The following is a 55,352-nucleotide window of genomic DNA, read 5'->3' as shown; positions in this document are numbered from 1 at the left end:
TCTAATTCAATCGCTTGGATCACTTTTTGCCGGAAATCATAACTGTAGGGTTTAGCCATCGGAGGTCACACGCAGACTACAAGGATTCTTATAGTCTATGTCCTAATACGATTGGCGATAGCTATATTTGATCCTAGTGGCAGATGGATGAGTCAATGGGAACACCAATTTAAAGCTTTGGAAATCCCTCATTTACGCTCCCCTGCCGTCCACCATCCCGACCCAAACCCTTTTGCTTTAAGGAAATTTGCCCAATCTCGTCCTGATGAGTTATTTCCCCCCTATGACTTACCAGGGACGCAACTATTTGAGGATTTTTGCCAAGATGTGATTCGAGTTTGGCAGCTGCAAGAGCAAGTTATTCCTTTGGCAGTCAAGAGTATTGAACTCTTACCTCATCATTTGCTTCCCCGGTTCCGGTTGTGCTTGCAAGACGGACAAGGAATCATTGCACGGCGGGTAGTATTGGCAACTGGTAGCGCTCAAATTCAAATACCTGATTGGGTAAACCAGATTCAGACAGCCTACCCACAAGATAGACTTTGCCACTCACAAACTACTGATTTACGAAAATTACAGTTGATGGGTAAGAGAGTATTGATTGTGGGTGGTGGCTTGACAAGCGGACATTTGGCATTGGGTGCTATTTCTCGTGGTGCAAAGGTTCATTTGATGATTCGGCGGCAGTTAATAGAAAAGTTATTCGATGCGGAACCGGGTTGGTTAGGGCCAAAGTATCTGAAAGATTTTTTTGCTCAATCTGATTGGGAGCAACGGGTAATGATGATTCAACAAGCTAGAAATGGTGGCTCTATGACAAGAGCGATCGCTACCCAACTACGGCAACAATTGCGTCGTGGTAGAATCAGAATTGATGAAAACTGTCAAGTAGTAAAAGCCGAATGGTTAGGTGAAAATTGGCGCGTGGAATGTAGTGATGGTAGTCAGCATGAGTGCGATTACATTTGGCTTTCGACTGGCACTAAATTCGATGTCACCACTGAACCCTTATTAAAGGACATTTTAGCAGCCTACCCCATTCCCATAGTCAAAGGTTTGCCAGTGTTAGATACTTGTCTGCGTTGGCCTGGTTGTGAATTATTTATCATGGGTGGATTAGCCGCCTTGCAAGTAGGGCCAACAGCACGGAATTTATCAGGTGCGAGAATGGCTTGCGAGAAAATTGTCCCAGCTATTGTCAAGCCAAGTGTAGCTTTTGCCCATACCCTCAGCAGAGTACAAGCAGGTTGAGCAAAGACCCTAGTACAGCGGGCGCGGAAATAAGCGCAAAGTTGAGCCAGTGTGTTGGACGGGTTCCCCGGCTTAAAGGAGCCAGCCGTGTGGGCGGGTTTCCCGACTTGAACGGACTGGCGTCAACTGGCGTTGGCGGTGTCGGCTTCCGTCCCGCCAAACTTTGCAAGAGAACCACCCATAAGAAATGTCTGAAACTCTTGCAAAAACCTAATTACGAATTACGAATTACGCGCAGCGGTACTAGACTAAATATCTTTTCTCCATCCAGGTTGTACCATCAAACTTTTTTTGCGCTACTATGATAACGATTCTCATTCTTTTTATATATGGTCAGTTCCTTAACCCAGTCCCAGGAAAACTTAAGCCTACACGACAGTGAGAAACTGCTGCGGATTTGTCATACCTACGCCCATATAATGGCGATGGCAGTGCAAAAGCTATTTCCAGGGACGAAAGTAGCAACTGGCCCAATCACAGAAAACGGATTTTACTACGACTTCGATTGTCCAGTCAGCATCACTCTTGATGACTTGGACAAAATCGAGCAACAGATGCGGCGGATAATCAAAGCAAATTTACCTATCATCCGCGAAGAAGTACAACGAGACGAAATTCGCACCGAAATTACAGTATTCAACGAACCTTACAAATTAGAAATCTTAGAACGCATTCCAGAAAAAGAGACAATTACCCGCTACTTTATTGGTAGTCCCGATATTGGTAAACCAGAATCTTTATTGTTTGTTGCAGACATTCAACCTGCAAGTAACTATTGGTGGGACTTATGTGCAACTTGCTGAATAATATTATGCCAGCCATAATGGCATTGTGGCACGAGAGGAAAGACCAGAAGTTTTTTACAAAAAGGGATTCTGGCGAGAATTCTACCTCCACCTAATGGAGATAGTAGTTAGTTAGTAGAACTTTTAAAAACTAACTACTAGCAATTAATAAAAATACTAAAACTTTGAAACTTACGGAAGACTTAATTGATTATGGCTCAACTAACCGCACCAACTTCAAACCCAAGCCTTGATATTCCTAAACAAGGAATGCCTGTTACGATTATTACAGGATTTTTAGGCAGTGGTAAGACTACGCTGCTAAATCAAATTCTCAAAAATAAAGAAGATTTAAAAGTTGCTGTACTCGTGAATGAGTTTGGTGATATTAACATAGACAGCCAATTGCTAATTTCTGTAGACCAAGATATGGTCGAACTGACTAATGGCTGTATTTGTTGTACTATCAATGATAATTTAGTCGATGCAGTTTATCGAGTTTTAGAACGAGAAGACCGCATTGATTATCTAGTCATTGAAACTACTGGCGTTGCTGACCCACTGCCAATTATTTTAACCTTTTTGGGTACAGAATTAAGAGATTTTACAAACCTAGACTCGATTTTAACTGTGGTAGATGCTGAGACGTTTAATGCAGAACATTTCAATAGTGAAGCTGCTTTAAAACAGATTACATACGGAGATATTATTCTCCTGAATAAAACAGACCTTGTTACTCCAGAAAAACTTGAGGAAGTAGAAAATTTCATCCATGATATAAAAAATGGTGCGAAGATTCTGCACAGCCAACATGGAGAGGTGGCGTTACCATTAATTTTAGATGTGGGTTTAACTCCAATAGATGATTATACTGCTAATGATGCGGAAGATACTCATGAGGATGAACACCATGATCATCATCACGAACATCACTCACATCATTTAGAAAATGATGGATTTGTTTCGATTTCTTTCCAAACTGATAGACCATTTGATGTCCATAAATTTGAGAACTTTCTCACCGAAGAAATGCCACAGGATGTATTTCGAGCCAAGGGCATTTTGTGGTTTAGTGATAGTGACTTACGCCATATTTTTCAACTGAGTGGCCCGCGCTATAGTTTACATGCTGATGAATGGCAGACTCAACCTAAAAATCAGGCAGTTTTTATTGGTAGAAAGTTGGATATTAGCCAAATTTACTCACAACTTAATAAATGTTTGGTATGATTAATAAGTATTAAGTTATTATCTGGTTTAGTTAATAGTTATTTATGAATCTTGAACTATTAACTAATTTATTAATCTATACCAATCAAACAGAGAAAATGACTCTATCGATTCGTCCTGATATAAATTCTGCTGCTCAAGTGGTTTCATCTTTATCTACTCAGCAGTTACCAACTGTTACAGAAGCAGAAATGGCACAGGCTGTGCGTACTTTGCTGATTGGATTAGGAGAAAATCCTGACAGAGAAGGGTTAATAGATACTCCTAAGCGAGTTGTCAAAGCTTTGCAGTTTCTCACCAAGGGATATCATGAATCTTTGGATGAACTGTTAAATGGGGCAGTATTTACAGAAGATGCTGACGAAACGGTATTAATCCGGGATATCGATATTTTTAGTTCCTGTGAGCATCATATTCTGCCAATAATTGGTCGCGCTCATGTTGCCTACATTCCTAATGGTAAGGTGATAGGATTATCGAAAATTGCCCGCATTTGTGAAATGTATGCCCGACGTTTGCAAGTACAAGAACGTCTCACCCTACAAATTGCTGATGCACTGCAAGGTTTACTCAAACCTCAAGGGGTTGCAGTGGTAATAGAAGCAACTCACATGTGTATGGTGATGCGCGGCGTGCAAAAACCCGGTTCTTGGACTGTCACCAGTGCAATGCGCGGTGTGTTTTCAGAAGATGCGCGAACTCGTGAGGAGTTTATGAATTTGGTACGACACAATGCTAGTTTTCACTCTTAAGTTTCGGCTAGAGTAGATGTTTATTTAGCATCTGCTATGTAGAGACGGAAATTTTCTTGTCTCTACATTCTTAATTTAGTAATTTTCATAATACACCGCTTGGAACTTACCCGAACTGTATTGGGATATTGTTGATTGCTCAAAGCCTAGGCAAATTCTTTATTATCTACCTTTCAAAGACTACCGAGAGATTATTTGCTGGCATTTGGTAAGTCTGCTTCAAGGTCAAATGTTCTGCTTTAGCTGCTGCTACTACATCATCTAAATTACGCACACCCCATTCTGGGTTTTGGGCGCGTAAATATTCATCAAAAGCTGCATTACTCGGTGCTGTATGTTCTCCACCTTGTTTAAAAGGCCCATATAAATAGAGGATACCGCCCACTGGTAAGATCCGACCCGCCCCTGCCATTAGTCCTAGACAGGCTAACCACGGTGAAATGTGAATCATATTGATGTTGACGATCGCAATAATTGGCGAAGTATTCAGCCACTGGCTTACTGTCTCCGTTTCCACGCTCCAAACTGGTTCTCTAACATCAAGCTCAAGCGGTGGATAAATGTTACTACATCCAAAATGTTCAGTCCATGCAATTATGCTGGCTCTTGCTTGTGGATTTGCATCTGTTGGTAGCCATATAGAATCTTTGAGTTTGGATGCAAAATAGACTGCATGTTCACCTGTACCACTGGCAATTTCCAAGACTGTACCACTCCCAGGCAATACCTGTAAAAGTATTTCTAGAATTGGTTCGCGGTTGCGCTCTGTTGCTGGTGCGTATTGTCGTGTGTCTTGTGGTGTCATTCTTGTTGTTTTTACATGTTTGATTCTACACAAAACTATTCCCCACTCTCTTTACCCATGCTACTCAAGGAATTCTATCTTGGTGGGATGGCGATAAACCACGCTTGGCAGAGTATGAGCAAAAATCAGTATTGAGCTAGGTCGAGAAGCAGTATTATCTCCCGCCTCTGCCAATTATAAGCGGACGAGCAACTTTCGCTACATCCGTCTCACGACAAATTCCCAAAACTCATGTGGACGAATTGATGACAATACTATTTTCCCAATCCCACACTTCTTATTTTAGCTTTTCTTGCCAAATGCGAAATTCGCAGTTAACTTAATATTGAAATTTAATGCCTATACTTTGTAAAGTATTTAAGCCTAAGAAAATGCCTAAACTTCTCCATTTACTCTGTTTCACCCCCTTTACCACCCCTTCATATCCCTCTTTTTATAATTATTATTTTTTGCGTATTAAAAATTACCTATATAGATAATTATTTTATCAAACTTACAACTAAAGTATGAGATTTAATTTTGCTTGATTAAGTAACTTGATGAAGTGTCAAACACAGCTTATTTTTATTAATAATATTTATTTCAAGATAATCATTGAATTATCTCTAATGCAATACGGTTCAAATCAGAATAATTAACCGTCGTAGAAGTATATTAAATAAATAACAGGAAAATTAGATGAATATGTTATTGCAAAAAGTTCAAAAAAAATTTTTTAAAAAAATTTATCAAATTCCCTTTATCAGACATAAAACTGATATTGCTTATCAAATAGCAGTTGATAAGTATAAACCCAATCTACCTATTATTTCAAAAGATGACCTAGAATTAGTTGACAGAATTAATAATGAAGGTGTTGTAGTGACTTCATTAGATAATTTAGGCATTTTATCTAATACTCAACTACTTAAGGCAGCAAAAAACATTGCTTCCCAAATGAAACCTAACATTGATAGTGATCAAAATAAATTTGTTGTTCATGCTAGTCAACAACAAATCATGGAACATCCCGAAATTTTTTTGTGGGGATTGGAAGAACGTTTACTTAATATTGTCGAGCATTATTTTTGTCTACCAGTAGCATATCATGGCGCATATTTTCGGAGAGATATTGCCAATCAATTAGAGACAGGTTCTAGACTTTGGCATATAGACCAAGAAGACCGCAAAGTATTAAAAATAATAGTTTATGTAAATGATGTTACAGATAACCAGGGGCCTTTTCAATATATTCCTTTATCTTTAACCTCGAGTATAGCTCAATCTTTAAAATATACCTACGGCTACATCCGAAATCAAACTATGCAAAAAGTGATTTCACCAAGCAATTACAAATCCTGCATAGGGAATTCTGGTACAGTAGTTTTTGCTGGTACTGGTGGTATTTTTCATCGAGGTAAACCACCTGAAAATTCAGACAGATTTACTATTTTTTTTGATTACACTTCAAGAAGAAAAAAAGAGCTATTTTACATTAATCCTTCCCTGTCTCAAAAAGATTTAATCATACTATCTAAACATCTTTCTGAGCGACAAAAAAAATGCTTGTTTTGGCAAAAGTATCTTGAATAAATGATTGGGTTGCAATATATTCTAAAAATTAAATATTTTATTTCTAGTGTTTGATAGTAATGTATTGAATTTCAAATCTATAAAACTTTGTAAGTTATTTAGATTTAGGAATAACATTTCTGATCCCACTTTTAGCACACATATTATCACCCTTGTAGCGAGGGATAATATGAATACTCGTGTGCATAATATTTTGCCCTGCTTCTCGATTAATATTCATTCCGACATTAAAGCCATCAGGTGCAAATTTGGTTTTGAGCATTTCTTGGACTTTATTCACCATAAACCAGCAAGCAGATTGCTCTTTAAAGGGTAGTTCAAAATAACTGCTAACATGACGTTTAGGAATTACTAAGACATGTCCTTTACTTATGGGATAACCATCAAATATAGCATAAGCAGTTGCTGATTCAGTTAATAGCTTTAAGCTTTTGTATGGATTACAAAATATACAACTAATAGACGATTTTTTTAGATGATTATAGTGCATATATTCATATAACTCTCGACTATCATCTAAATAAATTGAATGAAATGGAAGTTTTACAATACACTGATATGTAGGTTTTTTATAAACATAGTGTTCTCTAAACCCTTCTCTTTTGATATCTCTTCTCACTGCATAATAAGCTTTTCCACCGGGTTTTAATAGGTGTGATACTTCCATAATAACATTAGCTTGCTCTTCGGAAAACAAAACATTTAAAACATAAAAGCAAATTATGGTATCAAATTGCTCATGAGGATAATCTGGAAAATAATAAGGATCATAACCAGTAATATCAAAGCCCTTTTCACGCAATAATGTAACATCATTGCCAAGACCACAGCCAAAATCTAGTATTTTGCCTCGCAGTAAGTTTTGATTTAATAAAAACTGTACAGGAAATGACAGGAAAGTTCTTTCTATTGCTGTGAGATGACTGAATTGATTTTTTTGCTGTTGCATGGAATGTCAATCTTTAGGTCATTCCTGTCTTAGCACAGTTGATATTGAAATTGGGCATTGCCGATTAGATATAGGAATTTTGGTGTAGAGACTTACCGCGATATTTATCAAAAAAATTATTTTCATTCCTGAATTCAGCAACGCTATTTTTCCATTTACTGATTTGCTAGGGCGATCGCACCGCATCTCGTCTAGCGATCGCCTAGTCTTATAAATTGGCTCAGAACATGATGCCCAATAGTTTTAATTAATCACGGGCATCGTCAATTAGGCAAGATGTAAACTGTTCACGCTTGGCTTTTGGGCTATTGGGAAGTAAGACAGCAATCGGGCTTTCTAAAGTAATATCGCCTGCAAGGTTAATCCAAAATTCACCCAATATTGAACTAGGACATTTTACTTCTATTTTGTCGCCAGAGTCAGTACCAAAAAACGACAAGGCTTGATCAATATCCTTGAGAGCGAGTTGGCGACCAATATTACTAGCAACTAATGCTTGAATTGGCGATTTGTTAAAGGCATCCAAAAGGGCAATTGACTCGGCGTAATATTCCTCTGGTGTACCTTGGTAGCAAGTGCCATGCTTAATCCATTCATGTCGATGCAAGTTTGATGCAGTTCCGGGCATTACAACTTTTAGTCTTTCCCAAGTCTCAGGCGAAAGCTGTTCTTCTACAGGCGGTAACTTCGACCAAGCTTTTGCTTTATCAAAAGCGATGTCACTCTGGCTTACACCGCAGTAATCATTACCTTTAGGTTGAGGCCACAGCCCGTGTAAAGCGAAATTGGTAGCTTCAGGACGATCTGGGTTTTTAGCTAAAATTTGGCACTCAGTTTTTTCGGGTTTGGTTTCGCAGAAAGCTGGTTGCCAACTCAGGGCTAGTAAGTAGTCCTTTCCTATAGCAACAGGAATCACAGGAGGTGTGGTTTCTGTTGTGTCAGTAGGCAAACCATCAGAGCTAACACAACTAATAGGAACCCAACGCCGAGCGGGTCTAGCACTAGGAATTTCCAGAAGGTAGTGAGAGGCGACATCCTTATTCTTTCCCACTATCTGATAAGTTTGTCCCGGCAGCAATCTCACATTTTGGGGGTTAGTCCCTTTTTTAATCGAAATTACAGCCTCGCAAGCGCCTATAGCGGTGAATTGACCTTCTAAGGGAACCAACGCTAGAGCAGGGTTAGAAAATAGTATGAACGAGAAAGCCAATACTATTGCCAACACGAATGTTTTTTTGAGCGATCGCAGCATAGAATACTCCTTAAAATTATGTTTAAAGCTACTTTGACTAGTTAAGCTTTTCCTGATTTTGCTAAGTACGACATTTTGAGGATTGGTCGCTGGAATCTGCTCGATCATAAATCCAGAAGACAGAGATATATAAGCGGTAATACTTAAATTAAGATAAAAATGTTAACTATACTAAGTGCTAAGAGTGCCGTACTACCTAAGGCAATCGCGGCTTTGCTAGTTTATGATTCGTGACCTAACAGGTAAAATTGCTCACACCTGCTTCGGCTGAGTGAAGAGAAATCCGAAATGCCATCCAATGCAATATTTACTGTAAATTTTACGTAATGAAGCCGTATACAGATGTATAACTAGTTCAGTGGTTTGTGCATCCTTAACCTTGAATCAAGACAATGGATACAAAAAGCAAAGTTAACATTTGGTGGAGATACGTTATTTTATTTACAGTGCTTTTGGCAGTTAGGCCAACTACCCTTTTCATTCACCAGGCTTTGCGGGGATACCCACTAGATGTGAATTACTTTTGGACAGAACTTTCTCCTTTTGGGTTGCTAAAACAAGGTCTTTATAACGGTAATGGTGGCGCAGATTGGAAAATTGGCAAGTCACAAGTCACCATCTGGAATGCTGAACAGTTGCGTTCTGTTCCAGAGTTAAGAACGTTTGCATTGGAACTGGTAAATCGCGATCGCACGATCAATAATTTAAAAACTTTAAAACCAGACTCGTTGCTCTCACAAGCAGCGCAACTCCACGCCCAGGATATGCTGGAGCAGCAATACTTTAATCATATTTCTCTGGATGGTAAAACTCCCCGCGATCGCTATATTGCAGTTGGTGGTAGTCGGCGCGTGGGAGTTGGCGAAAATATTATTAAAGATAGTGTGCAAGGTTTAGGGTTAACTTACGGCGCAGTCGAAGATTTTCAACGCGGTTGGATGTACAGTAATAGTCACCGCGAAAACCTCCTCACCCGTGAATACAGCAAATTTGGTTATGGTGTAGCCGTCGGGAAAAATGGCCAGATTTATGCGGTGCAAATGTTTGGCTATTAGACTAGCCAAGGAATTCACTAAAAGACAAAACTCGGTAGAGTTTCTGGGATATCCTTAAATAAGTGAGAGATTTGCCAAAGAATAAGTAAGAATGAAACTGGCAGCAAGAGTAAGTCAGGTAAAGCCTTCTTTAACCTTAGCGATCGCAGCTAAAGCTAAGGCAATGAAGGCAGAAGGTATAGATGTTTGCAGTTTTAGCGCCGGAGAACCGGATTTTGACACCCCAGCGCATATTAAAGCCGCAGCAGTGAAAGCTTTGGAAGAAGGCAAAACCAAATATGGCCCCGCCGCTGGAGAACCAAAGTTAAGGGAAGCGATCGCCCACAAGCTGAAAACTGATAATGGTTTAGATTACAAGTCAGAAAATGTCATCGTCACCAATGGCGGTAAACATTCTTTGTACAACTTGATATTGTCGTTCATTGATCCGGGTGATGAAGTGATTATCCCGGCTCCCTATTGGCTCAGTTATCCCGAAATGGTAACTTTGGCTGGTGGAGTCTCAGTAATTGTCAACGCTGATGCTTCCACTGGCTATAAAATTACACCAGAGCAACTGCGCCAAGCCATTACACCCAAAACTAAGTTATTTGTCCTCAATTCCCCATCCAATCCTACAGGGATGGTTTACACGCCAGATGAAATTAAAGCTTTGGCAGAAGTAATAGTTGATGCAGATATCTTTGTCGTCTCTGATGAAATTTACGAAAAGATTCTCTACGACGGCGCAGAACACATTAGCATCGGTTCTCTGGGTAAGGAAATTTTTGAGCGCACCTTCGTTAGTAACGGATTTGCTAAAGGTTACTCAATGACAGGCTGGCGATTGGGTTATTTAGCCGGGCCAGTGGAGATTATTAAAGCAGCTAATTCCATTCAAGGACATAGTACATCTAACGTTTGCACCTTTGCCCAATATGGTGCGATCGCAGCCCTACAAGGTTCTCAAGACTGCGTAGCCGAAATGCTTCAAGCTTTCACCAAACGGCGACAAGTCATGCTAGAGAGAATCAACGCTATCCCAGGCTTGAGTTGTCCCAAGCCAGACGGCGCTTTTTATCTGTTCCCCGATATCAGCAAAACCGGACTCAAATCCCTAGATTTTTGCGACGCTTTGATCGAAGAACATCAAGTTGCAGTCATTCCCGGAATTGCTTTTGGTGCAGATAATAACATTCGTCTTTCCTACGCTACCGATTTGGCGACTATTGAAAAGGGATTGGACAGATTGGAGAAATTTGTGCGATCACGGATTTAGGGTCATTTGTCATTGGTCATTTGTCTTATGACAGATGACCATCTACTCTTTTTTAAATTAACTCTAAACTTACTATATTTTGACTATAATTAGCGACTAATATAAATAATTTCAGCCATCGAGAACCTAATAAAATTTCTTGGATTTCATCTCCAGCAAATACAGGAATTTCCCACTCTTGACTATCGATTATTAACCTACCACTATAAACATCAAATTCAGTTTCTCCCTGAGCAGTTCTTAATTTATTTTGACGCAAAAAAGACCAATCAAGACTTTGTACATCTTGTTTGTTCATAGCTAAAAATTCAGTAAATCCCGTATCTAACATTGTTTCTACAGGAAAGCTGAAGTCATCCCCTCCAATTAAATCAATTTCAAAGTAAACTTGACCTTTATCTCCTAATCTCCCCTCAATCATATTCTGCCACTAACTCCGGTTTCGTTAATACCAAAAATATGATGAATCACATGAGGATATTGTTCTCTGGCCATTTTACTTGCTACCTCTTGATCCCGATCAATAAAATAATCACCACTATCAGGTTCAATGGCAATATACCAACCATAGTATTTATCTAGTATTTCTGGTTTTAAACGCTCAAAAATCACCCAACAACGCTCATAAAATGCCTGTCTTCTGGCTTTTTCTTGAGCTTTTTGTGCTTCTGTCCATTGAATTTCCGGAAATACTCTCCCACGTCTGACAATTCTTTCTGGTGAAGAGTGTGTCATATTTTTGACCTCATGAAAATTTATTGTCCATATCTCATTATAAAATGCCAAAGGGGAACCAATGGTTCCCAAATCTTACCAACAAGCGATCGCCAAGCTAGACCCTTGGTTTCCTTAGAACCAGAACAACAACGTCTTGCTTGGCAACAGGCAGTAAAGCTTGCTGGTGGTAAAATTCCATCCGGTCGTATTGCTCAAGATATTGTGGACAAAATATTATGCTTTATTGGACAGTATCCAGAAAAGTTCCTGATATCCACTCCAAATGAGGTAGTTATACGGAAAAATTCTGTATAATAGCTGGATATTGACGATATCCGGAAAAATTCTTGATATTATGATTAAAACGCCCGTAATCCTTTCCCTACCAGAATCGCTTAGGCTGATATATGGAAAGCTTCGGCATAATAAATAGTTCGACTGCTTTGTACTTCAGATAGGATTGTACAGTAAAGCTATCTGCTTGGATGTAACGCTAAAGTGTAGAGGACAGTTTGCAGACACTACTCCTAGCAGGAGTTCATGAAATATGGCTTCTAATTTTGCGGTTTATACGTTCTTTGGCAAAGTTTTGCCTGAAAGAGCAAATGTAACCATATCGCAAATAGCTTATCGGCTTATCCAACCTGATACTGGAATCGATGGTAATCTCATTGTGAGCATCGCCTTATCTCAAGTCACAGCCCGCTTTACAGCCAGTAACGAGATTGCTGATCTACTCACACTTCGGAATTATGTTCACGATGCAATAAGAGTAGAACTTGATATTTTAGGATACGTTAATGGCTGCGGTTACGAGTTGGAGATTACTCAAGTTGCTGACTCTCTTGGTAATCAACCAATCATTTTTGGGGTCGGCATCCCAGTACTTGCGGATGAAAACCGATCCGTTGATTTTGAAAAAGTTTTCAATTTATTTCAAGACAGCAGAGGTAATTATTTACGGCTCTGTCTTGCAGATTTGCGTGAGGCGATTCGAGAACCTCGTGATATGGGTTTCTTTATCTACCGAGCTATTGAAGCGCTAATGCAGTCTTTTCGTACTGATGATAGTAAAAGAGGTAAGCAGCAAGCTTGGGAAAGTTTGCGATCGGAACTGTCTGTTTCTGAAGATAGTATTAGGCAACTGGAAAAAGTGGCAAACTCTTTTCGTCATGGTGATACAAAATATATAAGTGATGCTGAAAAAGGTGAGTTATTTAAGATTGCTTGGGACATAGTAGATAAATATATAAAATTTGCTTGCAACGGTTATCAAAAGTGAAACTATTCAATTATTCGATTTGCGGCGGCGCAGTCGAACAATCCCGTTGCACACCGACCGTATTAATATGGTCGGTGAGTCCGAGAGGTTGCTAGCGGCGGGTGAACGGGGTCGTTATGCCGTTTCCATAATTATTTCCTGCCCAATCATTTCGTCGGATATTGAGCGGGATGGAATGACTTAATTGAAATGAGGAAAATCTATGATGTGCGAGTCGCTATTTTCACTGGTTGAATGAAAAGTGACAGAGCGATCGCGACTTCTCTCACAAGCTTCAGTTTCTGGTGCAGCTTTGCTAATTTTGATTTTTGACTATTATTCCATATCTCGTCCCTGCAACATTCCCATCAATTTCCGCTTGCGGGCGTGGATTTCCATTAATTTTTTGTGATAATTTGACCAATCAGCTTGTCTATCAGATGCTAAGTAAGCAGCGCGAGCTTTTTTTAGCCATTCGACTGCGGCATCATAATATTCTGCCTTACCTGCATCCATAATTGCTTCAGCATGACGACAAGCATGAGTAATCACCCACTCAGGACGATGGAGAATAGCCGCATCCATAACACGATGAACGAGATCAGAGTGATAGATATTAAGTTCATTAGCGATCGCGATCGCTTCATCAATCAGTCCCTCATGTAAAAAAATATCCACCTTGACTGGGCCAGTTTCCCAACCACTAGAAACACGGACAATTTTTAACAAATCAGGCTTGACAGTTTCCCATTCTTCCCCAGCCAAATCTTTGATATTTTGATATTCCTCTAGAGAAGGATAAGCCTGAAAAGCCATCTTTTTTGCTTGTAAAGCTGTAGTTTTGTCTCCCAACTTTTCGGCTAAATCACTTGTCCAATTGCCCAAGTCATATTGACAATTTCCCGATAATTTCAAGCCAATTTGAGCAATATGTAAAGCTTGTTGCAATGCTCCCTGCTCTTTCAGGGTTTTCCCCAGAGCAAAGGCTTCTTCCATTGAATTCATCTCAGTGTGGGCAGCTTCTAAGGCTTCCTCTACCCTACCGAGTCTGCCTAGCATAGTTAAGTATTGTCGGGTTTGCCCTTCAGCCTCTGCAAGGTATAAGTATTCTTGATAACGCTCTTGACGTTCGAGAATTTTCAGCCGAATCAAAGCTAAATCATCGGCATAGTCTGGGATTGTACCTTCCCACACTCCCCTTTCGGCAATCTTGCCTTGAAGAACTTCCACCAGTGGCGGGTAATCCCAACCTTGGCGCAAAGCCTCTAAACTTAAACCAAAATCCACATCCCAATCATCTTGCCAAACTTCCAAATTTACCTGGATATCAACTTTTTCTTCAGGAGTGAGTTCAGCATTGAGAATGGCTTCACACCAAGCATTATTTAGTTCCCAGGCAATTTCATCACAATCAGCACCATACTCGGCTACTTCATACCAATTTTCGATACAGCTAGAAGTAATCGCTTCCAAAACTGCGATCGCCTCATTCCCTTGTCCCTGTTCGCTCAAATCTACAGCAGTTTGCACTAAACTCAGCAATTCTTCAGCGATCGGATCTTCTTCACAGCCATCCTCAAAATAGCGCACACCATCGTGGATAATCTGCCGCACTTTTCTCCGCAAAGGATTCGGATCAATAGTATTGCGGCGCAAAGCTTTGAGCTTTTTTGCCTGGGGAACAGGATTTGTCATCCAGGTGATGTGGCGATCAATCGTCTCAATCAGTTGTGGATGTTCCGCGACTAATTCTTGCACCAACCGCTGAGTTTGTACATGATCCAGACGATTTAGTAATTGTTCCAAAGTCGGGCGATGCTCAATAATTTCTGGTTGGCGGACACAAACAAGCATAGTTGCGACAATGTGTTTACACCATCCATCAAAGTTGTAGGCACAGGTGCAATTTGCCGAGGTGACGCTATGACCATCAAAACTGAGATTAACACGATAAGCTCTGGCTTCACTGCCATCAACTTCTGCTTGTAATAGATCACCTCGTCGAGTGATGGTATCTACAGCACCAGACTCATAATAAGCCTCACCTCGTTGGTAAGATTTGCCGTTGGCATAACGACGAATGGTAAATTCACTGATTTTGGGAATAGACATCGGGCGATCGCGTGCGAAAATCCTATGCGTAAATGAATTTTAGATCCAGGTTGACTTTTTGGCTCGTGCCGATCTTGGATTTTGAATTCTCAGTCATCACCATCAGGTTTGGAAATGGCAAACAATATGATACTAGTACAATAAAGCAAAAGACAAAAAGTTAACTTAAACATGAGATGGACTTCCGTCAATGTGTACTAGTATTTTCCAATACTAATTATTTAGATTTTTTGGTGAATCAAAGCAAAAGAAAGTGACAAATGTAAAAACCCGCAGTTTTTGACAACCTGAATGAGCTATTACCCCCTTCAGAAAAAATTAGCCATATCAGTATAAAATTAAATAAGTAAATAATATTTACTAAAATTGTCCATAAAATTACCTCTTCGCCTGTTAGCGTGAATGATAATAGTTGATTTAGCCATTCCCAACCCTCAAGGGGTTGTCAGGATTGCTATTCAAGTTGAGAATAAATAGGCGAAGCACACGGGGAAACTAACGTGAGTCATGGATTTGATTACGATTTAGTAATTATTGGCGCTGGTGTAGGCGGACATGGCGCTGCCCTACACGCGGTAAGCTGCGGTTTGAAAACAGCGATTATCGAAGCAGCAGACATGGGAGGAACCTGTGTCAACAGGGGCTGTATTCCATCGAAAGCGCTATTAGCAGCAGCTGGACGTGTGCGGGAGTTACGCAATGCCCACCACCTCAAGTCACTGGGCATTCAAGTTGGTAATGTGGAATTTGATCGTCAAGCGATCGCGGATCATGCCGGTAATTTAGTCTCGAAAATTCAAGGCGATTTAACCAACAGCCTCAAGCGTCTGGGTGTTGATATCATCCGGGGTTGGGGGAAAATCGCAGGTACACAAAAAATTACTGTGACTGGCGATGGCAGTGAAAAAACGATCACGGCTAAAGATATAATTCTTTCTCCTGGTTCAGTTCCCTTCGTCCCCCCAGGGATTGAAGTTGATGGTAAAACTGTGTTTACTAGTGATCAAGGTGTAAAGCTAGAATCTTTGCCGCCCTGGGTGGCAATTATTGGTAGCGGTTACATCGGCTTAGAATTTTCTGATGTATACTCGGCTTTGGGCTGCGAAATCACGATGATTGAAGCCCTAGATCAGTTAATGCCAGGTTTTGATAGAGATATTGCTAAACTCGCTGAACGGGTATTAATTACCCCCCGCGATATTGAAACCAAAGTCGGTATCTACGCGAAAAGAGTTATCCCCGGTTCTCCGGTGGTGATTGAGTTAGCAGATTTCAAAACCAAGGAAGATTTAGAAGTCATTGAGGTAGATGCTTGTTTAGTAGCGACAGGGCGCATCCCCGCTACCAAAAATCTGGGTTTGGAATCTGTGGGTGTGGAATTAGACAGACGGAATTTTATCCCCGTAGACGATCACATGGCCGTATTGAGTGCGGGTGAAGTTGTACCTCATCTTTGGGCGATTGGTGATGCCAATGGCAAAATGATGCTGGCTCATGCAGCTTCCGCTCAAGGTATTATCGCTGTAGAAAATATTGTCGGGCGATCGCGTACTGTGGATTATCGCAGCATTCCCGCCGCTGCCTTCACTCACCCAGAAGTTAGCTATGTCGGTTTAACTGAAACCGCTGCGAAGGAATTGGGACAAACAGAAGGTTTTGAAGTTGGCACAAGTAAAAGTTACTTCAAAGGCAATTCTAAGGCATTGGCAGAAAACGAAGCCGATGGTATGGCTAAGGTAGTCTATCGCAAAGATACAGGCGAAGTTTTAGGCGTTCACATCTTCGGTATGCACGCCTCAGACTTAATTCACGAAGCCTCAGCCGCCTTGGCTAACCGTCAATCTGTCCACACCCTCGCCCATCTAGTTCACGCCCACCCAACCCTCTCGGAAGTTCTAGACGAAGCGTACAAACGGGCAGTAGCCTAAAAAAGTCTGAAGGATGAAGTCAGAAGTCTGAAATATAAATTTCTGACTTCATCCTTTAGACTTCACACTTCACACTTCACACTTCATACTTCCATGCAAATCCGTCGTCGTTCACCTAGCCAAGCGATCGCTGTATCTATATTGTGTTATCAGGTTGCCATGCCAGATGCAGAACCTAACAATATCTTGGAAGAAATTGTTTGGCAAAAAGAACTTGAAGTTGAGCAAATGCGGGAAAAGCAGCCTTTAGCAGAATTGCAAAAGCAAGCACTCTCCGCACCACCAACTCTAGATTTTGTCGCCGCCCTCAAACAAGGTAAGACAAAACCAGCGTTAATTGCCGAAGTTAAAAAAGCTTCTCCCAGCAAGGGAGTTTTACGCGCAGATTTTGACCCTGTAGCGATCGCTCTATCCTACCAACAAGGTGGTGCGAGTTGTATTTCTGTGTTGACAGATGTCAAATTTTTTCAAGGTAGTTTTGATAACCTAGCTAAGGTACGTGCTGCCGTAGATTTACCTGTGTTATGTAAGGATTTTGTTATCTATCCTTACCAGATGTACTTAGCCAGGATTCAGGGCGCAGATGCAGTTTTATTAATTGCAGCTATCCTCAGCGACCAAGACTTACAGTACTTCATTAAAATTGCTAAAGCCTTAAAGATGGCAGCTTTGATTGAAGTCCACAGCCTAGAGGAACTTGATCGAGTACTGGCTTTAGATGGTGTATTTCTAGTTGGTATTAATAATCGCAATTTGGAAGACTTCACCGTAGATTTGCAAACTACTTGTCAACTATTGGCGGCGAGAGGGAGTCAATTACAAGCACGAAATATTTTAGTTGTCAGCGAATCAGGACTGCATACACCTGATGATTTAAGTGTAGTAGAACAAGCAGGTGCAACCGCTGTGCTGATTGGGGAATCATTAGTCAAACAACCAGATCCAGAACTAGCGATCGCCCAGATATTGCCCAAAAGTTATTAAAAGCAAAGTAATTTTACTCTGCAATTACAGAGTAAAATTACTTTGTACAAACAACAACATAGTATCAACCGTAATTACCCATCTCTTTGCTAAAACTTAATTTCTAACTACACGCAGGTCACAACCAAATGTTTGTTTCTTGTGTAACAATTCATGGCAAGAGATAAACTCTAAAAAAACACAAATTATACATCTGTAATATTAAGCCACATGGAGCAAATTCCTCTACCGTCACCTATTCACTACGAACTATTACTCCAACTTTTAGAAAGACAAACCTTGTTAGCAGTCAATCAAAATCCCGATTTGCGACATCAAGTAAATCAGCTAATTATTACTCTCCGCAAAGCCGCCGTCCAACAAAAACGATTAGAAGAGATTTGCGAAGTTACCTCTGTGACTGTTGATCATCGTTGGTCACTGAACCATCATATTGCAGAGAAACTGGTTGCGCCTGACTAACAACGATGTTTTGCAACTATCATCTCTAGCGATCGCCCTAGCTTCCCAAGAATCTTCATCTTCTGCACATTGGTAATAAACTTGGCGATCGCAACATACTAAATAGCTAAATAGTTTTTTTCAGATACATCACCTCTAAGAGTCTTCAGAAACGTTTTCTTTAATTAAACGGTGAAACAGGCGGCAAGGCCAAATGCACGCTCCACAAAGACTTACAGAGGCAATAGCAAGAAAAACTCGCCACTTCTCTTGAAATGGATGAGCCGATTCTGATGGCTGGGACTGCTTATCTTTGGTTAGTTCCGGCAAAGAATGAGATAGCTGGCCGACTGTACTTAACCCTTCAATTGCCGCTCCAATTAGATAAGCTATAAGGGCAATACTTAGCCAGTGATTCATATTTTATTAGTTAATTCTTATCTTAATGATTATCTTGCCCGAAGGATAATCGTCCTTCAGCAGTGTCTCTAATTAAAGGTAGTTTCGACTTTATGTAAGTATTCAGGCTACTATCTGCCTGTGCATCGATTTCCTGCTTGGCTTTTAGTTGCTGGAAGAGCAATTGTACTAGAGCTACATCATCAAACTGGAGTAACGTGCTGACGTTAGTCGACTCGATTACAGCCCAAAGCTGTTGCATCATTTTGGTGGTGATCATGAGTCTCTAACCTCTTAAGCTTTTCTTTATATTTGCACAGTTTTCTGGTTTGTGGATGATTTCTGCTGAAGAATTAATTAATCAACACAATTACAACCGAAGTAAAGACCAGACTTTTCTCGTTAAGCCTCGAAAAGTCTAAATAATCGGGGTTTTAAGCTGATAACTATTCTCAATGGGTTAAAATTAGTAACAATAAGTAAAGAAAAAATAAGATATTTATGAGCGCGGCCTAAAAAAGAACAACGGGAAAAATTTAGCCCACATGAACTGAGAGTGATTTTGCAGAGAAAATCAGTCTGTACAGAGGTTATAGAGATTAAATAACAGATATTTACACATAGCTTACTTTCTGTATGATGTTATGATTGAACTATAGAGAATTATTTTCAGGCTATGTGATTGACCACATTTAGCACCTCTTTTGAATCTAAATCTCTACACCTCACTTGATTCTGGAGATTCTTATGTCAACACATTACTCATTCGCTTGAGAAGAAAATGGTGAGCTTATGGCAACAGTAAAGTATAAACAAACAGGGAAATATCTCCCACCTAACATATCTATTTTAGGAATATGTTTTGTTCCTGGAGTGACTGAAATTAGTAGCGAACAGCTAACTGAAATACGGCAATTTATCAAGAACGATCGCTTGCTCCAGCACTATTTGAAGCAGAAAATTCTGATTATCCAAGATTGAACAACTGAATCACTTAAACTGACCGCCTTTGAAATTGGATTGGTAGTGCCGTAAGTCAAAAATACCATCAGTATCCTCACTTGCAGATGGAATATAATTTCAAAATAATTGTCTGAGGTTAAGAAAACTAAAAACGAAATGATCCGCTAAGATAGGAAATGAGAATTAAATTCGGTTGCAGCGTTTGTTTTTAGGATGACAGACATTTCTCCCAAATCTAAATCTCTGCACACTTATGGTTTCGGAGATCATCTATGTCATTGTATGTAGGCAACCTCTCTTATGAGGTAACACAAGATAGTTTAACTGCTGTGTTTGCAGAATATGGTTCAGTAAAGCAAGTTAAACTACCTACCGATCGCGAAACAGGGCAATTGCGCGGCTTTGCTTTTGTAGAAATGGGTACAGAAGCTGAAGAAGCTGCTGCGATTGAGGCTTTAGACGGTGCTGAGTGGATGGGACGTGGCTTGAAAGTCAATAAAGCTAGACCCAAAGAAGATAGAGGTTCCTTTGGTGGTGGTAATCGCGGAGGATACGGCGGTGGTGGCGGTGGCGGCAGACGCTATTAAGCTTTAAAACCAAAATTTTACAAGTCGGTCTTTAGGTTCAGATAAGGAGCTTGTCTTTTTTTTGCATTGTCACTGTTTGTTTGTGGCATTAATGTCAGTCAACTGAGTAGGAGATACAATGACCCAAGTAATAGTGGGCGATAATGAACACATCGAGTCTGCCTTACGTCGATTTAAACGAGAAGTTTCCAAAGCGGGAATTTTTCCAGATATGAGGAAGCATCGTCATTTTGAAACGCCGCTAGAAAAGCACAAGCGCAAAGAAGTTGCTAGGCATAGGCAACGTAAGAGAAGTTTCCGCCCCTAATAATAATAAGTAATCTCAATACTTTTGGATAAGCTAGGGAGGCTAGAAAGAAATATAGTCTAGCCATAAAAACCGCAGATGAACAAAGATGCAACCAGATAAGCTATTGGGTGCATCTTTGTTTTATTTTTTTGAAAACTCTTGCTTTAGTTTGATGGCTTGATATCGCCCTAAAGCAATTAAAGGAAAGTACTGCTGATACATGTGATACTTCAGGTAAAAATGGCAGGGGAAGCCAGTACCCGTAAAGTCGGACTCAAACCAAGTACCATCTGATTTTTGAGTTGATACTAAGTAATCAATACCTCGTGCGATCGCTTCTTTAGAGAATTTACCAGTTGCTTCACCTGCATCTATTAGCCCAATGATAGCCCAAGCAGTTTGAGATGCAGTGCTGCGTCCCTGTCCTTTGAGGCTGGGATCGTTGTAAGTGCGGCAAGTTTCGCCCCAACCACCATCTGAATTTTGACATCCTACTAACCAAGCAGCGCCTCGTTCTATATTCTGCTGATACTTTTGCGGATTAATTAAAGCCAAAGCTGAGAGAACGCCGCTAGTTCCATAGATGTAATTTACGCCCCAACGCCCGAACCAACAACCTTCCGGTTCTTGTTCCGCTAAGAGATAACTAAGGGCGCGTTCTAAGTTGCGTGGTTCAATGGATAAGTTACACGCACCCAGCATTTCTATCACCCTGGCGGTGACATCAGCCGTGTTGGGATCAATCATGGCTTTTAAGTCACCGTAGGGTATAGCGTTGAGCCATTCTTGATCATTATCTAAATCAAAAGCCGCCCAACCACCTGCGCGACATTGCATAGATGCAACCCAATTTAAAGCACGGGCGATCGCAGCTTGCTTTAAACTTTCATTAGGAAGTTTGGCAGCATCTAAAGCCATGACAACTACCGCTGTATCATCCACATCGGGATAAAAACGATTGTCAAATTCAAACGCCCAAGCGCCTGGTTTTCCTTGGGGATTTTTTACCGCCCAATCACCATAATCGAGAATTTGTTTTTGCAGTAACCATTCTCCCGCTTTCACAATAGCCGGATGATCGGGTGCAAAACCGGAATCTATCAAAGCCCGAATCACCCAAGCTGTATCCCAAACAGGTGACACGCACGGCTGGACACAGTAGTTATCTTCAGTTTCAATAACAAAATTATCAATTGCTTGCAACCCACGCTCCACAATTGGGTCGGCAGAGTCATAACCTAAACACCGCAAAGCCAGCATAGAATTTAGCATGGCGGGAATAATCCCACCCCAATCACCTGTAACTTCTTGCCGTTCTAAAATCCATTTTTCGGCAGCTTTGATACCTTCTTGGCGGAAAGGAACTAAATTCAGGCTTTCTGCCAATTTAAACCCTTGATCCAAAGTGAGGAATAAATCTGTCCAATCACCTTGGCGCGGTAATTCATACTGGACTTGATCAACCTCTTCAGCGTATAGCTCATCTAGATTAATAGTTGGATCAACCAGAAAAACAGGTTTATTGTCGCAGACAATCAACAGTGGTACAGTGCTAGAACGCGCCCAGCTAGACATTTCATAGATATTTACGGGGAAGGCTGGTGGTAAAAGCATCACCCAAGGCGGTAGAGAGGGAATACCGCGCCAGTCATAACAGCCAATCAGGGCTAAGTGTAATTTGGTAAAAATGCGAGTTTTGCTGATACCGCCCCTTTGGAGAATGAAATCTCGCGCCCGCATCATAGCTGGGTCGGTTGCTGGTACACCGAGTAACCTCAGCGCCATGTATGCTTCTACTGAAGTGCTAAGTTCACCACCATCATCATAAAACAGTTCCCAGCCTCCATGCTGTCGTTGCTGAGAACGCAAGTAGGTTTCAATTTTATGAAATGGCCGAGTTTTATCTGTTCCCCAAATTTTATGCAGCAGGACAACTTCAGCCGTGATGGTGACGTTAGATTCTAACTCCGCCCACCAATAACCTGCGGGATATTGCATCGAAAGCAGATATTCTTGGCTCTTGGCGATCGCATCTGCGACTTTATTGACTTGTACCCTGTCTTGTGTTCGCATCAACTCAAGTATGAAGTATGTAGACACCCTTTGGGTAGCTTCCCGAAGGGTAGTATGAATTATGAAGTATGAAAGAAAGATACCACGAAGTCTGAAGGATGAATAGAAGAGAATACGGATGGTTTTTGTGACTTGTGAAAGGTATACAATACCAAGGTTTGATTATTCATCTCTGAAATCATGGTGGCAATTTTACTGGGGTTGATGGTCTTATCCTTAATCATTTGGTTGGGATTACTGAGTTTTCGCGGGCAGTTTTGGCGATTAGACCAGCAATTAGAGCTAACACATCCTCAGCTAAAATCTTTACCTAGGGTGTGTGCGGTGATTCCTGCTCGTAATGAAGCTGATGTGTTACCTATTAGTCTGCGATCGCTCCTCCTGCAAGATTATGATGGTAATTTCAACGTATTTTTAGTAGACGATCGCAGCACTGATGGAACATCAGGCTGTGCTGAAGGAGTCGCCCACGCTGTAGACAAACCCCAGCAATTGCAGATTATCTCCGGTGAACCATTACCTGCTGGTTGGTCTGGTAAACTTTGGGCAGTTGAACAAGGTATTAAACATGTAGAGACGTTACATGTAACGTCTCTACCGGATTATTTTCTGCTCACCGATGCAGATATTGAACACGATGTCAATAATTTGCGGCGACTCATTACCAAAGCAGAGCAAGAAGATTTAGACTTGGTTTCGGTGATGGTGCGACTACGATGTGAAACCTTTTGGGAAAAATTTTTGATTCCGGCTTTCGTCTTCTTCTTCCAAAAACTCTATCCTTTCCGCTGGGTGAATAATCCTAAAAATACCACTGCGGCAGCTGCTGGCGGCTGCATCCTAATTCGCAGAACAGCTTTAGAACGAATTGGTGGTATTTCAACTATTCGTCAAGCCTTGATAGATGATTGTGCTTTAGCTATTGCTGTTAAATCAACTCAAGGACGTATCTGGTTAGGATTAAGTGACTTAACTCGCAGTTTACGTCCCTACAATTCCCTAGACACGATTTGGGAGACGGTGGCGCGGACTGCTTATACTCAGTTAAATTATTCACCTATATTATTAATGGGAACTGTATTTGCAATGACCTTGATTTACCTGATTCCACCTTTAGGCGTGATTATAGGTGCAGTGTTAGGTAATTGGATAATTGCACTCACAGGTTTATCTACATGGTTGTTGATGACTATCAGTTACTTTCCCATCATCCGCTTTTATAAATGCTCACCCTTGCTTGCTTTTAGTTTACCTGCGATCGCATTTCTCTACACTTTAATGACAATAGACTCAGCTATTCGTCATTGGCAAGGGCGCGGCGGTGCATGGAAAGGACGAGTTTATCCTGGGTAATATAGCAATTTGATTTATAGCAGGTGACAGGGAACAGGGTTAAGAGTCTTTTAGTGCATGAGTTTTATCATTGGCTGATGTCCTAACTGCCTTGGCTACTGCTATATAAGAATTTGTGGTGTTCAGATCCCCGACTTCTCTAAGAAGTCGGGATCTTGGTTCTCATACCAATTTTTGGTGTTGCATAAATGCGAGATGATTTCCTGATCTTTATCTCTCAAAAACCTCTTCTTCTCTACGAAAGCAATTACGCATTAATTGTTATCGCCTTTGCTCGTTGTCCTGATGCGTAAATTTCCCACATAGTATGATAGGCTTGCTCTAAATTGCGGGTATAAAGTGGTGTGTCAAATAATGGATATGTGGTGCGATTTTGGGCTAATTTCTGTTTAATTTGTCGCAATTTTTCAGGATGATTTGCTAAGTTTATCGCTAACCTTTCATACCCTTTTAAACTATTAGTTACCAACTCTGGTAAGCCAATAGCCATCAACATACTAGCAGCTACCCGGGAAGGGAAAGTTTCACCAGGACAGGTAATTACTGGCACTCCAGCCCACAAAGCATCACAAGTACCTGTGTGAGCATTGTAATATAAAGTATCCAAAAATAAGTCTGCTAATTGATGCCTTGCTAAATGTTCGGCTTTGGATTCGTGTTGAGCAAAAATTAAGCGATCGCCATTTATTCCTCGTGCTTGGGCTTCTCGACGCAAATTAGCTGCGTTAATAGGCGATCTTGCAATTAACCACAAAACACTTCCTGGTACATTTGCTAAAATTTTCATCCAAACATCAAAGATTGTTGGTTCAATTTTATAGTGATTATTAAAGCAGCAAAAAACAAAACTTGCGTCTGGTAAATTATACTGCGATCGCTGCACAGGATGAGAAGAAATTACCTGTTGCTTATCGTTAAAGAAATAACTGTGAGGCAATCTCACTATATTTTCGCTAAAACCATCAGCAAATTCCGGTGGTGTAACTATAGAATCACAAATTATATAGTCAATAAAATTTGTGCCAATTGTACCAGGAGTTCCCATTAAATGAACTTGAATTGGTGCAGGATTTAAAGCTAAAACTGGAGTACGAGAACCAGAAGTATGTCCATTTAAATCAATTAATATGTGAATTCGATCATCATAAATTAAATGAGCAGTTTCCTCTATAGATAAACTGGCAACATCTTTAAAGTTTTCGCATTTTTTAGCAATATAATGGCGATATTCGCTATGATCATCTTCTCCAGAAGAGTAAGCAAAAATTTCAAAATTATCGCGGTTATGCTCTCGAAAAATCCCAGTAATTAAATGACTCATTGCATGAGCGCGAAAGTCACTTGATAAATAGCCGATGCGTAATCTACCATCCAAAGAACGGGAATGTTGAAAATTTAAAGTTTGTCGCAACTGTTCGTATTGTTGAGAAATTGCATTGCCATGAGTTTTGGCTAATTGCAATAATAATTTTCTATCCCAAGGTTTGTTTAATGAATTGAATGGATCAAGAGTCGTCTGTTTACCTGTGGCTAATTCTTGAATAGTCTGTTCCCAAATTTTGGTTAAATCATCCTGACGCGATCGCCAATCGCAAGTCATTTCTTTGAGATAAAATAGATGCGTAAAGGCCTCAGCCGAACCTGGCTGCATTTCTAAAATTCGTTCAAATATTCGCTTAGGCTCGTTAACTTCACCTTTACCAAACATAGCTAACATTGTTAGCACTACCCCAAGGCGGTTAAGGGCTTTAATATAATTTGGTTTGTATTGAATTGCCGAACGAAAACAAGCGATCGCACCTTCTAAATTGTTTTGTGCTTCTAATATAACCCCTACATTTACATAAGCATCGGCATACTCTGGATTTATCTGCAAAGCTTCCCGAAACTTTGTCGCCGCTTGGGGTAATTTACCCTGCATTTGCCAAACTAAACCTAAATTATTATGGGCAAAAGCATAGTCAGGTTTACTTTCAATAGCAGATTTAAAACATTTAATTGCCTCAACTAAATCTTTTTCTCCTACCCGTAAAATACCTAAATTATTGTGTGCTTGGGCATGATGAGGGTTAATTTCTATGACTTTTTTATAAGCTAAAATAGCTTCTTCAGTTTTTCCCTGACGTTCCTTAATTATGCCTAATTGATGCCAAGCGTTTGCATAATGAGGATATTGAGAAATGAGTTGTTCATATTGTGCGATCGCTTCTTTAATTTTCCCTTGCTTCTGCAATGCAAATGCTTGTTCGTAGAGATGATCATCTGTCGGATAAATCAACTCTGGTTGCAATGTATCTGGGTAGTAAGGGATAGAATTTATATCTTGATTTTCAGTTAATTTAATTGCTGGTGATGGCACACTTTGTTTAACTAAAGACGAGAGAGGATCTAAAGTAACTAACTGATGAATTTCATCACTGAGAAATCCCATTACTTGGGGACGGCTAACTCCTGATAATATCTGCACATCAAAAATTTCGGTAATTTCGCCTTCTAAACGCAACCAGTGAACCATTACGCCAGTTTTGATGTTAATTACCATCAACCCGCAGTCAGTATCAGCGTTACTATTAACTAGCTGTATATTATGAGAGTTAGTTTTAGATAAACCAACGATCGCATAATCTCCCACAAACGCCAACCCCCGCAACCAACCAGAACAGCCAATCACCCCTTGAAATTTGCCACTATATATATTGATATAGCCAAATTCCCCTGCACCAGCATTCAACAACCACAACTTATCTTGATAAAATCGTGGCGAATGGGGCAAAGATAAACCCTTAGCAATAACTTCATCAGACTGAATATCCATAACACAACCGCCATTTTGCCATGTCTGCTGCCAACCATGCGCCACATCAGATTGACTGTAAGCTGTCACATAACGCGGTTTACTATCCACCATCGCCAAACCAGTCAAGTGACAGCGATTTTCATTCACTAAATTAGAGATAAACTCAGGCTTCCATAAGGGAATGCAACTATAGCGATCGCTTACCGTTGCCACACAGTTTAACAAACTACTGACAAACACAATGCGGCTATTTTCAGTCTCCACTGCTAAATCCCGAACTCCTAAATCCCCGGTATTATAGCCAATGCGTGGTATATAAAGTTTGTCATAGCCATCATAAAGTTGTTCTGCTACTAAAGCATTATCTAACTGCCAAATTTGAGATTTGGTACTTAGGTAAATTCTCTCACGGGTAGCAAACAACGCCGCAGCTTGCTCAAACACCCGCTCAAATCCCGAAATTTGTCCTTGATGGTTTACACCTAACAACATCAACCGCGAACTTTGCTGGCTAGTAATAGCAAGGCTGATCTGTTGAGATTGTAACCAATTAACGAAATCAACAGAAGCAGAAATTTGCAGAGCGATCGGGCGTTTGAGTGCGGGTGTGACAATCATAATTTTAGTTTAGGGAAGGTGGATTTAGATCCTCGACTTCTTGAAGAAGTCGAGGATCTGGATAGCATTTGAGAATTTGATTGATGTAGCAGCGAAGGGAATTCACTAATTCACCGCAGATTTTACCTTCCAGTAGCAGAGAGAAAACATCAGTAAAATCTCTAATATAAAACAATAAACTGAAAATATTTAAGTAAATATACTAGGTAAGGAAAAAGCGTTTATCTCTTGTAAATTTAGGATTATAGGTAATAAAACTTTGACACACTCATAAATTAAGAGTTATCAAAGATACTAGCAACTCAATATCAAGACTAACCAGCAATCTTGTCCACAACAACAGGATAAAAATACCTTTTTATCACTCCCCACCCACTTATCTGAATTTTCACAAGCCTGTAGCTGGTTAGTAAGCAAACATATAAATGGAGACAAATTATGACGACATCAGTAACCTTCGCCTCCGTCATTAACTACAGCATTGGCTTGAATCCTCAGTCAATCATCGCAGCAGACTTCAACAAAGACGGCATCCTAGATTTGGCATACATAGACGATAATGATCAAGACGATAATTATCAGTTGTACGTTCGCTTAGGTAATAGCTCTGGTGGCTTTGGTACTGCCCAATCCTACAATGTAGGTTCTGGGTCTGGTAGTTCTTATTATCCCTATGACGTAGCCGTAGGAGACTTCAACGGCGACGGCTACCTAGATTTAGTAACCGCCAACGGAGATAGCCAAACTGTCTCATTGTTACTGAATAATCAATCTGGTAGCTTTAGCTCTGCCATCACCTTTAACTTCGGAATTTATGCTGAAGTAGTGAAAGTGGGTGACTTTGATGGTGATGGCAATAAAGACATTTCCGTAGCAGACGGTGACGAAGGCGTATCAGTGCGGTTTGGCAACGGCTCCGGTGGCTTCGGCTCTCTAAAAAGCTTCTCCATCGCCGCAGGAAATTCCTATGCAGTTGCATTAGGGGACTTCAACGGTGATGGCATCCTAGATTTAGTCAGTCCCGGTATCGGTGACGATGACGATGATGATGACGACGATGATGACGACAGCGAAGACAGCATCGCAGTCCGATTTGGTAATAGCGTAGGAAGCTTTGGTGATGCCACTTACTACAACGTCGGCAGTGAATCCGCAGCAGTAGCAGTAGGGGACTTCAACGGTGATGGCATCCTAGATATAGTCAGTGTCAGCGAAGAGACTAACAAAGTATCTGTACTGTTAGGCAAAAGTAATGGTAGCTTTGGCAGTGCGTTTAAATTCACTGTCGGGAATGAACCATACTTGGTGAAAGTGGGAGACTTTAACAACGATGGCAAAGATGATATTTCCACAATAAATGATGATAATCTTGCCCTGTCTGTACTGTTAAACAACTCCACTCCCCAGAGTAAATTCACCAACCCCAGTAACGACATCTTCCAATTTGGTGGAACAGAATTTACTAAAATCAGAATCAAAATCACAATTAAAGGACGTATTTCTCAACAATTCAACGAACTCGGCATCTTCAACGTTGATGACAGCGAAGGGAAGATTGATGGTATTGCTCCTGGTGCAGTTGGTTATCAAGAAAAAGCCTTAGCACGCTCCAAAACCATCTTCTCAATTCTGACCAACAACCCCACTGGCTATAACTCCGATGACCTCAGCCGCATCCTAGAATTTCAAGGTGGTACACAACTACGCTTTTACTTGAGAACAAGTACCACCGTCATCTTCTCCAGCACCACCACCCAACAAATCACCTCTCTAAGCACAGGTGGTTTCTCCATCGGTTGGAATGACGGTTCACGCAGCAACTCATTATTTGACGACTTAGTAATTGGTGTTCAAGAAACCGATGAAGATTTACCCATCGGTATCGGTTTACAAGGAAGAACACAAGGAGAAGCTATTGATTTGCGAGCTTTTGGCAGTGATAGCCTTTTTAGTGCCAGCTTTAGCATCTACCGCGAAGCTTCTTTCAACAATTATGTTGGTTTTTATAAAGTTACTGATGAAAATGGTGGCATTGATACCAATGGTGATGGTGTGGCCGACATTCTGGTTGGACAAGAAGGTTATCTGCAAGCTGCGATTAACTCACGGTTGACAGAGATTGGTTTATCTGTGGCTAATCAAGGTAGAGGTAATAGTCAAGGTAATTTTACTGGTGGTGGCATCTATGTACCATTTTTGGTTGTCAATAGTGGCGTTGAGGCTTTGTTAGATAGTAATACTGATAACGACCCAACGGTATTCTTTACGTTCTTGGGTGCTAATTCTGACAATTCTCGTCATGTGCGGGTGTTGGGTGATAATACTTTTGGCTTTGAGGATTTAGTCGGCGGTGGTGATGGTGATTTTAACGATGTTGTTGTCAAGATTAAATTGACTGCTTCTGCTTAGTATTGAGTACCTGGTATAGATATAACAATTCCCAGGTACATGAAATACACCCCACCCGCGCTGTCTCGCACCCTCACGCCATTTGTTACAACGGAGGCAAACCCTCCTTGCTACTTCTCTCCGCAATGCAGTGGCTCCTCTTACTAAGGCTACTGCGTACCCCTGCGGGGAAGCAAGCGTTCGACTGAGCTCACGCCGAAGTCTACGCGTAGCGTCTCGTAGAGAAGAGGAACGACGACGCAATCGCAAAAACCACGAGATAATGCGATTACTTCTCTACGAGACGCTAACGCGAACGTTCCGCTAACGCTGCACTCGTAATGACAGTTTCAAAGGTCTATAACGCCTGAAACCTTTGCAGATAGCATTTGTGTGTACACGGTAGCTTCTTGCAGGGGAGAGGTTTGGAGAGGGGTTTTTAATCTCCGTCGAACTCACGTTAAGTTAAAATATTACAATCTCGTATAGTTCTTCAGGCATAGCTACAGGTAAAACTGTAAAAGGACACATCCGTGCAGAGGATAAGAGTTATACCTGGATACCTGTGGATTATCACTACCTACAAAGGTGGTAAACTATGATCGCAACAATAATCTTTGATAACATCATTTATTTTTGATTTAGAAAGAATTAATGAGTCAGAATTTGGCACAAATTATCTGCGACTGAAACATCAGTCTTTATGAGCTTCAAAATGCTAATCAACAAAGTACTATTTGCTACTAATCAATTTATTTGTTTTCCTGACGCTCTTTCAGTTTTAACAGAATTTCTGCGTGCATTTCACGAGTAATCGGGTAAAAATAAGTCAAAACTAAACCACAAATTAAACAAACAGTGGGTAGTGGCCCAACAGCAAAACGAATAGCTGTGAGTGCTGATTCTGGTTGAATAGGTAGAGTGCTTTGTCCCACAACAGCTTCTTTAAAACCAGCAGCTTGTAAAGCATTTCCTACTAGAAATAACCCAAAAGCTAACCCAAATTTTTGCAACAAAACCATGAATCCATAAAATATACCTTCGCGGCGTTGTCCAGTTTGGAGTTGATCTAATTCAATCACATCGGGAATCATTGACCAAGGAACTAAATAAGCGGTAGACACGCCAACACCAGCCATCATAGCCATAATGTACATCAAAACTAATTGACCAGGTTGCAAGAAAAATAGTCCAGCCGCGGCGATAATCCATAAACTCATTCCGAGAAAATAAACTAATTTTTTGCCAAGTTTTTTACTTAAAGCACTCCAGACAAATAACATAATTAAAGCGGTTCCTTGCACAGCAATCATCACTGTTGGTACGTCTGCTTCTTTTAGTTCCATACAGTTGATGACAAAATAGGGAATGATGCTGGCTGTGATTTGGACACCTAGCCAAGAAAAAAGATATATACCAATCACAAATAGAAAAGGTCGATTGGTAAAAACGATTTTTAACTGTTCAAAAAACGGTAGAGATGGAGGTTCCTCAAGTTGAATGCGTTTGGCTTCAAATGCCAAGATGCGATCGCGCACGCCGTAAATACACCAATACAACGAGACAACCGAAATTACCGTACAAATGGTAGCTAAGACTAAATATTGTTGTTGGCGGTCAGCAATCTGAGAAAAAACGATTTGCGCCAAAATTAACGATACAATGCTGCCACCAATAGAAAAGGTAAAGCGAAAACTATTGAGGCTAGTGCGTTCATCATAATCTTGGGTTAATTCTGGAGTCATGGCCGTGTAAGGCAAATTGACAACGGTGTAGAATACCTGAGATATCAATCCAACCACCACGTAATACCAAAACAAAGCCCAAATATTACTACTGCGATCGCTACTAAACTGCGGTACAATCCACTGCAAGAAAAAGAAAATACCAAAGGGAATTGCACCATATAACATCCAAGGAAGACGACGACCCCAACGCCGAGATTTTGTTTTATCAGTCAACATTCCCACAAATGGATCGTTGACTGCATCCCAGATTTTGCCAATTAACAACACGCTACCAGCTAAACCTGCTGGAATCCCAGCGACATTTGTAAAAAAAACTAGCAAGAAAAATATCGAAATATTGGCAGTAATTGCCGGGCCTAAGTCGCCAGCACCATAAGCTAATTTTGTTTTAAAATCCAGTTTTGGACTCAATGCAGCATCCTGGGCAGAATTGTTCATGATATCTTGCGCTCATACTAAAATAAAGAATTTGCGATCGCCTCTAGTATTACCTCAAAATGACTTTTTTTATGCCAGACCTTTACGTTTCTTGGTCAGAGTATCACTATAAAATTGAACAACTGGCTGTTCAGGTGTATCAATCCGGTTGGGAATTCAACCAAATTGTTTGCCTGGCCAGGGGAGGACTGCGAGTGGGAGATATTATTTCTCGGATCTATCAAAAGCCACTGGCAATTTTAGCTACATCATCTTACAGTGGTGCTGGTAAGCAAGAAAGAGGAAGTTTAACGTTTTCTCATCATTTAACGATGATTACTGAAAACTTAGGTTCTCACATTCTTTTAATTGATGACTTGGTAGATTCTGGCATCACCCTTCAGCAGACTCTTCCTTGGCTCAAAGAAAATTCTGATTTTCCCATAGAAGAAATTCGCACTGCCGTAATTTGGTATAAAGCCTGTTCGGTCATCAAACCCGATTATTATGTGGATTACTTGCCTGATAATCCCTGGATTCATCAACCATTTGAACACTACGAACACACCAATCCCGCAGATTTGGCAGCAAAGTTGAATCAATTATGCTAAAGACAAGCTATGCTCGTTCTGAGCGAATACTCCGGTATTTATCGGTGCGAATATCGGTGATGACTGTGTGGATTTGAGTTGGGGGTTCACCTAAAGTTGCTAGTAAATGAGCGCCTAACTCTAGTGCAGCCTCAAATTCTGCTTGTACTACTTCCTTTGCCCCCATTTGAGTGAGGATGTCAATTTCATGATCGTAGTGCGATCGCGCAATAATATCCAATCCTGGGGCAATGCTTAATGCTCGTTTGAGAAGTAAACGCGAACTGGCAGGATCTGGTAGGGCAATTGCCAAAGCTTTGGCCTTTTCCAAATGAGTTTTATCCAATACTAGTTCCGAATCAGCATCGCCAAAAATGTAAGGAATTCGCTGCATTCTCAACCTTTGAATTGCAGCTTCGCTGTTCTCAATGACTAAAACTGTATACCCCTGATTGTGCAGAATTTTGACAATCACTTGCCCGACTCTACCATAACCAGCCACAACCACATGACCGCTGATTGTTTCTGGCACAGACAAGCTTTTGGGTTCTGCAAATTGCCGCAGTGACTTTGCCAGCAATGGCATCCGCATCAGACGGTTTGCCAAATGTGGGGAGATATTGAGCCACATAGGGGTGAGAACTAGTGTAATTGCCGTTGTGCCTAACAGTAGAAGATAAGTTCTTTCGGGAATGAGCTTTAATTCCAAACCAGCCAAAGCTAAAACAAAAGAAAATTCTCCAATCTGATTAATGCCAAGGCTAGTAATAATAGCGGTTTTGAGAGAGTAGCCAAATTTCAAAATGATTGGCAGAACAATCACTGCTTTACCTAGCATGACTAAAGTTACCAGTCCCAGAATTAAGCCAAAGTTCTGGATTAAAACGCCAGGATCGATCAGCATACCAATCGAGGCAAAGAAAAGACAGGCAAAGGTGTCTCTCAACGGTAGAACTTTTGCGAGTGCGTGATCTGCATAGTCAATTTCCGAAACCATTAACCCGGAGACAAATGCGCCCATTTCGATAGAAAGACCAAGTTTAGCAGTGATAATTGCTACCCCCAAACACAGAGCAATCACAGTTAAAACGAATAGTTCAGTACTTTCTGTTGCTGCCACCCGACTAATTAAACTCGGTACTATCCATCTACCAAATGCGATCGCAGCTGCTAAAAATAACAAAACTTTGAGTAAAGCACTGCCTAATGCCCAACCAATATTTTGCGGCTGATTCAGAGCAGGTAAAATCGCTAACATCAAGCCTAATGCCAAATCCTGGGCAATTAAAATTGCCAGCATAACTTGACCGTGGAGTGTATTCGTTTCACCTCTTTCTGCCAGTGTTTTCAGCACCACCGCCCTAGAAGAAAGAGAAAGCACTGCTCCCACAAAAATTCCCTGGGTAAATCCCTCAGCCCAACCCAGAATAATTGTAAATAATGCCACCACAGATGTAGTTAATCCAATTTGCAGTAGGCTGCCTTTGATAGCAATATCCTTAACTCGTTTCAATTCTGTCAGGGAGAATTCCACACCTAAAGCAAATAATAAAAAAGCTACACCAATCGATGCTAAAGATTGAATTCGCGGCACATCACTTAACAGCTTGAAGCCGTAAGGCCCTACTATTAACCCAGTCGCTAAATAGCCAAGCAGAACAGGTTGTCTCAGTTGGTTGGCTAAATATCCTCCCAATGCTGAGGCTCCTAACACAGTGGTTAGATCAAGAATCAAATTATGTTCTGCTGCCATAGCTTAAAGTATGAAGTGTGAAGTATGAAATTACTCTAGTGATACAGGGATGAAGCGATCGCTTGTAACTCACGAACAAAATTCGGTACTTTATTTCGTTACTTTGTGATTAATTCAGCTTTTGTAACACTATCCCTAGTAATAAGTAGAAAGGTGCAAATAAACCGAACTATGTAACGGAAAGTAAAGTAGCTTGAAAACCTCTTCCCTTCTGCCTTCTTCCCTCTGCCTCCTGCCTTGTCATGACGACAATTTTTAACACCGACCTACTTACTTTCTGGTGAAAAATTTACACTGGAAAACCAGAAGACTCAGATCCTCGACTTCTTTGAGAAGTCGGGTATCTTGTTATTCACCAATCCAAAATCTAAAATCCAAAATTTAAAATTCAAAACAGCCATAGCCAAACTGGCAGAGTGAGCAATAAAAGCATAATTCCTAGGGCTAAGGACGTAACTGCCAGTTCACGATCAAGATTGAAGGTTTCGGCCAGTACCATTGTGGCAAATGCTGGCGGCATGGCCATTTGTAAAACAATTACCTGTGCTGCGGAACCAGTTACACCAAACAATGATAAAGTACCGCCAAGTAGCAGAGGAAGCAACAGCATTTTAATTACCAAGCTCACTCCTGCTTGTGGTAGTCTGTGCCAAGAGTTTAACTGCGAAAGTCGCATACCAATTAATATTAGGGATAAGGCCACAGCACCCCAACCCAATTTTTCTAGATAAAATTCCGCCATATTAGAGATACTAATCTGACGAAACAATAAGCCAAAACCAAAACTCCATAGTGCCGGGTTAATTAAGATAGCCTGAGCCATTTGCCAATAGTTTGTCGCACCGTCGCCAAAACGAGATGCTAGGGCCACACCCAAGCCATAAGAGCCAAACAGTGACCCCAGTAAGTCGTAGAATAAAGCCCAGGCAAAATAATCTTGGCCTACCATTGCCAAAGTGACAGGAAAGCCTATATAACCTGTGTTACCTACCATTGCCGCTAAAATCAAACTTCCCTGAGTTGGGTGCTGAAGAGTTGTGTTTGTAAGATATGCTTGTCCTTTAATAGCTAACCAGGCTAAAAATGCGCCCAATAAAATGGCTATATAGGCGATCGCAGGCGCAATCCAAATCTGTGCTGATAAGTCAGCTTTACGTAAAAACGCAACAATACTTATAGGTACTCCCACCCAGAAAAGCAACTGTCCCAAACGAGGTGGAACTGTGGCAGGCAGTTTCCGTCCCAGGAAAAATCCTACTAAAATTAAGCCTACCAGTTTGACGTATAGTTCTAGGAGGTTTGCCAAGATTTCGCCAACAGAGACAGATGTAAAATGTACCGAATATGCCAATCTCTGTCTAGTCTACAGTCTGTTATAAATCTTTCACAAAAGCAGGAGTTAACCCTTGAATAAAGCTGGGTTTTCTGAAAAACCCCCAAATTCGTCTGGTGATTCAGGTGATGATATTCCAGTAGCTTTACGCGATACTCCTGATGTCGCCGCCAAGACACGCTTAAAACCTCAGGTTCTGCTGATTGGGGGAGTCGCGGGATTTATTCTGCTGGCCGTCATCAGTGGTTTTTTGTTTTCCATCACTACACCGAAAAAAACTGCCGATTCTCAATCAGCGCCCGCTAATTCCATAACTACAACAACTCCAAGCACTGGTTCTACAAATCCTCAAGATAATAATGTGGTGTTAGGGCATTTAGCATACCCAGAAGCACCAGAGTCAGAGTTAGCGCCAATTACCGCAGATCGGCGAATTAAAATGCGAAAAACTGCGGCTGAAAAGTTTCGGGCGATGACACAAGCAGCACGGCGTGCAGGTGTAACTTTAGTGCCAATTTCTGGCTTTCGTTCTGTGAATGAGCAAGAACAATTATTTTTTGATGTAGGGGCGCGGCGGAATCAAACCCCAGCACAAAGAGCCGCTTTGAGTGCGCCTCCTGGTCATAGCGAACATCACACAGGCTATGCTGTGGATATAGGAGATGGAGCAGTACCAGCTACTAATCTCCAAGCAAATTTTGATCAAACCAAAGCTTTTGGGTGGCTACAAGCAAACGCAGCTCGCTTCGGCTTTGAGATATCTTTTCCTCAAGATAATCCCCAAGGCGTGAGTTATGAACCTTGGCATTGGCGTTTTGTAGGCGATCGCCAAAGCCTAGAAATGTTTTACAAAGCTAGGAATTTAAAACCCACTAAAGCATCTCCCTAAAAATCAGGAGTCAGATAATCTGACTCCTGATTTTAAACGAAACTTAATTTAATTTTAACCAATGGTAATACGGTTCAGCTAAGAAAATATTAAGTTGATTTTCGCTGTCGTTCAACCCAACAAAACCTTAATCTTGCCGTTTATTTTTCAGCATTTTCAAAATCTGTTAATGCACAAGCAAACTCTCTAAAAGCTGTTTTAATTAATACCTCTCTCATGCCTCTTTCTAGAGAAGAATTACGGATAACATCTGTCAATTCTAGAAATAGGTATGAAACGATAAAACGGTCTTGGCGGTCAAATTGTTTTAGGCAATTCAAGATGAAATCGTAAAGCTCAGTTTTTCTGGGTTTACTTTGTTCTTCCCAAATTCGGAATCCAAGTTGAAAAGTTTTTAACCGTATCTCACTTATATTGTAGGAAGTGTCTTTGTAGCGAATTGATACGCGTTGAGGCAGTTCCATAGGTTTTGGTGTAGAGAATTGATGTGAAACATTATTCAGTTGTTTTTTTGCTTTATCCGGAGAAATGCACAATAGTGAGGAATCTTATCTGATATCAAGGTGATTTAACTGGCAACTATTTTGCGATCGCGGGAGTCTAGAAATCAGTACAATAAGGGATCTAATCTCTATTCATAATAATGGTGTTGTAACTTGACTAATCCAACTATTTGTTAAAGTCGTCGTGTTGCCTAAAGTGACTTGATGATTGCATTTGTGACTATCTTTAATCAAGAATTATCACTCTTAGTTATTATTATATCAGTAGATTATTCTCATTCGATTAATATTGACAAATTAAAGAATATATGATTGGGTAAAAAATAAAGGGTACGGTTATAACCCATAAGGAACTGCAAAACATGGTGCAGTTGAGCTGAGGGAATATGAATTTAATCAAAATATTAGAGAACCAACCTAAATTATGCGTAATATGCCTCAGTGTGTTCCTCATAGCCTTGATAGGCTGGTTAGATTATTACATACCACCAGAAATTTTGATAGCAATCTTCTATTTAATTCCTATTGGTATTGCCACATGGTTTTCTGATAAGTGCGGTGGAATATCAACATCAATTATTAGTGCAATTACAAATCTATTAGTAAATCAAAGACCAAACTTTCACTATTTGCATCCTCTAGTACCTTACTGGAATACAATTGTAATTTTAGTTTTTTTCTTGTTTACTAATTATCTTTTATCACAACAAAAACTGACATTAAAAAATTTAGAAAAACTGGCTCGCACTGATGCCTTAACTGGATTAAATAACAGGTCATTTTTTTTGGATTTACTAAATATTGAAATCCATAAATCTTTAAGACATAAAGAGCCTTTAACTATTGCTTATTTCGATGTTGATAATTTTAAATTAATTAATGATCAATTTGGTCATCCTGTTGGCGATCGCCTACTGTGTCTAGTAGCTGAAAATGCTAAAAATAACCTGCGTAAAATTGACGTAATCGCTAGAATTGGTGGCGATGAATTTGCTATTTTATTGCCACGTACTGGTTATGAAGCATCAGAAATAGTATTACAAAGATTACAAAAAACTCTATCATCTGCGATGGAAGAACAGCACTGGCCTGTAACTTTTAGTATTGGTGCAATTACTTTTATTACTCCACCAACTTCAGTAACTGAAATGATCGAAAGAGCCGATAATTTGATGTACAGCGCCAAAAAAAAAGGTAAAAACTTACTACACCACGAATTATCGACACATTTAGCAGATGAATGCTAGTACAAAAAGGCAAAAGTAAAAAGGCAAAAAGAAAAATAAGGCAAGCAGGTAGTTAGACTCGCAATTTTAGCCTGTTTAAGACTACCCTTTGTTTAGTTAGTCAATCAGGAGACATAAGATGGTAGCACAAATTCAAGAATTAGAGGCTCAACATTGGGTAAAAACTCGTTCTTCCCTTGATTCTAGTGAATCTACATTCTTAATCTGGAGAGGTAAAATTTATAGTTTTATCCCAGGGGAGAAAAGAAAACTTCTGTTTAAAATGATGGGGGTAAGTGTCAGTAGATGTATTTCCACAGAAGAAGGTAGCTGGGATTTTACTTCTAGAGAACTAACTTATTATTTACACCCAGAAACGGGAGAGATTTTGCGGAAATGGGAAAATCCTTGGACTGCTGAAACTGTACCTGTGTTACACGTTGCAAATAATCCCGTGCAAGGACATTTTAAAGGTAAATTTCCAGCACAAGTTGATGGAGACAGCACAACTTTTGTATTTGATATTTTTCCTACATATCCGAACCCTCTAGCAATAGAGCCGAAATTTGCCGAATATAGTCCCTATAAAACTTATCAGGCTGCGGAATTATTTAAATTAACTGTACCAACAGCAGATTTATTCAACCCAGAACTAACTTCAGTTTCTCAACTTCGCTTGAGTTGGGATAGGATTGGTCAATGGTTGCCTTGGATGAAAATGGGCGATCGCTCTGGTAGTCTTATCTATAGTGCTTTTGGTAGCAAAGTAGCTGGGTTAGTAGAATTACCCCAGCTACTGCAAGATGAAATTAATCACCGCGTTCCTTTATATAAACAAGCTCCCAAAGCATTTTTTGACGGGGAGGATATGACTTCTTGGCTGTATTTCCAAAAGCATTTTGACGCTTACTTAGCAGGCGAAATCTTTCCGCTACCTGAAGCCGAAGAACTGTAAGAAGGCAGGTGGTTGCCGAGCGCAGTTGAGGTGAGGCAGAAGAAGGTAAACTCCATAAATAAAGAGATTGTGATTTTAATGATTCTGCTGTTACGCAATTGCGCCACTAGAGAACAACTTGAACAAATGCTGGAAAAACATAAGTTCTACATCAAAACCGCAGTAGACCTTGAGCGTCAAGTGTTGGTTGGTGGTGGCGATATACATGCTGATTGTGAAGAAATGTTGTTGGATGACGGTAGTAGGCAACAAGATATTTGGGCTGCCAGCTTTATGCGTGCAACTCATAAGATTATCTATGAGTCTATAGTCAATCTCCGTCCTCGCCAAAATCGCTCAATGGAAATATTGGATTCTAATATTAGAGAAAGAATAGCCCAAATTATTATCGAGTTCCTGGGAAATGTATGATTGAAATAACACCAAGACAGCAAATTTTTATGCAAGATGATGTCCCTACTCGTTTGCATCATCTTGCCGCACATCTATCACAAATTCAAGCCTTGTGGACTCAGGCATCATCCCAAGAATTGATACTCACTCTGGTCAAAGAAAGTCGATACTTTATCGAGTGGACTGTCCCAGACATGGTAAAGGCAGATGATATTGACCGAGCCGCAGAGTTAGTTGACTTGGTTCGTCTTTTGACTCGTTGGTTATTTAATTGGGACAACATCTGGTCTAATGTTGAACAAAGACAATCTGCTGCTGGGCAAACACAAGATTGGTTGCGTCGGGTTTTAGAAATAGCTGGTAAAGAGCCGGAATCATTGAGCGCTTGACTTCCAGCTTTTAATTTCCTGCCATCAGTTTCCAAATCTGAGAGTACCTGCTTCAATCAAAACTTCCGCATATTCTGACTAACGGGGTCAAATCCTCTAGAAAAGCGGGTGCTGTCATCATAACAAGCTCCTGTCAAATCGGCTCCATACAGCTTGGTGAAGTTGAGTTTGGCTCCCCGAAGATTTGCATCTTTCAACTTAACACCACACAAATTAGCTCTCGTCAAATTCGCTTTTGCTAAGTTAGCTTGACTCAAGTCTGCTCCCCAGAGTTTGGCTTTTGCGAGGTTAGCTTCACTCAAATCTGCTCCCCACAAATTAATTCCCGGTAAGTAGACAGCAATTAAATTGGCTCTACTTAAATTCGCTGCGGGAAAATATCTCTCACCAGCTAAGTAACGTCGCTTAAGTTGCTCAACATCCATGAGTTGTGTTGACCTTTTTCAGTAATAGAGAAGTTATGTGTTCCCATTCCTGGTTTAGTTCTCCGATAAACTCTGGCTGACTACTGCGACGATACCAGTAACGTGCATTATTTAAGTCACCTTCTTGGCGGTGTAAGTAGGCGTGAACCCAAGCACTGTCAGCATCATTAGCATTTTGAACTATTTCATGAGCTTGGTTCCAATTACCTTTTTTGTCATACCATAGAGCTTGCAACGCTTTTGGCAGGGTTTGGGGACATGAACCCTGCTTGTCGATTAATCGCAGGAATTCCTGGGTATTCACGATCGCCACTCCACAACTATCAAACCTCTATTTCTAGGATACTTCGTGATCGGCGTGAGCGCGATCGCCTTTGATGCCTATCTGAGTCTTCATCAATCTTTGCACACTCACCAATGCTCGATTCAATTCATAATTTCGTCTTTGGGGATTGTGTAAATATGCTTGTTGTTCTTCCTCAATCATTTTTACATCTTGAACTACTAAACCATCAAGTAATTTTTTGGCTGCATTAAATAAACTATCTTTAATAAACTGTCGAAACCATAATGGTAATTTATGCAATCGCCAAAAAGCATTTAGTGATGTGAAATGAATTAAATAAGCTTTGGTTTGTGTCTCATTTATAGGACACAATAAACAGTAAATTTTAAAGTCTTTGCCTAGTGTTGACATCCAATGGGGATAGACGTAACACACATCCAATGGTTCAGGATGTAGTCGTCGCAAAGCCGGAAAAAATAACTGAGATATCGACCAAATTTTATCAATTTTATAATAACTTTGGGCTGTATAATGAGCATCTACACGGTGATCATTTTCATCAATATCTTGTAAAGATGCTGATGCCCAAGCTTGCAAATTTTGATGTAAATGTCCGTGATACATATCCATCAGATTTTCAATTAAATAAGAATAATGAGCTTGACAGTTAATCACGGCAACCGAAGCAATATAATTCAAATGTTCCCATTCTGGTAAATCCAATGGTTTTACAGATGGTTTTGCATCACCAGGAAATAACCAAATAAAACCATCTTGCTCTTTGACTGGGTAGTGACGAATTTTACAGTTTGGTAGTTTTTGATTTGCAGCTAAATAAGGAACCTCTGCACACTCACCTGATGAATTAAAACGCCAACCATGATAAGCACATTCCAATTCATTCCCAATTACTTGTCCGTGACTCAGTTTAACTTGCCGATGGAGACAACGGTCTTCCAGAGCGTGAATTTTGCCTGTACCGTCGCGGTAAAGTGCGATCGCCTGATGCCAAAATGTCACTCCCACAGGTTTATTTGTGACTTCACTACTACGTGCAACTACATACCAATGATTTAAGTTAATACCCAATTGCCGGACATCACAAGTTTGCACAGCTTGAGAGAGAGATGACATACCAATTCGTAATTCGTCAAAAAGAACAAGGAACAGGTTGTAGCTATTCTACTTCTTCGCCTTGAAAATACAAACTTACTTTGAAGCTATTCATCCAAGAGGGATCAATTAAATGATCGTGCTGCAACCGTCCTACAACAATAGCAGGATGGATACTGATACGCTCTGCAAAATTAATCACATCATTTTTGGATTGCAGTTGCGTTAATTCTCTTTCATACTCAGGCGGTATCAAAAATTTTCGTGCCCATTGATTAGCTTCCTGTTCTTGTTCAGATTCCAAACTTTCCCCATTATCCCATTCATCTAGAAAAATATTTTCTTTGTTATGTAATAGGATATGTGCTGCTTCATGGAAGAAATTAAACCAAAAGCGATCGTTGGTTTTACCGTAAAGCGAAAGTTGAATTAGTGCTTTATGAGGATTTAACCATCGTGCTACACCGCTAACGTGCGCTCTTTTAATTGATTGTACTAAAACCAGCACAACCCCTGCTTCCCGGCATAAATGTTGTATCTTTGGTTCAAATTCTTCTGGTGATAACAGGGTCAAAGTGCGAATTTCTCGCACTGCTTTTTCAAACTTTGGTTTACTGTATTTGGGACAGTCTAGTTTTTCTGCTTCTATTTCACCTAAACGTAACCAAGCAGAAATAGCTCCGACATCACTTTGTTCTTTGCGGGTGCGACGAAAGGACACTTCCATACCTGCGTAGCAACTTCGCCACTCGTCCGGCGAAGCCACACCAAAAAAATGTAATAAACTTTTGACTACTCCTGGTTTATTCTTGGCAATTAAACGGCAATTGGGAATTACACCTTGGTTCATCAATTCTTTAACGGGTAAATTATCTAACCAAGATGTCCACTCTTTTAAGCGGTTTTCTTCTTCTTTTCTGGCTAAAGCAGCGCGATATTGAGCTTCATATCTGAGCCAAAATGCGGCTGTACTGCCTAAAACCCGTTCTAGCTTTAGGGCTGTTTCTTCATTGATGGGTGCTTTGCCGTTAATCAGCAAGCTGATGTGTTTGATGCTATAGCCTAAACGCTCTGCTAACTCTGCTTGTGTCCAATCACGTTCTTCTAATACATCAGCGATGGTATCACCAGGGGAAGAAACCCAATCTGGAGTAAAGGGTTGGTTTGTCTTAGTCATGGTAATCTCCAATGAAAACAATACAAACAGCAGTAACTTGTGACCAATCAATGCTTCCATCCTCCTTAAAAGGAATTGGATCATTATCTGGCTTAAATACAAGTCGTTTAGCACCTTCTAGGTCTACTGCAAATTCACCTGCTCGATCTCCTTTTAAGGGGTGGGGACGACCTGCAACTAATTCAGCAACACTACCAGCAGCAGTAAGCATACCCAACCTATTTCTCAATTTCTTGGCACAATTTTTACCTAATTTTTTTTCCGCTAGGTTTTGTTGTCCGCACAGTTCTTGTAGTCGGCTGTCAGCGAAGGTGATTTCCATACGTTGTTAGACTGAATATAAGTTTACCATTTTGGTAAACAAATTTCTTAAATCTCAAACAGATTTATCAATGTAGGTAATAGTTTACTGTTTCGGTAAAGAAAATTGTTATATCCCGGAAAAAGATTCTATCAAAAGATACTTTACTCGAATGAGGCGATCGCTAGAACTTACAGCAGTCATGTACATAGATGAGATGTCAAGGCGCAACTAAGAAATATCCTTTGTTTTTTTCGTTCTTTACACAGGTGCGCCTCTCGGATAAACTCACGTTAAAGTATGTTTGAGTGAACCAACGAACATATTGAAGCAAAAATCTGTATGGCAAGCTACCAGGAAACCCTAACTAACGACGAATTACTCAAGGAACTAATTGAGGAGACAGCGACTATCAACCATGTAGAAGTTATTGAAAACGTCATCGACTCTCTAGAACAAGATGACAGTGCAATGGTTAGCCACACTCCAGACGGTGGTTATCTCTGGAAATTTAACTATGGAAGTGTGGAAGTGTTTGTTCAACTTACAGGGAAAACCGACGAAGACACAATCACAGTTTGGTCTGTGGTGCTAAAATTACCCGCCAAAGATGAACCCAAATTAATGCGCCAACTTTTGGAGATGAATTGCTCTAGCACTTTTGAAGCTCGTTTCGGGATAATTGAAAACAAAGTGGTAGTTATTTCGACACGTACACTAGCTGAATTGTCTCCTGGAGAAGTTTCGCGGTTAATTACGATTGTCGCCACGATCGCCGACAACAACGATGAAGTTTTACAGTCTGAATTTGGTGCAGCTTAAGTATTAATCAATGTCCAATAAGCAGGTTTGGCGACTGATTCCTTTCTTGGAAGCCTCTGGTAATGTGCAGATGGCGATTGATAAGTGGCTATTAGAACAGCACCAGCCGGGAACACATCCTTCCACTCTACGCTTTTATACTTGGTCGCCAGCCGCTATTTCTCTCGGTTATCATCAACGCCAATATCCCTCAGAATGGCAAAATTTAACTTGGCAAGGTGAAAAACTCGATTTAATACGTCGTCCCACTGGTGGACGGGCGGTATTACACCAAGGCGATTTAACTTATGCTGTAATCACATCTGGTTTGACTGGAAACCGCTTACAAGCATACGCAAAAATTTGTGAGTTTTTGATTCAAGGATGGCGATCGCTTGGTGTTGAATTAAGCTACGGTACAGCTGGGCGAGGCTATATCCATAACCCTAACTGTTTTGGGACTGCAACAGGTGCAGATTTAGTTTTACCCAATGGCGCAAAACTTATTGGTAGCGCCCAGATGCGGCGTGGTGACGTAATTTTGCAGCATGGTTCTATGCGTTTGCAACCGGATACGGAATTGTTTGCGAAGGTGTTTGGTAGAGAGTCTGTTGCTGATGTGCAGTTTCCTGAGAGTGTTGAAGAGATGATGACGGTTTTGATTGCTGCGGCTAAACATTGTTTTGCTATGGAGGTTGAGGTTCAGCCGTTATCGGAGTTGGAGTGGGGAGAGATTTTAAACATATCGGCAAAAGCGAACGCTAAGAATATCGAAAGCTGAGTGCGGGGAAACCTGCACGCCCAGATTGAACAGAGAGGTGCGGCGGATAATACCGCCCATCGACTCTGACAATTGGTATAACTATATACGAGCTAGGGTCACAATTTCTAATTGATCCTGATATTTACCCTGACGCGCTTCGTAACTAATAGCACAGGGTTCTCCTTCTAAAAACAGTAACTGTACTACCCCTTCATTCGCATAAATGCGGCAGTCTGCACTAGAAGAATTAGAAAATTCTAAGGTTAAATGACCGCGCCATGCCGCTTCCGCGGGTGTTAGATTGGCAATTATGCCGCAACGTGCATACGTGCTTTTACCTATACAAATTACTGTAATATTATCTGGAACCTCTAGCTTTTCTAAAGCAACTCCCAATCCATAAGAATGAGCCGGTAAGATAAAATAACTGCCATTAATATCCGTATGCAGTAGCGTTGACTCTAGATTGTGTGGATTAAAGTTTTTGGGATCAACCACAGTTCCCGGAATGTGGCGAAAAATGCGAAACTCAGCTGGGGACAGGCGGATATCGTAACCATAAGAAGATAGACCATAGCTGATTACAGGTTGAATATCAACAGATGTATCTTTTTGCACTTTTCGGATTAGGCTAGGCTCAAAGGGCGAAATCATCCCTTTTTGAGCCATTTCAGTAATCCACTTATCGTTCTTAATCACAAGTTCACAGGTAATTCAAACCGAACTACTAGGATATCGTGAACGGAGTCTTTTGTTTAGGGTCGATGACTGCGACGAATTTCTGTAATCTGATCTGCAACATCTAAAAGAGATTGGGGCATTTCTGTTCCTGTGAAAATGATATCGACATGGGGCGGACGTTTTGCCAGAAAAGCTAAAACTTCTGCTTCGGGAATAAAAGCAAAGTTGATGGCTAAACTTAACTCATCTAAAACCACTAGTGAATACTTACCCTCATAGACTACATTTTGGGTATGCTGCCATAACTGTTGTAATGCTTGGTTTTCTGCTTCGTCTAAGTGTGGCGTATCGATGCAGCGAGGCAAATCACAGCGAATCCAGTCGAGATTTTGTCCTAACTGAATTGGTTTGTCGTGTCCTTGATTAATACCGCCTTTGAGAAATTGTACTATTAATACTGATGTGCCTTGACCAGCAATTCTCAGGGCTTGAGCTATAACGCTGGTAAAAAAGTTACGGTGAGAGCTAGTGAAAACTTGCAATAGCCCTTCTACTGGATGTGGTAAGGTGAGGCTCGAATTGGCTCTTGTGGACTCTAACTGGGCAACCATAAGAAAAATTTAGAAAATTACAAAACAATAAAGAAGTTCTGCGGAGATTTGTTGCAAATCTGTTTATATGATTAACCTGATTTTGACAAGTGTGTTCCGGTAATTAGAACTCTTAGCAAACACTAAGTTTATTCTTAAGTCAAGGCTTATTGACCAAAACTAGGGTGTTGGGTGTGAAGGGAGAAGAAAAAACTTTCTTTTTATAGCAGTAGCCAAGGCAGTTAGGACATCGGCCAATGATAAAACTCATGCACTAAAAGACTCTTAACCCTGTCACCTGTTCCCTGTCACCTGCTATATACACCCCACACCGAAGTCAATAGGGTGCGATCGCCAGAGAAAGTATCTTGATTATTTGCTGTATCAAAAAGACGGACAATGGGCTTGTATTTTCCCGGATAACTTGATAAAATTTCATATAAGTAAACAAACAATAATATTTACTAAAAAAAGTAAATATTTCAAGCAGTAATTAGTTCTGTGTTCCTAACCCACTTTGTGGGCTGCTTTGTTGTGACTGTTCTTTTTCATACTCATTGCGATCGCTCATCTGCGGGAAGGCTTAGGCTAAAGCAATGACATTGTGTGATTCATTCTGTCCGATTACTTATCAAGTTTTTAAATTCAGTTTAGTCAGGTAATAAAAGCTCTTTCGCTCAAGGTATGGAAGATTCTCTCCTACCGTGGCGAATTGCTATGGATGATTGGGGTTCCCGTGAACTGAAAATTAGTAGTGTCTATAGGCTGACAAACGCTGAGTCGGAGTCATCTGGATAGGCTATGTCTGTGCTGACAAAGCATAAGAAATGTCTTATCCGTGATGCCAAGTTGCTGAATCAGGAAAAATACAAAACCAAAGGATAAGAAAATGCGTCTGAGAAAGCTAGTCAGCTGTGGGATTGTGATGCTATCCCTCGTTTTCGGGTTCAGTTTTACGGAAATTGCTCACGGTTATTATATTCCACCTACAACAGGACAGATTGCATTCGCGCAAGAGACAAGTGATCTCATGCTCAACACATTATTTGCGGCGCTAACCCAGGAGTTCGACGAAACCACCGTGGATAATGTGGAGCAGGGCAAGCATTCCATCTCACTGATATTTAATGATCGCAATCGGGATATGCGGCTTGTCGGCACACTTGACCCCCTCCAAGAAAGCGATCGCCCCAGCGACAGCTTTGAGCGTCAAGCAAACGCCCTGGCAATGGTAGGGCAGACATACACATCCGTTCAGCGCGTGGATAATCAATGGTACTATCGACGCTCAATCCCTCTCAGTAACTTCAGAGCAGAATGTGCGCTCTGTCACGTCAACTTCCCGGCTGGCCCGACGGCGGACTGGGTAGGTGCGCTCATGCTCAGAGTGCCAATCAAGAGGTAATATCGTTTCACTTTAAGTTTGATACAAGTAGGTCGCACGGGGAAGGGAGCAGGGGAGAAAAGCCACCCACAAGGGGTGTTAGCGGAGCGGAACGAAGTTCGGTTTGTACCTACAGTCCCCTCTTCTCCCTGCTCCCTGCCCCCTGCTTCTAATCAAACTGCCTGCATTTCCGGCTGTGTTTGAGATAAGTTACCAAAAAAATCGTAGTGATCTAAAGCTTCTAAAATCCCCCAAGCATAGCGCCCTTGAGCAAAGTAAATTTGTGAAGATCCTCGTAACTTGTGAATTTCCTTGCTGTAATTACCAACCACGACTGCCAGAGTATTACCCGCCAGCATTGATTCATCATTACCTGATGCGCCTGCCACTAAGAACCGTTTCACAGGTAATCCCCATTTCAAAGCCACGTAGCGTAGAGCATCGCCCTTAGATGCGCGGAATGGCACTAAGTCCAGATACATATTGTGGCTAAAAATTCCCTTGACGGGAAGTTGTTGCTGCCGGAGGTGGCGAATTATTTCTCGGAAGCTAGGTGCTTTATCGGCATCAAAAAAGTAGCTAATTTTAAACTTGCCTTGAGTTTCTGGTGGCTGCAATTCAACTCCAGGAATATCCTTCATCGCTTCTCGAATTGCCACTGGTTGCCAATTGTAGCTGATATGTTTTTGCCAACTCGTATCTGTGACAATTTGTGGGCCGTAGTAGATTTCACTACCCGTAGACGTAATCAGCAAATCAGGCATCGGAAACCGCCATTCTTCCAACATACTTAAGGTACTTTCCAGGTTGCGACCTGTGGCAATACCAACACCAGTTGTATGTCCTTCGTTACGAATTCGCTGAATCAACTTGTGCAAAGCTTCCTGGTCGCCCAAGAGGGTGTTATCTATTTCGGTAATGAGGAAGCGATCGGCTGTTGGTAGGCGGTTTGTATCAGGTATGTTCCAGTCTGGGCGATCGGCTGCAAAAATTTGCCGCAGGGGACTGAGTAAAGATTGAACTTTTTGTTGGGGAAAGAGGCGCACTTTCTCTAAATATTGCTTGACATGACTTTCCCAAGAGAAATGTTTGCAGACATTAACTAGACCATTACTAGACCAGCGTTGCCATTGTTCTGTATCTGTCAAAGTCTGACGCAGTGCATCTTGAATTTGTTTAATATTCAGGGGATCAATCAATAAGCCATTTTGACAAGCGCCGATAATATCCCGTGGCCCGCCATCGGATGTAGCAATGATGGGGACACCACAAGCTGTAGCTTCAATCAAAGTTAATCCAAATGGTTCTGTGAGTGCAGGGTTGATAAATACTCCACGAGTTTTTGCTGTCAGCCGATATAAATCAGGTACATCTTGGGAATTATGGTGTTTAGGATAGGCAATGTGACCATAGAGATCATAGCGATCGATTAATTGCAAGATTTCCATAAACACCTGACGCGGCCCCGATTCCATCGTTGAGATGTCTTCTCGTTTTCCTAGGACAATTACTAGATTTGCTAGGTGACGCAGTTCGGGATCTTCGCCAAAAGCCTTGATCAGAGTACTCACGTTTTTGCGAATAGCTGGACGGGAAATTGCCATGATCATTGGCTTTTGCGGATCTTTGAGAAAACGCTGCAATTGCTGTTGAATGGGTGGGTCTTGCCAATTATCAGGTGCTGGGTAAAAATTCTCTAAAGTCACACCAGGGGGGATCACTACCATCCTTTCCGGTTGATATCGGTCGTAAATGCTGTACTGCTGCTCAATTTCTTGATTAGTACTGGCAATAACTAGTGCTGCACCACCAAGGGTAATTTCTTCGGCTTCAATGCGCGTACTGATATGAAAGTGATCTTCAATAGCTTCTAATTTAGTTCCCTGTTCTAGTAATCGTTGTTGCTTGACTCGTCCGAGGGAATGACCTGTATGTACAAGTGGTGTTCCGAGCCAACCGGCAACTCGACAACCAACATATCCAGCATCAGCGTAGTGTGTATGAATGATATTGGGGATTCTACCAACTTTGCGAATGTGTCTGAGTAATTCATCTGCAAAGGTATCTAAATATGGCCAGAGAACTTCTTTGCGGAGATAACGACGTGGGCCACAGGCGAGACGAATGATTTGGGCTTTGTCTGAGAGAATTTCTACAGGTTGAGCATAGTCAGAGCTTACTTTTGGGTCGTCTACTAAACGCGTAACTAAATCAACTCTTTCTACTTGGGGATTTTTGGCTAATGTACAGGCGAGTTCGACGACATATTTTGTTTGTCCACCTGTGTCAGCATCTCTTCCTAACTCTAGATTGTGTCCTCTAATCAAACCGTGAACACTGACTAGTAAGATGTACAACCCTGAACTGTGTGAGATCATGTCTTCCTCTGTCGTTGATGTAGGTAGGCAATGCTGTGTTTTGGCTGATGAATACTTAATGAATGTGGAGAGTTAAAGACAAAACATCCATACAGATAGCCTTCGTCAAACGTCTGACATATCACAAAATTAGGCAATCGTGAATACTCTATCACGCTTAAATTGACTAACAGGCTTTTGTATTATGTTATTAGCAAGTTTCTAAGCGATCGCCTAGAATTGCAGCATCACGAAAAGGCATGGTATTTTGTGTTTTTGACACAAGGATTATACGATAGAAAGAATTTTGTCTGTGTCTGCTTTGTGGACGATTTAGTTAACAAAACAGATAACCATTTCTTATAAAAATCATCACAAAATATCTACTATGTCTTGGTCTGCTACCCTCACCCAACTGCGGGAAGTTCTCTTTGCTCAGTCTGCCAATTTATCTGAAATTGCTTTGGCGCAAGTAATCTGCGGTATTCAGACAGATACTCGGATACTGAAACCAGGGGAAGTATTTCTGGCTTTACGCGGCGAAAAGTTTGATGGACACGATTTTATCTCAACCGCGATCGCTAAAGGTGCGTTGACGGCAATTGTGGATTTTGACTACGACAATTCGCAATTCCCTGTGTTGCAGGTAAAAAATACTCTAGAAGCTTATCAAAAAATCGCTAGATGGTGGCGCGATCGCTTTGATATCCCGGTGATTGGTGTTACTGGTTCTGTAGGTAAAACCACAACAAAGGAATTAATTACGGCAGTTTTAGCTACCCAAGGCAGAGTCCACAAGACTTATGGGAATTTCAATAATGAAATTGGTGTACCGAAAACGCTGCTGGAATTGGATGTAGAACACAACTATGCCGTGATTGAAATGGCCATGCGCGGTAAGGGACAAATTGCTGAACTAACGCACATTGCCCGGCCGACAATTGGGGTAATTACCAACGTCGGGACAGCGCATATTGAATTGCTGGGATCAGAAGAGGCGATCGCTGAAGCAAAATGTGAATTACTAGCCGAAATGCCAAAAGATAATGTGGCAATTCTCAACTACGACAATCCTTTATTAATTGCCACAGCCAAGAAAGTTTGGTCGGGAGAAGTTTTAACCTATGGTTTATCTGGTGGCGATATTCAAGGAAACCTGATTGATAGTGAAACTGTAGAAGTCGCAGGAATTCAATTACCTCTGCCGCTGGCTGGTCGTCACAATGCGACGAATTTTTTAGCGGCTTTAGCTGTGGCTAAGGTGCTGGGAATTGATTGGTCAATCTTGAGGGCTGGTGTAACAGTAGATATGCCCACCGGGCGATCGCAACGTTATGCTTTGCCCAATGATGTTGTAATCTTAGATGAGACTTATAATGCTGCACCAGAAGCTATGTTAGCCGCCTTGCAGTTATTAGCAGACACCCCCGGAAAGCGCAAAATTGCCGTATTGGGAGCTATGAAAGAATTGGGAGAGCGATCGCTACAATTACACGCTAAAGTTGGCGAAACTGTCCGCAACTTGAATTTAGATGGTTTGCTAGTTTTAGTAGACGGACAAGATGCCGAAGCGATCGCTAAAAGTGCCGTAGGTATCCCTTCAGAGTGCTTTGCCAGTCATGGCGATTTAGTTGCACGACTCAAAACATTTGTCCAAGCAGGCGATCGTATTTTATTTAAAGCCGCTCATTCCGTAGGGTTAGATCGCGTTGTCAATCAATTTCGGGCAGAATTTATTAACTAAATTTAGTTGAAATAAAAAGGAACTGGTCTAGCAATACCGTAGCCTTGGGCATAATTTATCCCCAGGATTTGAATAACTTCTAAAATGGCTTTGTTTTCGACAAACTCAGCAATGGTTTGAATTCCCATTACCTGCCCAATTTTGTTGATAGCGTCTACCATTGCCAAATCAATCGGCTCTTCTACAATATGCTTGACAAAACTACCATCGATTTTTAAGTAATCTACTGGTAAATTTTTGAGATAAGCAAAAGAAGACATCCCACTACCAAAATCGTCTAAGGCAAAGCGGCAACCAAATTCCTTCAGTGAGCGAATAAATCCTGCTGCTTTGCCCAAGTTTTTAATGGCAACAGTTTCAGTAATTTCAAAGCAGATTGCTGTGGGTGGAATCTGGTGTAATGCAAACTGGCTACAAACAAAATCAATAAATTTATCATCATTGATACTAGCGCCAGAGAGGTTAATGGTATACAAACAGCCACGATAGTATTCTAGCAAGGGACAATTAGGCTGTTGAGAATTTACACATTGAGCTAGATAAGTAAAAAACGTGTGAATTACCCAACGGTCAATAGTTTGCATGAGATTGTAGCGTTCAGCTGCTGGAATAAAGGCCATTGGTGCTATCAACTCACCTGTTTCATCAATCAGGCGCAGGAGAACTTCGTAATGCTCTGTTAACGACTCGGTGTGGGTAACGGGGATAATGGATTGGTAATAAAGGCGGAAACGATTATCTTCTAGTGCTTGAGTAATTCTTCCTACCCATTGCATTTCGCCATGTTGCCTTGCTAACTCCAGATCATCAGCTTGATAAATATGTACACGATTACGCCCTTGATTTTTCGCAACATAACAAGCTGCATCAGCAGCACTTAAGGCGCTGTTCATGTTTTGAGTATCTGCGTTAATTTCAACTAAGCCAATGCTGACACTCAGATGGAAAATTTTATCTTGTTTCCAAACAAAGCGAAACTTTTGGGCAACTTCACGTAAAGTATTAGCAATGAATAGTGCTGCCTCTAGAGAACAATTGTTGAGTATGATGCCAAATTCATCTCCACCTAAACGTGCCAGAGTCTCACCGGAAGGTAAATGGGTTTGAAACAAACTGGCAACTTCACACAGTAGTTCATCGCCAGCGATATGACCACAAGTATCATTGACAATCTTGAACTGGTCTATATCTAAATAACACAATGTATATTTTTCATTACCAGTCTGAGCGCTGGTGACAGCTTGTGTTAAGCGGTTTTCAAACTCACGCCTGTTCACTAGTCCAGTCAAGCCATCGTGGCTCGCTTGCCACGATAATAGACGTGCCATATTGCGGCTTTGGGTAACGTCATGAAACACTAGCACTACACCAACTATTTGGCCATCGCTGGTACGAATTGGAGCGGCGGAATCTTCAATAGACAACTCTCTACCATTGCGGGTAATCAGGACTGTGTGATTTGCTAAACCAACAATGGCATCAGAATGCAAGACTTTTTCTACTGGGTTTTCTCTGGCTTCGCGGGATATTTCGTTAATAATCTGAAAGACTTCTGTCAACGGCAACCCCAAGGACTCGGCTAGACTCCAACCAGTCAGGACTTCGGCTACTGGGTTGAGATATTTAATCAAACCAGTTGCATCGGTTGTAATTACTCCATCACCAATAGATTGCAATGTTACTAAGGCGAGTTCTTGTTCTCGAAAAAGAGCTTGTTCTACCGATTGGCGCTCGGCTATCTCATTTTGTAATCGTTCAAGAGTCTGTAACAACTCGGTTGTACGTAAGGAAACTCTCTGCTCTAGCTCTTCATTGGCTTTTTTGAGCGCGATTTGCGATCGCCGCCGCTGATGATCAATAATGTTAAGCGATCGGGCATTCCCCCAAATCAGCACTGCAAAAAAAATAACATTCAACATGCTTACAATACACAGTCCAAATTCGGCAGTATAAATCTGCATTCTGTAACCAAATAAAACTAACCAGCAGATGACTGGCGGAAACACAATTGCAGCGGGTAATAGATTCCTTGCCATGATCCCACCTGCATTCTTACTAGTAACCACAATCATTAGTCCACGGTTAGGACAGGCAAACATAATGCCGCAGATTAGTAAGAGAAATGCAACGGCTGTATGTATTGCAATTGATGTTAATGAGCCAAATTTGTAGAAATAAGCATTGCCATATACGTAGCCTAATAGCCCCATTCCGGCGATGAAAAATGCCACCATAGCAAATAACTGAGCTACAAAATACTTGGGTTGTGCAAGACTCAACAGCAGTAGGCTCAAGCCCAGCAACACAAAAATAAAGGCAGTATGAATTGCCATGCGACCAGGAGCTGCATCACTTAATGGGTCGATACTAGTCTGGAAGAAAAGTTGGTCAATGCCTAAGTCTAAGTTGAAGCCATACTGAATCAGTGTCAACAAACCAATCACTAAAACCAAGAAGGCGCAGACTTGAGCAGCACGACGTGTTATGTAAGTTCTCCATTGCCAATGCCACAGCCATAAAGATGTTCCTCCTAAAATCAAACCGATAGCTGTGTTGGCTTTCATCGCTACCCATCCCGGCACAACGCTCTTGAGAACTGTAATGTCTTTAATCCACCCCACAAGGACAATACAGCCAATCAGAACTACTGCAATACTGGTTTTTTGAGAAAAAAACTGAAATAAAGCGTTCGGAGGCGGATACTGGCAACGAGAGAGGACATCATAAATAGCCATAGCTTTTTATTCTTAACTAGCTACTATCATGCTATTTGCTATTTATACCTGAAAATTAGATATAAAGTATAAAAATATTTAAGCCAATAAGAGCCTTTACATAAGAGATGTTACATTTTTTGGAAGCTAGTACCGCCGTGAAGTCAAAAGTCAAAAATTTTTGTAATTCATTCTGCCTGATTACTGACTCTTTGCGATGTCTGATTTACCTAAAAATTAGGAGTTTTACATAACACTCCTATTTAAGTATGGAATATGAAAATATCTCCCAAACTTTTATAAAAAATTTAGTCCGCTTTAGCGGACTAACTATAAGGGCTAATTGTCACCTATATGGGCAACAAATCTGTCAGATGGCATCTTTATTATTTATAATTTGATGCTAAAAAGCAAGTTTTAAAAATATTTTTTTAGACATAATTAACGTAGCTTTTTTGAATTTTTATATATGCAAAAAAAAGCCCGCTTGCGCGGACTATGGACATTGGATAAGGTTAGGTTGTCACCAAGATCGCTTACTCTTTATTAGAGGTTATATTTATTCTTGCCTAAAAAAAATTAAATATCAACCCTTATAGATGAGATATTCAGACATAAATACTGACATTTTGTCTTTGTATTGTTCAATATTATGTGATATTTTAAAGTCAACATAATGTTGTGATTTATAACTGGAGAAAGATGTAAATAAGTCAAATATAAATATAGCGTTCATATTTGACTTATGAGCTTAATTATGGAAGCGGAGAATAGATTTTTACTTGATGGAATGAAAACTATAGGACTAGTATTTGATTTCTGAAAAAGCTCCGTACATCTGGAGAGAGAGAAAATCAAAGGTAGTGTTTCGGAGAAACCACTCAAACATCCACTTTAAATGAGAGAATGTTGGAATTAAAGCGCAAAAACGTCTAACCCAGGTTTTTGCTTGTAACCAAATATCTTCTATAGGATTTTGGGATGGGCAGTTAGGAGCAAAG

At 40.8% G+C, this 55,352-nt stretch carries 50 protein-coding genes and 1 pseudogene; 27 read left to right on the top strand and 24 right to left on the bottom strand.

What is annotated here, in order from left to right; all coding sequences use genetic code 11:
* The first annotated feature begins 57 nt into the window (after nucleotides 1-57).
* The 4 genes from IQ259_RS14710 to folE all read left to right on the top strand — a co-directional run bounded on the left by IQ259_RS14710 (nucleotide 58) and on the right by folE (nucleotide 4,018).
* Nucleotides 58-1,251, top strand: a complete 1,194-nt coding sequence (locus IQ259_RS14710; RefSeq protein ID WP_193885978.1) for an FAD-dependent oxidoreductase — start codon at nucleotides 58-60, stop codon at nucleotides 1,249-1,251.
* A gap of 329 nt (nucleotides 1,252-1,580) precedes the next feature.
* Complete coding sequence (locus IQ259_RS14705) at nucleotides 1,581-2,054, top strand: hypothetical protein (RefSeq protein WP_339383900.1); 474 nt, start codon at nucleotides 1,581-1,583, stop codon at nucleotides 2,052-2,054.
* A 195-nt stretch (nucleotides 2,055-2,249) separates the two neighbouring features.
* Nucleotides 2,250-3,266, top strand: coding sequence for a GTP-binding protein (locus IQ259_RS14700; RefSeq protein WP_193885968.1), 1,017 nt, complete (start codon nucleotides 2,250-2,252; stop codon nucleotides 3,264-3,266).
* Between the two features lie 98 nt (nucleotides 3,267-3,364).
* Nucleotides 3,365-4,018, top strand: coding sequence for a GTP cyclohydrolase I FolE (gene folE / locus IQ259_RS14695; RefSeq protein WP_193885976.1), 654 nt, complete (start codon nucleotides 3,365-3,367; stop codon nucleotides 4,016-4,018).
* A gap of 166 nt (nucleotides 4,019-4,184) precedes the next feature.
* Here the strand turns inward: folE and IQ259_RS14690 are convergent, their stop codons facing one another.
* Nucleotides 4,185-4,823 (bottom strand): DUF938 domain-containing protein, encoded by a 639-nt coding sequence (locus IQ259_RS14690; protein ID WP_193885966.1) that lies wholly within the window; start codon nucleotides 4,821-4,823, stop codon nucleotides 4,185-4,187.
* A 684-nt stretch (nucleotides 4,824-5,507) separates the two neighbouring features.
* On the opposite strand from IQ259_RS14690, the gene IQ259_RS14685 reads away from it, so the two are divergent.
* Complete coding sequence (locus IQ259_RS14685; protein WP_370568031.1) at nucleotides 5,508-6,395, top strand: 2OG-Fe(II) oxygenase; 888 nt, start codon at nucleotides 5,508-5,510, stop codon at nucleotides 6,393-6,395.
* Nucleotides 6,396-6,489: 94 nt separating this feature from the next.
* On the opposite strand, the gene IQ259_RS14680 is transcribed toward IQ259_RS14685, so the two are convergent.
* Both IQ259_RS14680 and IQ259_RS14675 read right to left on the bottom strand, forming a co-directional pair.
* Complete coding sequence (locus IQ259_RS14680) at nucleotides 6,490-7,344, bottom strand: HIT family protein (protein WP_193885963.1); 855 nt, start codon at nucleotides 7,342-7,344, stop codon at nucleotides 6,490-6,492.
* Between the two features lie 247 nt (nucleotides 7,345-7,591).
* Nucleotides 7,592-8,704 carry a ribonuclease gene (locus tag IQ259_RS14675; protein ID WP_193885961.1) on the bottom strand — a complete coding sequence of 371 codons (1,113 nt, stop codon included), beginning with the start codon at nucleotides 8,702-8,704 and terminating at the stop codon, nucleotides 7,592-7,594.
* Nucleotides 8,705-9,108: 404 nt separating this feature from the next.
* Between IQ259_RS14675 and IQ259_RS14670 the strand changes: the two genes are divergently transcribed.
* A complete protein-coding gene (locus IQ259_RS14670) occupies nucleotides 9,109-9,651 on the top strand; it encodes a CAP domain-containing protein (protein ID WP_370568030.1) in 543 nt (180 codons plus the stop codon).
* A 91-nt stretch (nucleotides 9,652-9,742) separates the two neighbouring features.
* On the top strand, nucleotides 9,743-10,909 hold the full coding sequence (locus tag IQ259_RS14665; protein WP_193885958.1) for a pyridoxal phosphate-dependent aminotransferase: 1,167 nt from the start codon (nucleotides 9,743-9,745) through the stop codon (nucleotides 10,907-10,909).
* A gap of 52 nt (nucleotides 10,910-10,961) precedes the next feature.
* On the opposite strand, the gene IQ259_RS14660 is transcribed toward IQ259_RS14665, so the two are convergent.
* Together IQ259_RS14660 and IQ259_RS14655 are read right to left on the bottom strand one after the other, a co-directional pair.
* Nucleotides 10,962-11,330, bottom strand: a complete 369-nt coding sequence (locus tag IQ259_RS14660; RefSeq protein ID WP_193885956.1) for an aspartyl protease — start codon at nucleotides 11,328-11,330, stop codon at nucleotides 10,962-10,964.
* Nucleotides 11,327-11,644 carry a hypothetical protein gene (locus tag IQ259_RS14655; protein ID WP_193885954.1) on the bottom strand — a complete coding sequence of 106 codons (318 nt, stop codon included), beginning with the start codon at nucleotides 11,642-11,644 and terminating at the stop codon, nucleotides 11,327-11,329. Before IQ259_RS14655 ends, IQ259_RS14660 begins: the two co-directional genes overlap by 4 nt.
* Nucleotides 11,645-11,656: 12 nt before the next feature.
* Between IQ259_RS14655 and IQ259_RS14650 the strand changes: the two genes are divergently transcribed.
* Nucleotides 11,657-11,941: a hypothetical protein gene (locus tag IQ259_RS14650; RefSeq protein WP_193885952.1), complete on the top strand. Its 285-nt coding sequence runs from the start codon at nucleotides 11,657-11,659 to the stop codon at nucleotides 11,939-11,941.
* Nucleotides 11,942-12,173: 232 nt separating this feature from the next.
* Complete coding sequence (locus tag IQ259_RS14645) at nucleotides 12,174-12,908, top strand: hypothetical protein (protein WP_193885950.1); 735 nt, start codon at nucleotides 12,174-12,176, stop codon at nucleotides 12,906-12,908.
* Nucleotides 12,909-13,223: 315 nt separating this feature from the next.
* On the opposite strand, the gene IQ259_RS14640 is transcribed toward IQ259_RS14645, so the two are convergent.
* Nucleotides 13,224-14,999, bottom strand: coding sequence for an SWIM zinc finger domain-containing protein (locus IQ259_RS14640; protein WP_193885948.1), 1,776 nt, complete (start codon nucleotides 14,997-14,999; stop codon nucleotides 13,224-13,226).
* Between the two features lie 500 nt (nucleotides 15,000-15,499).
* On the opposite strand from IQ259_RS14640, the gene lpdA reads away from it, so the two are divergent.
* From lpdA to IQ259_RS14625, 3 genes are all read left to right on the top strand, one after another.
* Entirely contained in the window at nucleotides 15,500-16,927 is a 1,428-nt protein-coding gene (gene lpdA / locus IQ259_RS14635; RefSeq protein WP_193885946.1) for a dihydrolipoyl dehydrogenase, read from the top strand.
* 93 nt (nucleotides 16,928-17,020) lie between these two features.
* A complete protein-coding gene (gene trpC, locus IQ259_RS14630; RefSeq protein WP_193885944.1) occupies nucleotides 17,021-17,911 on the top strand; it encodes an indole-3-glycerol phosphate synthase TrpC in 891 nt (296 codons plus the stop codon).
* A 210-nt stretch (nucleotides 17,912-18,121) separates the two neighbouring features.
* On the top strand, nucleotides 18,122-18,373 hold the full coding sequence (locus IQ259_RS14625; protein WP_193885942.1) for a DUF5340 domain-containing protein: 252 nt from the start codon (nucleotides 18,122-18,124) through the stop codon (nucleotides 18,371-18,373).
* Between the two features lie 135 nt (nucleotides 18,374-18,508).
* Here the strand turns inward: IQ259_RS14625 and IQ259_RS14620 are convergent, their stop codons facing one another.
* Nucleotides 18,509-18,772 carry a hypothetical protein gene (locus IQ259_RS14620; protein WP_193885926.1) on the bottom strand — a complete coding sequence of 88 codons (264 nt, stop codon included), beginning with the start codon at nucleotides 18,770-18,772 and terminating at the stop codon, nucleotides 18,509-18,511.
* A 22-nt stretch (nucleotides 18,773-18,794) separates the two neighbouring features.
* On the bottom strand, nucleotides 18,795-19,031 hold the full coding sequence (locus IQ259_RS14615) for a hypothetical protein (protein WP_193885924.1): 237 nt from the start codon (nucleotides 19,029-19,031) through the stop codon (nucleotides 18,795-18,797).
* 512 nt (nucleotides 19,032-19,543) lie between these two features.
* Here IQ259_RS14615 and IQ259_RS14610 point away from each other — a divergent pair.
* From IQ259_RS14610 to rpsU, 3 genes are all read left to right on the top strand, one after another.
* A complete protein-coding gene (locus tag IQ259_RS14610) occupies nucleotides 19,544-19,732 on the top strand; it encodes a hypothetical protein (RefSeq protein ID WP_193885922.1) in 189 nt (62 codons plus the stop codon).
* A gap of 254 nt (nucleotides 19,733-19,986) precedes the next feature.
* The gene (locus IQ259_RS14605; RefSeq protein ID WP_193885920.1) at nucleotides 19,987-20,301 is read left to right on the top strand and encodes an RNA-binding protein; all 315 of its coding nucleotides are present in this window, start codon (nucleotides 19,987-19,989) and stop codon (nucleotides 20,299-20,301) included.
* A 118-nt stretch (nucleotides 20,302-20,419) separates the two neighbouring features.
* The gene (gene rpsU, locus IQ259_RS14600; RefSeq protein WP_193885918.1) at nucleotides 20,420-20,608 is read left to right on the top strand and encodes a 30S ribosomal protein S21; all 189 of its coding nucleotides are present in this window, start codon (nucleotides 20,420-20,422) and stop codon (nucleotides 20,606-20,608) included.
* A 123-nt stretch (nucleotides 20,609-20,731) separates the two neighbouring features.
* Here rpsU and shc read toward each other — a convergent pair whose 3' ends face one another.
* The gene (gene shc / locus IQ259_RS14595; RefSeq protein WP_193885916.1) at nucleotides 20,732-22,663 is read right to left on the bottom strand and encodes a squalene--hopene cyclase; all 1,932 of its coding nucleotides are present in this window, start codon (nucleotides 22,661-22,663) and stop codon (nucleotides 20,732-20,734) included.
* Nucleotides 22,664-22,843: 180 nt separating this feature from the next.
* Between shc and IQ259_RS14590 the strand changes: the two genes are divergently transcribed.
* Complete coding sequence (locus IQ259_RS14590; RefSeq protein WP_193885914.1) at nucleotides 22,844-24,016, top strand: glycosyltransferase; 1,173 nt, start codon at nucleotides 22,844-22,846, stop codon at nucleotides 24,014-24,016.
* A gap of 247 nt (nucleotides 24,017-24,263) precedes the next feature.
* On the opposite strand, the gene IQ259_RS14585 is transcribed toward IQ259_RS14590, so the two are convergent.
* Nucleotides 24,264-27,431 (bottom strand): TIGR03032 family protein, encoded by a 3,168-nt coding sequence (locus IQ259_RS14585; RefSeq protein ID WP_193885912.1) that lies wholly within the window; start codon nucleotides 27,429-27,431, stop codon nucleotides 24,264-24,266.
* 438 nt (nucleotides 27,432-27,869) lie between these two features.
* Here IQ259_RS14585 and IQ259_RS14580 point away from each other — a divergent pair, with 438 nt between their 5' ends.
* On the top strand, nucleotides 27,870-29,840 hold the full coding sequence (locus tag IQ259_RS14580) for an FG-GAP-like repeat-containing protein (protein ID WP_193885910.1): 1,971 nt from the start codon (nucleotides 27,870-27,872) through the stop codon (nucleotides 29,838-29,840).
* 731 nt (nucleotides 29,841-30,571) lie between these two features.
* Here IQ259_RS14580 and IQ259_RS14575 read toward each other — a convergent pair.
* Nucleotides 30,572-32,005 (bottom strand): MFS transporter, encoded by a 1,434-nt coding sequence (locus IQ259_RS14575; RefSeq protein WP_193885908.1) that lies wholly within the window; start codon nucleotides 32,003-32,005, stop codon nucleotides 30,572-30,574.
* Nucleotides 32,006-32,076: 71 nt separating this feature from the next.
* On the opposite strand from IQ259_RS14575, the gene IQ259_RS14570 reads away from it, so the two are divergent.
* The gene (locus IQ259_RS14570; RefSeq protein WP_193885906.1) at nucleotides 32,077-32,595 is read left to right on the top strand and encodes a phosphoribosyltransferase; all 519 of its coding nucleotides are present in this window, start codon (nucleotides 32,077-32,079) and stop codon (nucleotides 32,593-32,595) included.
* A 7-nt stretch (nucleotides 32,596-32,602) separates the two neighbouring features.
* On the opposite strand, the gene IQ259_RS14565 is transcribed toward IQ259_RS14570, so the two are convergent.
* Both IQ259_RS14565 and IQ259_RS14560 read right to left on the bottom strand, forming a co-directional pair.
* Nucleotides 32,603-34,327, bottom strand: a complete 1,725-nt coding sequence (locus IQ259_RS14565; protein ID WP_193885904.1) for a cation:proton antiporter — start codon at nucleotides 34,325-34,327, stop codon at nucleotides 32,603-32,605.
* Nucleotides 34,328-34,715: 388 nt separating this feature from the next.
* Nucleotides 34,716-35,633, bottom strand: a complete 918-nt coding sequence (locus IQ259_RS14560) for an AEC family transporter (RefSeq protein ID WP_193885902.1) — start codon at nucleotides 35,631-35,633, stop codon at nucleotides 34,716-34,718.
* A gap of 100 nt (nucleotides 35,634-35,733) precedes the next feature.
* Here IQ259_RS14560 and IQ259_RS14555 point away from each other — a divergent pair, with 100 nt between their 5' ends.
* A complete protein-coding gene (locus IQ259_RS14555) occupies nucleotides 35,734-36,549 on the top strand; it encodes a D-alanyl-D-alanine carboxypeptidase family protein (RefSeq protein WP_193885900.1) in 816 nt (271 codons plus the stop codon).
* Nucleotides 36,550-36,689: 140 nt separating this feature from the next.
* Here IQ259_RS14555 and IQ259_RS14550 read toward each other — a convergent pair whose 3' ends face one another.
* Nucleotides 36,690-37,013 (bottom strand): hypothetical protein, encoded by a 324-nt coding sequence (locus tag IQ259_RS14550; RefSeq protein ID WP_193885898.1) that lies wholly within the window; start codon nucleotides 37,011-37,013, stop codon nucleotides 36,690-36,692.
* Nucleotides 37,014-37,438: 425 nt separating this feature from the next.
* Between IQ259_RS14550 and IQ259_RS14545 the strand changes: the two genes are divergently transcribed.
* The 4 genes from IQ259_RS14545 (at nucleotide 37,439) to IQ259_RS14530 (ending at nucleotide 40,015) form a co-directional block, all read left to right on the top strand.
* Nucleotides 37,439-38,299, top strand: a complete 861-nt coding sequence (locus IQ259_RS14545; protein ID WP_193885896.1) for a GGDEF domain-containing protein — start codon at nucleotides 37,439-37,441, stop codon at nucleotides 38,297-38,299.
* 118 nt (nucleotides 38,300-38,417) lie between these two features.
* Complete coding sequence (locus tag IQ259_RS14540) at nucleotides 38,418-39,233, top strand: DUF1838 domain-containing protein (RefSeq protein ID WP_193885894.1); 816 nt, start codon at nucleotides 38,418-38,420, stop codon at nucleotides 39,231-39,233.
* Nucleotides 39,234-39,311: 78 nt separating this feature from the next.
* On the top strand, nucleotides 39,312-39,644 hold the full coding sequence (locus tag IQ259_RS14535) for a DUF5674 family protein (protein ID WP_193885973.1): 333 nt from the start codon (nucleotides 39,312-39,314) through the stop codon (nucleotides 39,642-39,644).
* The gene (locus IQ259_RS14530) at nucleotides 39,641-40,015 is read left to right on the top strand and encodes a hypothetical protein (protein WP_193885892.1); all 375 of its coding nucleotides are present in this window, start codon (nucleotides 39,641-39,643) and stop codon (nucleotides 40,013-40,015) included. The genes IQ259_RS14535 and IQ259_RS14530 overlap by 4 nt, the downstream gene beginning before the upstream one ends.
* A gap of 56 nt (nucleotides 40,016-40,071) precedes the next feature.
* On the opposite strand, the gene IQ259_RS14525 is transcribed toward IQ259_RS14530, so the two are convergent.
* Genes IQ259_RS14525 through IQ259_RS14505 form a run of 5 tightly spaced genes read right to left on the bottom strand, consistent with a single transcriptional unit; the run spans nucleotide 40,072 to nucleotide 43,338 of the window.
* Complete coding sequence (locus IQ259_RS14525; protein ID WP_193885890.1) at nucleotides 40,072-40,440, bottom strand: pentapeptide repeat-containing protein; 369 nt, start codon at nucleotides 40,438-40,440, stop codon at nucleotides 40,072-40,074.
* Entirely contained in the window at nucleotides 40,430-40,744 is a 315-nt protein-coding gene (locus tag IQ259_RS14520; RefSeq protein WP_193885888.1) for a hypothetical protein, read from the bottom strand. Before IQ259_RS14520 ends, IQ259_RS14525 begins: the two co-directional genes overlap by 11 nt.
* A 33-nt stretch (nucleotides 40,745-40,777) precedes the next feature.
* Nucleotides 40,778-41,860, bottom strand: a complete 1,083-nt coding sequence (locus IQ259_RS14515; RefSeq protein ID WP_193885887.1) for an aromatic ring-hydroxylating dioxygenase subunit alpha — start codon at nucleotides 41,858-41,860, stop codon at nucleotides 40,778-40,780.
* 43 nt (nucleotides 41,861-41,903) lie between these two features.
* The gene (locus tag IQ259_RS14510) at nucleotides 41,904-43,016 is read right to left on the bottom strand and encodes a HigA family addiction module antitoxin (protein WP_193885885.1); all 1,113 of its coding nucleotides are present in this window, start codon (nucleotides 43,014-43,016) and stop codon (nucleotides 41,904-41,906) included.
* Nucleotides 43,009-43,338 carry a type II toxin-antitoxin system RelE/ParE family toxin gene (locus tag IQ259_RS14505; RefSeq protein WP_193885883.1) on the bottom strand — a complete coding sequence of 110 codons (330 nt, stop codon included), beginning with the start codon at nucleotides 43,336-43,338 and terminating at the stop codon, nucleotides 43,009-43,011. The genes IQ259_RS14510 and IQ259_RS14505 overlap by 8 nt, the downstream gene beginning before the upstream one ends.
* A 321-nt stretch (nucleotides 43,339-43,659) precedes the next feature.
* Between IQ259_RS14505 and IQ259_RS14500 the strand changes: the two genes are divergently transcribed.
* On the top strand, nucleotides 43,660-44,139 hold the full coding sequence (locus tag IQ259_RS14500; RefSeq protein ID WP_193885881.1) for a YbjN domain-containing protein: 480 nt from the start codon (nucleotides 43,660-43,662) through the stop codon (nucleotides 44,137-44,139).
* Between the two features lie 10 nt (nucleotides 44,140-44,149).
* Entirely contained in the window at nucleotides 44,150-44,899 is a 750-nt protein-coding gene (locus tag IQ259_RS14495) for a lipoate--protein ligase family protein (protein ID WP_193885880.1), read from the top strand.
* Nucleotides 44,900-44,980: 81 nt separating this feature from the next.
* Here IQ259_RS14495 and dcd read toward each other — a convergent pair whose 3' ends face one another.
* On the bottom strand, nucleotides 44,981-45,550 hold the full coding sequence (gene dcd / locus IQ259_RS14490) for a dCTP deaminase (protein ID WP_228014546.1): 570 nt from the start codon (nucleotides 45,548-45,550) through the stop codon (nucleotides 44,981-44,983).
* Between the two features lie 86 nt (nucleotides 45,551-45,636).
* On the bottom strand, nucleotides 45,637-46,173 hold the full coding sequence (locus tag IQ259_RS14485; RefSeq protein WP_193885876.1) for a P-loop NTPase family protein: 537 nt from the start codon (nucleotides 46,171-46,173) through the stop codon (nucleotides 45,637-45,639).
* A 1,060-nt stretch (nucleotides 46,174-47,233) separates the two neighbouring features.
* Between IQ259_RS14485 and IQ259_RS27190 the strand changes: the two genes are divergently transcribed.
* Nucleotides 47,234-47,557: a hypothetical protein gene (locus tag IQ259_RS27190; RefSeq protein WP_228014545.1), complete on the top strand. Its 324-nt coding sequence runs from the start codon at nucleotides 47,234-47,236 to the stop codon at nucleotides 47,555-47,557.
* Nucleotides 47,558-47,709: 152 nt separating this feature from the next.
* Here IQ259_RS27190 and IQ259_RS14475 read toward each other — a convergent pair whose 3' ends face one another.
* On the bottom strand, nucleotides 47,710-49,914 hold the full coding sequence (locus tag IQ259_RS14475) for an HAD-IIB family hydrolase (RefSeq protein ID WP_228014544.1): 2,205 nt from the start codon (nucleotides 49,912-49,914) through the stop codon (nucleotides 47,710-47,712).
* Nucleotides 49,915-50,281: 367 nt separating this feature from the next.
* Here IQ259_RS14475 and murF point away from each other — a divergent pair, with 367 nt between their 5' ends.
* Nucleotides 50,282-51,637 (top strand): UDP-N-acetylmuramoyl-tripeptide--D-alanyl-D-alanine ligase, encoded by a 1,356-nt coding sequence (gene murF / locus IQ259_RS14470; protein WP_193885872.1) that lies wholly within the window; start codon nucleotides 50,282-50,284, stop codon nucleotides 51,635-51,637.
* A 2-nt stretch (nucleotides 51,638-51,639) separates the two neighbouring features.
* On the opposite strand, the gene IQ259_RS14465 is transcribed toward murF, so the two are convergent.
* Both IQ259_RS14465 and IQ259_RS14460 read right to left on the bottom strand, forming a co-directional pair.
* On the bottom strand, nucleotides 51,640-54,372 hold the full coding sequence (locus IQ259_RS14465) for an EAL domain-containing protein (RefSeq protein ID WP_228014543.1): 2,733 nt from the start codon (nucleotides 54,370-54,372) through the stop codon (nucleotides 51,640-51,642).
* A gap of 784 nt (nucleotides 54,373-55,156) precedes the next feature.
* Nucleotides 55,157-55,352 (bottom strand): annotated as a pseudogene (locus tag IQ259_RS14460) (IS630 family transposase); the annotation flags it as partial.

This window comes from Fortiea sp. LEGE XX443, assembly GCF_015206815.1.
Taxonomy (GTDB): domain Bacteria; phylum Cyanobacteriota; class Cyanobacteriia; order Cyanobacteriales; family Nostocaceae; genus Nostoc_B.
The sequence above is the reverse complement of the archived record's forward strand: the minus strand, read 5'-3'. Positions and strand labels throughout refer to the sequence as shown.

Coding starts and splice junctions, on each gene's coding strand:
- IQ259_RS14705 (WP_339383900.1), top strand. CDS start 1,581: ATGGTCAGTTCCTTAACCCAGTCCCAGGAAAACTTAAGCCTACACGAC.
- IQ259_RS14700 (WP_193885968.1), top strand. CDS start 2,250: ATGGCTCAACTAACCGCACCAACTTCAAACCCAAGCCTTGATATTCCT.
- folE (WP_193885976.1), top strand. CDS start 3,365: ATGACTCTATCGATTCGTCCTGATATAAATTCTGCTGCTCAAGTGGTT.
- IQ259_RS14690 (WP_193885966.1), bottom strand. CDS start 4,823: ATGACACCACAAGACACACGACAATACGCACCAGCAACAGAGCGCAAC.
- IQ259_RS14685 (WP_370568031.1), top strand. CDS start 5,508: ATGTTATTGCAAAAAGTTCAAAAAAAATTTTTTAAAAAAATTTATCAA.
- IQ259_RS14680 (WP_193885963.1), bottom strand. CDS start 7,344: ATGCAACAGCAAAAAAATCAATTCAGTCATCTCACAGCAATAGAAAGA.
- IQ259_RS14675 (WP_193885961.1), bottom strand. CDS start 8,704: ATGATCGAGCAGATTCCAGCGACCAATCCTCAAAATGTCGTACTTAGC.
- IQ259_RS14665 (WP_193885958.1), top strand. CDS start 9,743: ATGAAACTGGCAGCAAGAGTAAGTCAGGTAAAGCCTTCTTTAACCTTA.
- IQ259_RS14660 (WP_193885956.1), bottom strand. CDS start 11,330: ATGATTGAGGGGAGATTAGGAGATAAAGGTCAAGTTTACTTTGAAATT.
- IQ259_RS14655 (WP_193885954.1), bottom strand. CDS start 11,644: ATGACACACTCTTCACCAGAAAGAATTGTCAGACGTGGGAGAGTATTT.
- IQ259_RS14650 (WP_193885952.1), top strand. CDS start 11,657: ATGAAAATTTATTGTCCATATCTCATTATAAAATGCCAAAGGGGAACC.
- IQ259_RS14645 (WP_193885950.1), top strand. CDS start 12,174: ATGGCTTCTAATTTTGCGGTTTATACGTTCTTTGGCAAAGTTTTGCCT.
- IQ259_RS14640 (WP_193885948.1), bottom strand. CDS start 14,999: ATGTCTATTCCCAAAATCAGTGAATTTACCATTCGTCGTTATGCCAAC.
- trpC (WP_193885944.1), top strand. CDS start 17,021: ATGCAAATCCGTCGTCGTTCACCTAGCCAAGCGATCGCTGTATCTATA.
- IQ259_RS14625 (WP_193885942.1), top strand. CDS start 18,122: ATGGAGCAAATTCCTCTACCGTCACCTATTCACTACGAACTATTACTC.
- IQ259_RS14620 (WP_193885926.1), bottom strand. CDS start 18,772: ATGAATCACTGGCTAAGTATTGCCCTTATAGCTTATCTAATTGGAGCG.
- IQ259_RS14615 (WP_193885924.1), bottom strand. CDS start 19,031: ATGATCACCACCAAAATGATGCAACAGCTTTGGGCTGTAATCGAGTCG.
- IQ259_RS14610 (WP_193885922.1), top strand. CDS start 19,544: ATGGCAACAGTAAAGTATAAACAAACAGGGAAATATCTCCCACCTAAC.
- IQ259_RS14605 (WP_193885920.1), top strand. CDS start 19,987: ATGTCATTGTATGTAGGCAACCTCTCTTATGAGGTAACACAAGATAGT.
- rpsU (WP_193885918.1), top strand. CDS start 20,420: ATGACCCAAGTAATAGTGGGCGATAATGAACACATCGAGTCTGCCTTA.
- shc (WP_193885916.1), bottom strand. CDS start 22,663: ATGCGAACACAAGACAGGGTACAAGTCAATAAAGTCGCAGATGCGATC.
- IQ259_RS14590 (WP_193885914.1), top strand. CDS start 22,844: ATGGTGGCAATTTTACTGGGGTTGATGGTCTTATCCTTAATCATTTGG.
- IQ259_RS14585 (WP_193885912.1), bottom strand. CDS start 27,431: ATGATTGTCACACCCGCACTCAAACGCCCGATCGCTCTGCAAATTTCT.
- IQ259_RS14580 (WP_193885910.1), top strand. CDS start 27,870: ATGACGACATCAGTAACCTTCGCCTCCGTCATTAACTACAGCATTGGC.
- IQ259_RS14575 (WP_193885908.1), bottom strand. CDS start 32,005: ATGAACAATTCTGCCCAGGATGCTGCATTGAGTCCAAAACTGGATTTT.
- IQ259_RS14570 (WP_193885906.1), top strand. CDS start 32,077: ATGCCAGACCTTTACGTTTCTTGGTCAGAGTATCACTATAAAATTGAA.
- IQ259_RS14565 (WP_193885904.1), bottom strand. CDS start 34,327: ATGGCAGCAGAACATAATTTGATTCTTGATCTAACCACTGTGTTAGGA.
- IQ259_RS14550 (WP_193885898.1), bottom strand. CDS start 37,013: ATGGAACTGCCTCAACGCGTATCAATTCGCTACAAAGACACTTCCTAC.
- IQ259_RS14545 (WP_193885896.1), top strand. CDS start 37,439: ATGAATTTAATCAAAATATTAGAGAACCAACCTAAATTATGCGTAATA.
- IQ259_RS14540 (WP_193885894.1), top strand. CDS start 38,418: ATGGTAGCACAAATTCAAGAATTAGAGGCTCAACATTGGGTAAAAACT.
- IQ259_RS14535 (WP_193885973.1), top strand. CDS start 39,312: ATGATTCTGCTGTTACGCAATTGCGCCACTAGAGAACAACTTGAACAA.
- IQ259_RS14530 (WP_193885892.1), top strand. CDS start 39,641: ATGATTGAAATAACACCAAGACAGCAAATTTTTATGCAAGATGATGTC.
- IQ259_RS14525 (WP_193885890.1), bottom strand. CDS start 40,440: ATGGATGTTGAGCAACTTAAGCGACGTTACTTAGCTGGTGAGAGATAT.
- IQ259_RS14515 (WP_193885887.1), bottom strand. CDS start 41,860: ATGTCATCTCTCTCTCAAGCTGTGCAAACTTGTGATGTCCGGCAATTG.
- IQ259_RS14510 (WP_193885885.1), bottom strand. CDS start 43,016: ATGACTAAGACAAACCAACCCTTTACTCCAGATTGGGTTTCTTCCCCT.
- IQ259_RS14505 (WP_193885883.1), bottom strand. CDS start 43,338: ATGGAAATCACCTTCGCTGACAGCCGACTACAAGAACTGTGCGGACAA.
- IQ259_RS14500 (WP_193885881.1), top strand. CDS start 43,660: ATGGCAAGCTACCAGGAAACCCTAACTAACGACGAATTACTCAAGGAA.
- IQ259_RS14495 (WP_193885880.1), top strand. CDS start 44,150: ATGTCCAATAAGCAGGTTTGGCGACTGATTCCTTTCTTGGAAGCCTCT.
- dcd (WP_228014546.1), bottom strand. CDS start 45,550: ATGGCTCAAAAAGGGATGATTTCGCCCTTTGAGCCTAGCCTAATCCGA.
- IQ259_RS14485 (WP_193885876.1), bottom strand. CDS start 46,173: ATGGTTGCCCAGTTAGAGTCCACAAGAGCCAATTCGAGCCTCACCTTA.
- IQ259_RS14475 (WP_228014544.1), bottom strand. CDS start 49,914: ATGATCTCACACAGTTCAGGGTTGTACATCTTACTAGTCAGTGTTCAC.
- murF (WP_193885872.1), top strand. CDS start 50,282: ATGTCTTGGTCTGCTACCCTCACCCAACTGCGGGAAGTTCTCTTTGCT.
- IQ259_RS14465 (WP_228014543.1), bottom strand. CDS start 54,372: ATGGCTATTTATGATGTCCTCTCTCGTTGCCAGTATCCGCCTCCGAAC.